Consider the following 57,671-nt stretch of genomic DNA (forward strand, 5'->3'; position numbering starts at 1 on the left):
CTGCCCCTCATGCACGCTCTCCTTTGCGCCATTTGCCCGGGTACCAGGCTGATCCTGGTGGGGGACGTGAACCAGCTCCCATCCGTCGGGCCGGGCAGCGTGCTGAAGGACATGATCGCCTCGCGGGCCTTTGCTGTGGTGGAGCTGACCCGCATCTTCCGGCAGGCGGGGGAGAGCGATATCGTGGTAAATGCCCACAGGATCAACCGGGGAGAGCCGGTAGTGCTGGACAACAAGAGCCGGGATTTCTTTTTCCTCAAGCGCCAGGACGCCAACACCATCATCAGCGTAACCCTCGCTCTGATCCAGAAAAAGCTTCCCAAATACGTGGGGGCCACCACCTACGACATCCAGGTGCTCACCCCCATGCGAAAGGGACTGCTGGGTGTGGAGCGGCTGAACCGGATCCTGCAGGAATACCTGAATCCTCCGGATCCGTCCAAGGCGGAGAAGGAGTACGGGGAAAAGAAATTCCGGGTGGGGGACAAGGTCATGCAGATCCGGAACAATTATCAGCTCGAATGGGAGATTTCCACAAAATACGGCATGACTGTCGACAAGGGAGTGGGCATCTTCAACGGAGACATGGGGATCGTGAAGGCCATAAACACCTACGAGGAGACTCTGTCTGTGGAGTACGATGAGCACAGAGTTGTCACCTATCCCTTCCAGCTGTTGGACGAGCTGGAGCTGGCCTACGCCATCACCATACATAAATCCCAGGGAAGCGAGTACCCTGCGGCGGTCATCCCTCTTCTCTCCGGCCCCAGGCAGCTGTACAACAGGAACCTGCTGTACACGGCAGTGACGAGGGCCAGAAAATGCGTGACCATTGTGGGAAGCGAGACTGTCTTTCAGAGTATGATAGAGAATGACAGCCAGCAGGACAGGAACACAAGTCTGGATGAGAGAATACGGGAGTTTTGCCAAGACAGCATATAAATGAAAAGAAAGCTGAAAATCAGCAGAAAGACGCAGATAGGACAGGACACTGGAAAATCGGCGAAAAGGGCGGCGGAGGCCCTGCTGCGCCTTCTGTACCCCAACACCTGTCCCCTGTGCGGCAGGGTGACGAAGGAGCGGGTGTGCCCGGACTGCAGGGAGGCCGTCCGCCCTATAAGGGAGCCCATCTGCAAGAAGTGCGGGAAGCCCATCAGCAGCGAGCAGGCGGAGTACTGCCACGACTGCAGCCACACCCGCCACTACTTTGATGAGGGACGGGCGCTGTGGCTCCACCGGGGAGGGGCGGCCTGGTCCGTCTATCAGTTTAAATTCCACAACCGCCGCATTTACGCCGGGTTCTATGCCTCCGAGATGGCCCGGGCCTATGGAGGCTATGTGAGAAAAAAACACATTTCCCTCATCATCCCCATTCCCCTGGGAAGAAGGAAGAGGCGGATGCGGGGCTTTAACCAGGCGGAAATCCTGGCAGAGAGGCTTTCCGGGAGGCTGCGGATCCCCCTGGACAGCGTCCACCTGGTGAGGAGGCGGGACACAATTCCGCAGAAGAGCCTGGACCCCGCCGCCAGGCGGGAAAATGTGCGGGGAATCTTTTCTTGGACAGGGGGGACTCTGGCGGGCCGGAGAGTGCTCCTTGTAGATGACATATATACCACCGGGAGTACCCTGGACAGCGCCGCCCGGACGCTGAAAAAGGCGGGGGCTGAAAAAGTTTACTTTTTAACTATAAGTATTGGACAAGGGTACTGATATTTGTTATACTGAAAATAATGATTAAAACCAGAAACTATACACTTCGAGGTGCTTTATGTTAGATAAACGAAAAGTCAGGCTGATGACCAGACTGGCCCTCTATGAGCAGAATGAGGGCAGGGAGGATATGAAGATCAGCGCTTATTATAAAAAAGATTACGTGAGTATGAAGATGATCGCCACATTTATCTGGACCACGGTCGGGTATGTGTGCGCCATGCTCCTGATCCTTGCCTGGGGCATGAACGGCTGGATGGAGAAGCTGACGCTGGCTCTGATCTTCATGCTGGTGGCGGTGATCATCCTTGGTTATCTGGCCCTCCTGATCATTACATTTATCATCACCAGCAGGATCGCCAACAGAAAACACAGAGACGCGAGAATGAGGATGAAGAGATATAACCACGGCTTACTACAGTTGATGAAAATGTACGAAAAGGAGAATAAATAACGATGGATAATTTATATGTCATAAAAGGCCAGCTCCAGCAGGTGTACGCAAAGTATTCAAAATTCATAGACAAGGGAGTCCAGTTTATCCTGGCCCTGGCCGCGTTCTATATGATCAATCACGATCTCGGCTTCATGAGCCTTCTGTCTAATCCCCTGATCACGCTGGGACTGGCGGTCATCTGTGCCTTTCTCCCGATGATCGTCACCGTGCTGGCGGCGGCCGTCCTGATCCTTGTGCAGATGGCGGCAGTGTCCCTGGGCATTATGGCTGTGACGGCGGCGGTGTTTGTGATCATGTTTGTGTTCTACGTGCGGTTCAGCCCTAAGACAGCGCTGGTCATCCTTCTGACGCCGCTGGCCTTCCTGTTCCACATCCCCTACGTGATTCCCGTGGCCTTCGGGCTGGTGGGCGCTCCCTCCAGTGTGGTGGCTATCATCTGCGGAACCATTGTGTACTATATGATCGATTATGTGAAGACATCCGCGTCCGCTCTGGAGAGCGGCGGGGCAACGGCCATGATCAGCCAGCTCATGACCTACCTGCAGCAGGTGTTCCAGAATAAAGAGATGATCATCACGATCATCGCCTTTGTCATCGTCCTGTTCCTGGTGTACCAGGTGCGCAGGATGGCTATCAGCCACGCCTGGAAGAGTGCGTCCGCGGCGGGGGCTGTTGTCAGCATCGTCATCATGGCAGCGGGCAGCGCGGCGCTGGATGTGAAGATTTCCTATCCGGAGCTGATCCTGGGGAATGTGGCTGCTGTGATCGTAGGGCTGATCCTGGAGCTCCTGTTCTTTGCTGTGGACTATTCACGGACAGAGAGTGTCCAGTATGAGGATGATGAATATTATTACTACGTGAAGGCAGTGCCGAAGATCGTTGTGGCTGCTCCGGAGAAGACAGTGAAGCGCATCAACAGGCGGACAGAGAACCAGGAGACGGAGATCATCAATACCGACGAGATCCGCAGAAAGAGCGCGGAGGACGGAGAGGCCAGAAAAGAGGGGGAGAAGAAGCCCGGGAAGAGAAAAGCTGCCGGCAAGCCCCGCTCTCCCCGTAAAAAGGAGAGCCAGATCACCGGCAATATGGATCAGCTCCTTCTCACAAGAAGCCTCCAGAAGGAGCTCCATTTGGACGAAGAGGAGCGGAATGATTAAAGACGGGAAGTGAACGCATGGAAGCGAGAATTACGCAATTCTTTGAGAGATATATACGAAATGCCTATTTTCCGGAAATGCATCTGACAGATATCGTCGAGATACTGATCATCGCATTTCTGGTATACCAGATCATGATATGGATCAAGAACACGAAGGCCTGGATGCTGCTCAAGGGCATCCTTGTCCTTGGTGTGTTCATTTTTGTGGCGTTTCTTTTCCAGATGCACACCATACTGTGGATCGCCAGAAACTCTCTGACGGTTCTTGCCACGGCTCTGATCGTGGTCTTCCAGCCGGAGCTGCGGCGCGCTCTGGAGAAGTTGGGAGAGAGAAAATATATCAGCGCCGTGATGCCCTTTGACAGCTCAAGGGATAAGGGTCGCTTCAGCGAGGAGACCATCGATGGCATTATCGATGCTTCCTATATTATGGGGAAGGCAAAGACCGGTGCCCTCATCGTTGTGGAGCAGGCCATCAAGCTGACTGAGTACGAAAGCACAGGCATCCAGCTGGACTGTATCGTGTCCAGCCAGGTGCTTATCAATATATTTGAACACAACACACCCCTCCATGACGGTGCTATCATCATCCGGAACGACCGGATTGTCTCCGCCACCTGCTATCTCCCTCTGTCTGACAATATGGGACTGAGCAAGGAGTTGGGCACGAGGCACAGAGCTGCGGTGGGCCTCAGCGAGGTCAGCGACGCCCTTGTCATTGTGGTGTCCGAGGAGACAGGATATGTATCCGTAGCGCAGGGAGGAGTGCTGGACCGGAATATATCCAGGGAAAAGCTCAGGGAATATCTGGAGGACATCCAGAACAAGCGGAGCGAATCACACGGCATATTAGCAAAATGGAAAGGAAGGCTGATCCATGAAAAAAAGTCTGACAAATAATATTGGCCTGAAGCTCCTTGCGTTTATCTTTGCTTTTATGCTGTGGCTGCTTGTGGTGAACATAGATGATCCTGTGGGCTCCAAAACCTTTGAGAATATCCCTGTCACCATTGAACACTCGGAGGTGGTGACCCAGGATCAGAGATCCTATCAGGTGCTGGACGGTACAGACACCGTCAGCGTGAGCGTCTCCGCCACGAGGTCTGTTTTGGAGAAGATCAGTGCGGAGAACATTGTGGCCACCGCAGACATGCGGGAGCTGTATCTGGAATCTCAGATTCCCATAGAGATTACGATTCCGGGCTATGAGTTCGAGTCTGCTACCGCAAGCCCGAGAAATGTGCAGGTGAAGATCGAGCAGAATAAGAGCGATACATTTCCTATTACAGTGACCACGACGGGCACTGTGCGGGATGGCTATGTGCTGGGCACTGTGCAGGCAGACCCGGAGCGAGTCACAGTCAACGGACCGGAGTCCGTTATTGATCAGATCAGCAAGGTGGTGGCGGAGGTGAATGTGTCCGGCCTTTCGTCCGATTCCTCCATTGACGCCACGCTGACCTATTACGATGCGGACAACAATGAGATCAGCGCGGAGCAGCTGGCCAACAACCTGGGAACCACGGGCGTAAAGGTCAACGTGACTCTCTACCACACAGCCCGCATTCCGGTGACGGTAGACACTTCGGGTGTCACGGCGGCGGACGGCTACATCATCTCCGAGGTCAGCTGGACGCCGGAGGAGATCCAGCTGGCTGGAGAGGAGGATGTGCTTGAGGCCCTGAAGGAGATCCGCATACCTGCGGACGCCATCGACATCACCTCCATCTCCCAGAGAACAGAGAAGACCGTGGATATTACTCCCTATCTTCCGGAGGGAACAAGGCTGGTGGATGAGAATGGCAACAATATCCTTGTGACCGCCCGGGTGGCAAAGGAGGGCACGAAGAGCTTTGACATCCCGGTGGGCTCCATCACTGTCAATAATCTGGATGATGACCTGACCATCTCGGGCTATGGAAGCGGAGATGATCTGGAGGTTCACATTGGCGGCCCGCAGGCCCAGCTGGACAGCCTGGAGCTTGGCGACCTGTCGGTGAGCATTGACCTGAAGAGCTGCACAAAGGCGGGCGAGTACGAGGTGCCTGTGACCATCACACTGCCATCGGACGCCTCCGACTGCTCGGTGGAGACATCCGTGACAGTTAAGGTCACACTGGAACAGAGGACGACAGCGGCAGATAACAACAGTAATAGTGCCGAAGAAGATACAGATAATGAATCATCAGGAGGTTAAAGTATTATGGTAAGTAAAAAGGTGGTCATCAACAATCCGACGGGGCTGCATCTTCGCCCGGCGGGCATCTTCTGCAACACGGCAGTACAGTTTGACTGCAAGGTCACCTTTCAGCATGACACCACCACAGCCAACGCCAAGAGCGTGCTCAGTGTCCTGGGCGCCTGCATCAAGAAAGGCGATGAGATCGAGCTCATCTGCGAGGGCTCTGACGAGGAGGAGGCCCTGGCGGCCATGGTGAAGGCGATTGAGGACGGGCTGGGAGAGTAAGAAAAATATTGGTAGATGACAGACATGACAGAATAGAATGAGGTTCTGCTCATGTCTGTTTTCATACACAATATGTCTCATGTATAGTTGCTGTTCTCTTGAAAAGCAACGTGTTATGCGTTATAATACTACAAGTTTAGATTATAAGGAGAAGTATGCCATGGGAAAAGCTACTCTGGTCATTATGGCCGCCGGAATAGGAAGCCGCTTTGGCGGTGGGATTAAACAGCTGGAGCCAGTAGGGCCGAATGGGGAAATTATTATGGATTACTCCATATATGATGCGCTGGAAGCGGGATTTGACAAAGTTGTGTTTGTGATTCGGAAGGATCTGGAGAAGGATTTCAGGGAAATCATTGGGGAACGCATTGAAAAGCAGATGGAGACGGCCTACGCCTTTCAGGAGCTGGATGATATACCGGAGAAATATAAGGAAAAATTCCAGGGAAGAACAAAGCCCTGGGGGACTGGACAGGCTATCCTGTGCTGCAAAGATCTGGTACATGAGCCCTTCCTTGTCATCAATGCTGATGATTATTATGGGAAAGAAGCGTATAAAGAAGCGTATGACTATCTGCAGAAGATGAAAGAAGGCCCAGAGTCTGATAAGCTTCCGTTGTGCATGGTGGGCTTTGTCCTGAAAAATACGCTCAGCGACAACGGCGGTGTGACCAGAGGAATATGTAAAGTGGATGAAGATCATATGCTCACAGACATCGTGGAAACGCACAATATAGTCAAAACAGAAGACGGCGCTGCCGTTGAGACGGCAGACGGAAGAGAAGATATAGATGTTGAATCTGAGGTCTCCATGAATATGTGGGGCCTGACTCCTGGATTTTTTGGGATTTTGGAAACTGGCTTTGCTGATTTCCTAGAGAAAACAGCAGCGGAGGATTTCAAGGCAGAGTATCTTTTGCCTACAATTATCGGGGATCTCCTGAAAGCTAAAAAGGTGGATGTAAAGGTGCTGCAGTCCAAGGACAAATGGTTCGGAGTTACATACAAGGAAGATAAAGAGACGGTTGTGAGTTCTATCAAGGAACTGATCAGCCAGGGACATTATCAGAAGAGAGTGGTGTAATGAAGAAGTTGCTGGCGCAGATCATAAAATTTGGCCTTGTAGGTTTCCTGTGCTTTTTTATTGATTACGGCATCATGGTTTTCCTGACGGAAGTTGCCAGCGTGCATTATCTCCTGTCATCAGGGATATCCTTTACTGTGTCTGTGATCGCCAATTATGTCTTGAGCCTGACATATGTGTTTGAGACTGAGAAGGGAAACCGGATCAAGGAGTTCATCATCTTTGTAGTGCTCAGTGTGATCGGACTGGGAATCAATCAGGCACTGATGTGGTTCTGTGTGGACATACTGGGAATCTTCTATATGATATCCAAGATAGGGGCTACAGCGGTGGTGATGGTGTACAATTTTATTACGAGAAAAATGATTTTGGAGAAGAAAGATAAATAAGTAATTAAAAATAGAGAGGGATTTATGAAATATACAGAAAAAGATCACACATTTGTTATATGTGCATATAAAGAAAATCCTTATTTAGAGAATACAGTTTCTACTTTACTGAAACAGTCTGTAAAAAGCAAAATTATGCTATCTACGTCTACGCCGAACGATCATATAAAGAATATATGTGATAAATATAATATTCCTTTTGTGATAAATCCGGCACCTCATCTAGCAGGTGATGACTGGAATTATGGCTACGATCATGCAGATACTAAATTGGTGACGCTGGTGCATCAAGATGATCTGTATTCTAAAGATTTTTTGAAAGAGACTTTACATGCATTAAATAGAGCTAAAAACCCACTTCTGAGCTTTACTGATTACTATGAGTTAAAAAAAGGAAAAAAAGAAAGTAAGAATCTTCTGCTTAATATCAAGCGTGTTATGAATTATCCTTTGTCCAAAAAGAGACTGCAGAGTTCAAAATGGCTTCGCAAGAGACTTCTGGGCTTTGGGGATGCGATATGTTGTCCGTCTGTCACATTTGTGAAAGAACAGCTGGGGGATACTATATTTGATACGAAATACAAAAATAGCTGTGATTATAAAACGTGGGTTGATTTAGCGAATAGAGATGGAGCCTTTGTTTATATCCCAACGAAACTGCTTGCACATAGGATATATGCAGAGTCAGCAACTACCTTAAATTTAAGCGAGAATATTAGACAGAAAGAAGATCTGGAAATCTTGTCTACGCTTTGGCCGAGGCCTATTGCATATGTGATCAATAAAGTATATGCATTGAGTGAAAAAAGTAATAAAGTATAAATAAAAGTATTAGTTAAAAGGAGATTGTAAAGAAATGTCGAGAATATTAGTTACAGGTGCATCCGGATACATAGGACGGCATGTTGTGGAAGAGTTACTGAAGTTAAAGCATCAGGTGCTGGTATGTGATCTGAATATGGATTGTTACGGAGATGAAGTGGAGAAAATCAGTGCTCCGATATTTGAGGATGATGCAGAGATATATAAGAAAACAGGCAGCCCAGATGTATGTATCCATATGGCGTGGAAAGATGGTTTTTCCCACAAGTCTCATGCGCATATGGAAAATCTCTCAGGCCATTATCGTTTTATAAAGAATATGTTGAGAGGAGGACTCTCTCAGATTGTGGTCATGGGGTCGATGCATGAAATTGGCTATTGGGAAGGAGCAGTAACCGAAGACACACCGGCCAACCCGCTGTCATACTATGGTATTTCTAAAAATGCTTTACGTGAGGCAACAAGAGAGCTTTGCAAGGAGTATGGGAAGATATACCAATGGGTACGCGCGTATTATGTGATGGGAGATGATTTAAAGAACCATTCGATTTTTACAAAGATTATAGAAGCTGAAAAAGAAGGGCAAGAACTCTTCCCGTTTACATCTGGAAAAAATAAATACGACTTTATTGATATCAGGGAGCTTGCCAGACAGATTTCCCTAGTTGCCTCGCAGACAGAAGTAACAGGTGTGATCAACTGTTGCTCTGGTAAACCTGTCAGTCTTGCAGATAAAGTGGAAGAATTTATAAAAGAAAATCATTTTAAGATTAAGTTGAATTATGGAGCGTTTCCGGACAGACCGTATGATTCACCCGGAATATGGGGGGATACAGCAAAAATTCAGAAGATTATCAAGGATTTTGGAAAAACTGGAGAGGAATAATTTATATGTCGCATAGGAAACTGGAACAAGCAGCAAAAGGGATGAGTTATAATCTGCATTTTATAAGATTTATAGCTGCAATGCTGGTAATTATGAGCCATTCATTTGCCTTGTCTGTTGGTGATTTTGATAATGAGTGGTTTTATGTTGCGACTGATACACAAATTACAATGGGGGCATTTGCGGTTGGTATTTTCTTTTTCTATTCGGGTTTTCTTATTATGAGGAGTCTCGAAAAAAAGTCAAAAGTCTCAGAATTTATTGTGGGCAGGTGTGTTAGGATTTTCCCGGTTCTTATAGTTGTTGTATTCTTGACTGTTTTAGTAGTAGGACCGATTGCGACTTCCTATAGTTTGCAAGAATATTTTGGCAGCAGAGGAACATATGAATATTTCTTAAACTGTATTTTTGTTTTGAAGCATACACTGCCGGGGGTTTTTGAAAATAACATATATACAGCTACTATCAATGGTGCATTATGGACTTTGCCAGTAGAATTTGTTTGCTATATCTTGTGTTTAATAGCTTGTAAAATGAAAATCCCGACTCCTCGAATAATGTGGATTACAGTTCCCATTGTTGCTGTTGGGAGTGGAGGGATTTGTTTTATTGCGGAGCGCTGGGGTATAGAAATGTTGACGACAGTGTTGTTCCCGGTTGTGTGTTTCTATGTTGGGGCGCTGATGTGCGTTTACAAGAAGCACATCATTTTAGATATGAAAATTTTTATTGCATGCTTAATTCTTTTTGCTATGTCTATTTTTATGGGAATGATGAAAATAGGTTTTGTCTTATTTTTCTTGTATGTTCTGATTTATCTGGCTTTTGGAAGCAGAAGTATGAAAGGAAAAGCATATAAACTTGGAAATTATTCATATGCCATGTATTTGTGTGGTTTTCCGATACAGCAATTGATCGTATGGGCAAATGGTGGAAGGATGGATCCGGTATATAATATGCTTATAGCTATACCGTTTATAATGGCCATTTCTGTACTTTTGTATTATTTTGTGGAAGAGAAAACAATTAATTTATATAAGGCGAGGTTAAAAAATGGAAGAAGTAATAAAAAAAGTCATTGACGAAAAAATAGATGTTTTGAATAGATTCAGAGAAGAGAGCTATATAGCACAGTTAAAAGGGATATGCCAGAGGGAAATAAAAGCATTAAAAAGCGGAAATAAAATATTGATTGCAGGAAACGGTGGATCAGCTGCAGATGCGCAGCATTTTGCGGCTGAGTTGGTAGGAAGATTTGAAACAGAAAGAAAAGGGCTTCCCGCAATAGCTCTTACAACAGATACTTCTATTTTGACAAGTGTTGGAAATGATTATTCTTACGATCACATTTTTGCTAGACAGGTAGAAGCATTAGCACTTCCGGGGGATATATTTATAGGAATATCTACCAGTGGAAATTCAGAAAATATTGTATGTGCAGTTGAAAAAGCTAAAAAAGAAGGGCTCTTTGTCATCGGACTATTGGGAAAAGATGGGGGAAGACTGAAGGATATCTGTGATGAGGCACTGATAGTACCGTCAGATAAGACTGCTCGTATCCAGGAACTTCATGAAATGTGTATACATATTATGTGTACATTCATTGATGATGCCTATAGAAATTCATAGATTGGTGAGGAAAAATGAAAGAAAATTCGTATAGTATATCAAGCTTTTTTTTGAAAATAAATCAGATGATCTGGAAAAATGCATTTTTGCAGAAAGCAAGAGTGGTTTTTTATTTTTCGGATCGCATTTTGCTGGCTGGATTAAAAAAAGCTGAACAGGGTAAAGAGGATAAAAGAAAGAAAGTTCTTCTTGTCTATAATATGGCATTGGGCGATGGAGTTATGTTTCTGGGAGTGGCAGAACATTTTCGCAGGCTTTATCCACGGGACGAATATGAGTTGACTATTGCGTGTCAGCGCGCATTCGGTGATCTGTATGCTCAGTCAGGTGTCTTTGATAAGGTTCTTCCATGTGATTTTGCTGGCTCTGTAATTAATATGAAGAACAGACGAGCGCTCTTTGCAGCTATACGGAGACAAAAATATGACATTGTTGTAGATCCTGTAGGATGTGACAATTGCACTATGAACATTTTCGTTACACGCGCTGCGATTGGGAAAAAGAAAATAGGGGTTGTAGATAAGACTCTTCCCCACATCCAATGTCCAAAATGGGTAAGAAAAAGAATATATACTGATATAATAGAAATACACAAACCTAAATTGCACTTGATCGAGTTTTATGCTGAGTTTATACGAAAATTAGGGGATGAGACCTGTGTTGCCAGACCGGCTGAGTTTGAAAGTGTTGAGCTTGGGTTTGAAATCCCAGAGAATTTTTTTATTATTTTTCCAGCAGCTAGTATGCAGGTAAAACGCTGGCCGTTAGACAGGTTTGCTTATGTGGCAAAAAAAATCCAACAAAAAACAGGGATGCCTCTTGTTGTCTGTGGAACGTCACATGACTGGCCAGTACTGGAAGAATTTTTGAAAATCATACCTGAAGTACAGACAGTTAATCTGGTGGGTAAAACGGATATCAGGAAATTTATTGAACTGATAGGACGTGCTGACCTTGTGGTTACAAATGATACAAGTGCTTATCATATAGCAGTTGCGCAAAAAAGGAAAACTGCTCTGATATGTGGTGGATACACCTATACACGATATGCAAATTATCATTATTCTCAGCAAGGCTATCCAGATCCTGTGCTGATAACTAATCCAATGAAATGTTTTGACTGTAATAATTATTGTAAATACAGCAACAGGGAAATCTTTCCATGCATTGAAGGAATATCTAAAGAGAAGGCTTGGTCAGAAATTGAGAAAATGATCGATAGGTAATATAGAGGAGAAAATATATATGAATGTTGAACTTCTAAATAATGTAAAACAGTTGAATATTCTGGTGGTCGGCGACTTTATGATCGATAAATATATTGAGGGTGATGTTACAAGGATTTCGCCGGAGGCTCCGGTACCTGTGCTTCGTGTCACTAGTAAAAAAAGTAAATTAGGTGGTGCTGGAAATGTAGTAAACAATCTTGCTATGTTGGGAGCAAAAATCAGAGTCGCTGGATGTATTGGTACAGATGAAAATGGAGATCAACTCATGAAGGAATTGGGTGAATTGGGAGTTGATACGAGATATCTGGAACAGAACGAAGATATCCAGACTATCACCAAAACCAGACTTGTATCCAAAAAACAGCAATTTTTACGATATGATGAAGAAGAAGTAAAAGATGTTCCAGAGAGCTTTTGTGGTTTGATCAGAAACAATCTGGAGGAGGTTTTCAGAGGAATACAAATTCTGGTTATTTCTGATTATGGGAAAGGGACCATTAGAAAAGAATTAAGCCAGATGCTTATTTCCTATGCAGCTCAAAATGGTATAAGCTCTCTTGTGGATCCCAAGGGAACAGATTATGAAAAATATGCAGGAGCAACTGTCTGCACACCCAATATGAATGAATTGTGTACAGTCCTTGGACGAAAAATATATACGGAAGAAGATATTGAATCATACGGGAAAGAATTGCGAAAAGAATTGAAGATAGATAATCTTATGATCACCAGATCGGAAAAAGGAATTTCGCTGATCAATAAGGAAGGAGTAAAAAAGGATTTCCCGGCTGTAGAGAAAGAAGTCATAGATGTTACGGGAGCAGGTGATACGGTTGTTTCGGCGGTGGCAGTATGCCTGGGAGTAGGGTATAGCGTTGAGGACTCTTGTGTCATTGCCAATATTGCAGCCTCTAATGTTTGTTCAAAATTCGGAGCAGCTACGCTTACCCTGAATGAACTTATCGGAGATATTATAAACAGTGGAGAGTTTAAAGAGGTAGAACTGTCAGTTGCCAGATATATTGTTAAAGGATTGAAAGAAAAAGGTAAGAAGATTGTTTTTACAAATGGCTGCTTCGATCTGCTCCACGCAGGTCACGTTGCTTCTTTTTTACAGGCAAAATCCTTTGGAGATATTTTGGTAGTTGCAGTTAACAGTGATTCCTCTGTAAAAAAGATAAAAGGTGATAAAAGACCGATTATTTCACAAAAAAATCGTGTCAAGATGCTTTGTAGTCTGGAATGTATCGACTATGTGGTAGTGATGGAAGAAACAACTCCGGAAAAAATTTTGTCAATTCTCCAACCGGATATAGTGGTTAAAGGACGTGACTGGGAAGGAAAAGAAATGCCTGAGAAAAAAGTGATTGATTCTTATGGCGGAGTGATGAAATTTATTGACCTTGAAGAGGGGCTGTCTACTACCAATATTATTCATAAAATATCTGAGGTGTATTAAATTGGAAAAGGGGAGACCGGCTGTTTTTTTAGACAGGGATGGAACGATAAATGTCGATTATGGATATGTGTATCAGCCGGAAAAACTGGAGTTTATTCCGGGCAGTATTGAAGGAATGAAATTGCTCCAATCACAGGGATTTTTGCTGATCATTGTTACAAATCAATCGGGGATAGCCAGAGGTTATTTTACTGAAGAGCAAATGAATGGATTTCATAAAGTGATGGCTGAAAAACTGGATTCCTATGGAGTGAAAATAGATGGGATATATTTTTGCCCTCATTTGGAAGGGTGTAACTGTCGGAAACCAGGAGTAGATTTGTATTACAGGGCGAAAAGAGATTTTAATATTGATTTTTCAAGATCGTATGTAATTGGTGATAATGTCAGAGATCTATCTTTGTGCAATATAGAGCCGGTAGAAGGATACTTATTGCAGCCCAAAGGTGAGAAGCAGTATTGCATCGATGAAAAATGGGCGGAACATGTAAAAGTATGTGATAATTTGTTGCAAGCAGCCCAGGATATTGTTGGTTCAAGAAATGAGGAATTATGATACATAAACTAATATATTCGTACGTCAACCGAGGCCAGGTATCTGAAAAAAAGAATTTTTTGTGGAATATGATAGGAAGCGGTGTTTATGCTGCATCGTCCATGTTGCTGTCTTTGGTTGTGATCAAGATGGTTGGAGCCAGCCAGGGTGGTATATTTTCCATAGCAATCACACTTAGTCAAATGTTGGTATACATAGCGTATTTTGAGACCAGAACATTTCAGGTGACGGATTCTACTAATAAATTTACCTTTTCGGAATATCATACAACTAAAATTTTCCTGTGTCTGATAATGATTCTGACCAGTGCTGTCTATGTGTTTGTTATTCAGCAATATTATCTGGAAAAAGCAATAATCGTTTTTCTAGTATGTCTTTTAAGATTTCAGGATGGATATGCGGATGTGTATGAAGCTCAACTTCAGAAACAAGGCCGCCTGGATCTGGCAGGAAAATCATTGGCTTATCGCACGATATTGTTTTCGGTTTCGCTGTGTGTTAGTCTGCTTTTGACAGATGATTTGATTTTATCTCTGATTGTTTCTAATATTTTTGGCCTGGCAGGTGTTTGGATATTTGATATTGAAGTCATGGGAGTTGTCGGAAAAATATCCATCACACGGGATATGGAAAAAGTAAAACAGATCATAGTATCGTGTGTTCCGCTTTTTGTAGGCGTTTTTTGTTGGACATATATTCTCAGTGCTTCCAGGATTGCTATTGATGGCAATATGGCAAGTGAATTTCAGTCATATTACCAAGTGATTTTCATGCCGGTGTCCGTGATCAATTTGTTCGCTCAATTCCTGTTCCGCCCGCTGCTTCCCAGATTTGCGGAAGATTACAATTCGAAAAAATATGCGGATTTTTACGGACTATTAAGAAAAGGAATTGCAGGAATTTTTGTTTTGACAGTTATATGTATGGCTGGGGCATATGTTTTGGGAATTCCGGTTTTGTCTGTTTTATCTGGATGTAAACTGGATGATTATAGAGGGGAATTAGTCTTTCTGGTTTTTGCTGGAGGATTCAATGCAGTTAGTTTTACTTTCTATTATATTCTGACAGTGATGAGAGAAACCAAAGGTATCCTTGTAAACTATCTTATTGCAGCATTTGCTGCGTTCGTTATTTCCTCGCCCATGGTAAGGACGTTTGGAATACCGGGAGCTGCATGGAGTTACTTTGTTGTTGTGCTCTTGCTTTGTTTCCTTTTCATGGGTACTATATATAGAAGATATAGAAAGGATATAAGAACGCTTAATTGACTTCTTTGGTTTGCCTTTATATAATAATAGAGATTGAAAATAACAGAAGAGGATGTTGATATGAAAAAATTAGTGATAATTCCTGCGTATAATGAAAGCGCCAGCATTCAGAAAACAGTAGAGGATATACGGAGAAAAGCACAAGATTTTGATTATGTTGTGATCAATGACTGTTCTGTAGATAATACACGCGAAATATGTGAAAATTTAAATTATAACATTGTAAATCTTCCGGTTAATCTTGGAATCGGCGGAGCGGTTCAGACAGGTTATAAATACGGAGTGAGAAATGGCTATGACCTTGCGGTTCAGGTGGATGGAGACGGACAGCATGATCCAAGATTCCTGAGCAAAATGTCAGAATATCTTTTGGAAACAGGTGCGGATATGGTGATTGGTTCCAGGTTTATTGAGAAAGAAGGCTTTCAGTCTTCTGGTGCCAGGCGGGCAGGTATCAAATACTTTACTTTTCTGATCAGACTTTTGACCGGGAAAACGGTTACAGATCCCACATCTGGCCTTCGCATGGTGAACAGAGACATTATGGAAATGTTTGCCCAGGATTATCCAAAAGATTATCCGGAACCAGAAAGCGTGGTGGCTGTACTGCGGAGAGGGAAAAAAGTAAAAGAGATTCCTGTGGTCATGAGAGAGAGAAATGGGGGAGTTTCTTCGATTTCTCTAAAGAAGTCAGTCTACTATATGATAAAGGTTTCTCTGGCTATTTTAATTGAAAAAATGCGGCCGCGAGGAGGAAAGTCATAATGAATATTCGTTTGCAGATCATCATAGCAGTTATTATTTTGGTGGCATTAGGGTTTATAATTAATATGATACGGAAAAAATCTCTTGAATTACGTTATGCACTGGCATGGCTCATAGTAGGTGTGGGGGTTCTGATACTGGATATTTTTCCGGAACTTATGACTAAGCTGGCAGCAATGCTGGGAATTTATTCGCCGGTAAACATGTTGTTTTTCCTGGGATTCTGTTTTGCGCTTGTTATTATATTTATCCTTACTGTTGCGGTCTCAAGAATGTCCATCCGGATTAAGAATTTAACCCAGGAATTGGCGTTGCATGAGAGGGAAAATAAGGCTGATGATTGATGAGGATGTGTTTATGTTTCGTAAGAAGACTTTTTCAAAAAAGTGGGTGCAGATTATAATTCTTTTACTTCTGTCTATAAGCTGGGCACTGATTATATCAACAGTTGTCACAGGTCGTCTTTGGCAAATAGATACTCTTCAGAGTAACTTAGCTAATTTGCCTATATGGCTTACTTTAAATAGGGCATATATTTTGTTTTTTGTTCTTTTTTATCTGGGGTTGCATTTTATTTTCTCAATTAGAGACATGTATAAATGGATATTTGAGAAAAGATGGATTCTAGGCGTTTTGTTACTTGTATTTTTAACTGTTAATCGTTACCATGGCGATTCTATTGGAGTTTATAATGAATGGATACAACCTGGAGAGGGGACAGCAGCTTCTATTCCAATAGTAGGGGAAACAAGAGATATAAGATCGGACGAATTCCTAGTAACTACTCCCGCTGTGCTTGCGTCGACATATGGGGATGATGCATATGGAAAATATAATAATATTTTGCGGGGAACGGATACACTTAATATTATTAATGGAGTTTATGGTGGATATGCTACGCTCGGTTACGCACCATGGGAACTGGTTTATTTAATTTTACCTGTAGAAAATGCGTTTAGTTTCTGTTGGTTTGCTCCGCTGATTTTTGGTTTCTTAATGGTAATGGAGCTATTTTGTATTATAAGTAAGAAGAATAAGCTGATATCTGTAATGGGAGCATTTTTGGTTATATGCTCATCGTTTTATTTGTGGTGGGGGTTTTCGCCATATTATGTTGCAGGGCCGGGGACTATCGTTTGTTTGTATTATTTTTTAAACAGTGATAAGAGTTGGAAAAAACTATTATATGCCTTAGGGACAGCTGTGTGTTTCAGCATTTTTGTTACAAATTTGTATCCTGCGTGGCAAGTTCCATTAGGATATTTATTTCTGGCAGTAGGAGTATGGATGTTATATGAAAACTGGCAGAAGGTTAAGAAACTGAGAGGAAAAGATTGGGCAATTGTGGGCGGATGTGTTTTATTTATGCTTTCGCTCATTGCCTCATACTTTTTGGTATCCCAGGATTATATTCAAGCTATATCGGCTACGGTCTATCCTGGGGAGAGAGTAGACAATGGCTCATTTAGTTTGTACAAATTGATGTTCTATTCTCAGGTTCCGTTTTATGCATATCAAGAAATAGGAAATGCAAGTGAAACGGGAGTGTTTTTTAGTCTTTTTCCGATTCCAACCATAATGGCAGCATATATGTGGATAAAGCAGAAGAAAAAAGATTGGCTTATTGGTGGTCTGCTTTTGGTGGAAATTCCGATGCTAATATATGTGACAGTAGGGTTGCCGGAAATAGTTGCTAAAGTACTCCTGTTTTCGAATTCGACGGCGATAAGAACTGCGGATATTTTAGGACTGATTCAAATAGTGCTGATAGTTGCGATTTTGTCCAGGCGTAGTGAATGTGTGAAAATGCCTGTGTTTTTAGCAGTGATTTTGAGTATGATTACTGGAGGATTGGCGATATTTGTTTCCCAAAAGTATTATCCAGAATATTTGAACAGTATGCAATGTGTTTTGATGTTTGTAATCATAGTGTTGTTTTGTGTGGGATTGATTTTGGAATTAAAGCCACGGACAAAAGCGCTACTTGCTTTTGGATTTATTGCTGTTTCAATATTTACCGGAATATATATTCGTCCAGTGATGAAAGGGTTGGACGCTATATATACTAAACCTGTTGCAAAAGAAATCCAGGAAATACAGAAAGAGGATGAAAATGCAAAATGGATTACGATAGGATTGGAACCAGTTTTATCCGCTTTTTCTGTCTCGTGCGGAGCACCAACAGTCAACTCTACTAATATTTATCCAAATCTAAAACTGTGGGAAAGTCTAGATGCTGAAGGCGAGTATGAGAGTATTTATAATCGATATGCACATATAACGGTAGAATTAACAGAGAATGAAACTGCTTTTGAAACTATTCAGGCAGACTGGATAAGGGTTAAGATTTCTTATGCAGATTTGTCGAAAACCGGTGTGAATTATTTGATGACTGGAGGGGAGATTGAACTTAAACTGGATAATGGATATGCAGAATTTGAAAAAACATATGAGCAAAGCGGAATAGCAATATATAAAATTTCGTATCTATAAACTCAAAATATGTATATGGAAAGGAGAGGATATCTATGAGTAGTAAAAGGAAAATTGCAGGTTTGCTTTCTATAGTAATGATGATTAGTTTACTATTCGGAACAAATATATATGCGGCTGATGACACAACTGTTGATAATATGAATATTACCGACAGTATTGACAGTAGTGTTTCGAATGAAACGGATACTAATGAAACAAAGAAAGATGGTACTGATCAAGAAACAGTGGATCAAGATATATCCGTTATAAATAGCGATAACATACAAGATGATGATAATAATGTAACTGGCAATGAAGAAAATATTAATACAGAGAGTGAGGAAAATGCAGGTGGTATCTCTTCTGTTGCACAGGGATTGATAAATTATGTTAGCGTTGATTACCCGTATCTCGAGGCACCCAATGAACAGAATGTTGTTGTTTCATATGGTGATGGAAGTGAAAATGTGACAGATGCCAGACTTCTTTACCAGTCAGAAGAAGGGGATATACTAGAAATGTCTCTTTCTAAACACGAGAGGGAACTATTTCTTTTCTCAGATAGTTTTGGTGAAACAGATACCGGTGTATATACTCTGACAGATTTTATCTATGTTCAGGATGCTGTGGAACAGACAATCCATCTTTCGGATATTGGAATTGAGTCGATGTTTGGAGTTAATGAGGAATATCCCGGCTATGGTAAGGCAAATGATGAGAGTGTAGACGATGCTGATGCTCAAGAACTAGCAATATCTGTTGTAGATGTGAAAACGGGGGAAGTCACAGAGGCGGAAGATGATATAGAAAATGCGATTACGGCAACGGAAAAACAGGTAAATAGTATACAAAAAAGCAGAGCAGCAGTACAGAAGTCGGATGATCTTGTTGTTGTGCTTGATCCGGGACATGGTGGAAGTGATGGAGGAGCATCTGCCAATGGATTAGTGGAGAGTATTCTAACCTTGAAAATTGCTCAGTATTGCAAGGAGGAACTGGAACAGTATAGTGGCGTAACAGTGCGCATGACTAGAACTGATAATAATACTTACTTGACCGTTAAGGAACGGGTGGACATGTATTGCAATGAGGCAGATGTTCTGGTAAGTATACATATTAATTCCTCGACTTCTTCAGAGGCCAATGGAGCAGAAGTAATCTATCCCAATGCAAATTATAATCCCACTGTTCATGAACCAGGGAGAAATCTTGCTCAGCAGATTCAGAATCAGTTGGTTTCTCTGGGATTGACGAATAGAGGAATTTATTTTAGAGATACAGTAAATGATACGTATCCAAATGGAACTAAACAGGATTACTACGGAATTGTACGCTACAGCAAAGAGTATGGCTTCCCGGGAATTATTGTAGAGCATGCTTTTATTTCTAATCCGAGTGATGCGGCAAAGCTTTCTCAGGAGAGCTTTTTAAAGCAGTTGGGTATTGCGGATGCAACCGGTATTGCTAATGCTTATGGGCTTTCGAAAAATCCTGAGGCTAATGTCTATAATAAAAATGATTATGAGGGCACCCTGCAACTGCGGGTTACAGGTGTGGGAAGTGGCGCAAATGTGGCTGTCTGGAGCGAAGAAGGTGGCCAGGATGATATACATTGGTATTCCTTTGCTGGTAGTTCCCAAACGATAGATATTGATATAGCTGATTATAAGAATACAAAGGGAAAATATTTTGTACATGTATATACTTTAGATAATACTCAGATGCTATGTACTTCATCCTTTTATTTTTCTACAGATACTAGTAGCAAAGTGACGGGTGAATCTTTAAGCGGGGAGGAAAAAGAGTATTCGATTACAGTGGAATTCGCTGATATGCCAGATTCCATTACAGACATTTCTATCCCAGTTTGGCATGCAACTGATCAGAGTGATATTATATGGCATACAGCCAAGAAAATATCAGAGAACACATGGCAGACAACGGTGAATATTGATGATTACAAAGCCAGCGGCAGTTATACGGCGTATGTATACGCAACAGTTGAAGATGGCTCCAGATATTTGATTGGGAATACTGGATTTACTGTTTCTGAAGTTTCTTTTTCCGTTCGGACAGACAATTATAGCCAGACAGCCGGAACCTTTGACGTGTTCGTGGAGAATATATCTTCGGTATCAGGAGTGGACAGAGTACAGATACCTGTATGGAGCGCATCGGACCAGAGCAATATCGTGTGGTACGACGGGCAGAGGCAGGAGAATGGAAGCTATAAAGTGACAGTCAATATAGCGGATCATAATTATGGAACGGGATCATATAAAGTGCACGTATATCTGACCGCAGGGAATGGAGTGACAGGGTTTGCATCGACCAGCCAGGAAGTACAGCTGCCGGAGATGAAGATCAGTGCGGAGAACCTGGACGGGAAAGAGATGGAGTATAGCCTGAAGATTACGAATGCGGGACAGATCAGGGGACTGAGGAGTGTCCAGTTTGCGACATGGAGTAAGGAAGGCGGCCAGGATGATATAATCTGGTATAGTGGCCGGAAGAGCGGCGTGAGCGACTGGGAAGCGACAGCGTCCATACAGAACCATAAGACAGCGGGAGAGTATGCGGTGCATGTTTATGGAACGCTGCTGGATGGCAGCCTAAAGCTGCTCGGGACAACGGAATATACGGTGAGCAGCCCGCAGCTGTCCGTTCGGACAGACAATTATAATCAGACAGCCGGAACCTTTGATGTGTTCGTGGAGAATATATCTTCCGCATCAGGTGTGGATAGAGTGCAGATACCTGTATGGAGCGCATCAGACCAGAGCAATATCGTGTGGTATGATGGACAGAGACAGGCAGATGGGAGCTATAAAACGACAGTCAATATAGCAGATCATGCTTATGGGACAGGAACATATAAGGTACACGTTTATCTGACCGCAGGGAATGGAGTGACAGGGTTTACATCGACCAGCCAGGAAGTACAGCTGCCGGAGATGAAGATCAGTGCGGAGAACCTGGACGGGAAAGAGATGGAGTATAGCCTGAAGATTACGAATGCGGGACAGATCAGGGGACTGAGGAGTGTCCAGTTTGCGACATGGAGTAAGGAAGGCGGCCAGGATGATATAATCTGGTATAGTGGCCGGAAGAGTGGCGTGAGCGACTGGGAGGCGACAGCATCCATACAGAATCATAAGACAGCAGGAGAATATGAAGTGCATGTCTATGGTACGTTGTTGGATGGTAGCCTGAAGCTGCTTGGGACAACAAAATTTTATGTTTCAAATGCAACAGCGAGCGAGGTTGTGGACACAGATTACGATAGTACGACAGGAAGTTTTAATGTGAGAATATCCGGAATCGAACCCTCTGATTTGATAAGCAGAGTACAGGTCCCTGTTTGGTCTGCTTCTAATCAAAGTGATATTGTATGGTATGATGCAAAAAAACAGGGGGATGGCACATGGGTGGCTAATGTAGATCCAATTTTTCATAACTTTAATTCAAGGAACTATACAGCACATGTATATGTTACACTGTTAAATGGAGTGCAAGCCCTTGTGGGAACTACATCACAGAATGTAGTGTCGACAAAATATTATACTATTATGGGAGATACAACGGTTACTATATCGCAAATGGTTAGATATTTTAATTCCAGTGGGGCCAGTTATCCTGCACAGGAATTACAAGGAGGGGGAGCAGGAAACCTGGAAACCTTTTGTCAGATTTATTTAGAAGAAGCACAGGCGGAAGGTGTTAGAGCAGAGGTGGCGTTTGCTCAGGCAATGAAAGAGACGGGGTGGTTAAGGTTTGGCGGAATAGTCAGGATTGACCAGTTCAACTTTGCGGGTATTGGGGCTGTAGATGGCAATGCACAGGGGAATTGTGCTTCTTTTCGGGATGTTCGGACTGGAGTAAGAGCCCAGATACAGCATTTAAAAGCGTACGCTTCTACAGAACCACTAAATAACGGATGCGAAGATCCAAGGTTTAATCTGGTGTTAAGAGGAGTTGCACCATATGTTGAGTGGCTTGGAATAAAAGAAAATCCTCAGGGAGCCGGTTGGGCTTCAGCCGCCAATTATGGAATAGATATAGTCAACATGATAAAGATAATGAAGACTATGTGAAGTTGAAAATTGCTCTTCCCGATGCTATAATGCTTTTATAGAAAATATATAGAAAGGTTTTAACTATGTATATTTTTTATAAACATTTAAAAGTAAGGAAAAGAAGGACGAAAACAGCAGTATCGAAAGGTACTGCTAGTTTTCGTTATGAAATAGGAGGATAGATTTTGTCAAAATATATTCAAAATTTTAGAAAGTTTATCCCGTTGCTGGAAGAACTGGTGGCGAGAGATATAAAGATTAAATATAGGAGATCTGTTCTGGGGGTTCTTTGGACCTTGTTAAATCCATTATGCATGATGATAGTACTTTCTGTTGTGTTTTCTAACCTGTTCAGATATGATATTGAAAACTTCCCATTATATATTATGAGCGGGCAGGTGATTTTCAATTTCTTTTCGGATGCTACAACAAGTGCGATGTCATCAATTGTATCAAGTGCTGCTTTGATTAAAAAGGTATATGTGCCTAAATATTTGTTTGTTTTGTCAAATGTATTTTCAAGCTTTATTAATTTAATGGCTTCATTTACTGCCTTAATATTAGTCATGATTGTGACAAGAGCGGAATTACATTGGACGATATTATTGGTACCTGTACCGCTGATTTTTATTGTCTTTTTCTCTTTGGGAGTAGGGTTGATATTGGCCGCAATCACTGTGAAATTTAGAGATATTATGCACTTGTACTCCGTTTTTACCATGGCGTTGATGTACTTGACTCCAGTTATCTATCCTATGTCTATGCTCCCAGAGTGGTTAAATAAAATTGTAATGCTGAATCCAATTACCAACATTTTGATTATGTTTAGAAATGTCATGCTGAATAATATTATTTTTGACTGGACTTCTATTCTTATTGCGTTTTTGGAGACTGCACTAATGCTTAGTCTGGGATTGTGGATTTTCTATAAGAATCAGGATCAGTTTATATTGAATTTATAGAGGTGATGACACATGGATAATAAAGTGATGGTAAAGGTAGACAATGTTTCTATGAAATTCAACCTATCTTCAGAGAAATTTGATAGCTTTAAGGAGTATGTGATAAAAAGCATTAAGAACCAGGTTTCCTTCGAAGAGTTTTGGGCTTTAAAAAATGTGTCTTTTGAGGTATTAAAAGGTGATGCTTTGGGGTTGATTGGATTGAATGGCAGCGGGAAGAGTACAATGCTGAAGACGATTGCCGGAGTGTTAAAGCCTACGGAAGGGACAGTAACAGTTTATGGAACGGTGGCGCCATTGATTGAACTTGGCGCTGGTTTCGATATGGACCTAACTGCACGAGAAAATGTTTTTCTGAATGGAGCACTGTTAGGACATTCACGTAAGGAGATGGAAGAATACTATGAGGATATAGTGAGCTTTTCAGAACTCCGAGATTTTATGGATGTTCCTGTGAAAAACTTTTCATCAGGAATGGTTTCAAGACTCGGATTTGCTATAGCGACAATCGGGACTCCTGATATACTTATCGTAGATGAAGTGCTGGCGGTAGGTGATTTCCGGTTTCAGGAAAAGTGTGAGGAGAGAATACAGGATATGGTTCGTAAGGGGACGACAATTCTTTTTGTATCACACAGTATACAGCAGGTGAAGAAGATATGTAACAAGATTGCATGGCTGGAAAAAGGAAAGCTAAAACGTTTCGGCGATGCGCAGACTATATGCAGCGAATATGAAAATTCGTAGACAGAGGTAAAAAATGAAAAAAATCAAAAAAATTATAGTTCTAATTATTGTAGTTGTATGCGCTTTTGTTTATGCCCATATAACCAAAATGAATTTGATATATGATAAAACAATTGACAGCAGCGAATATTTATCTATGGGAGATATTGGTGGCGCTGAGGTTGAGCAGAATTTTCAGTGCCGTGAAAATACGTTGGATGGTATAGAGGTTAAATGTCAGATTTTGGGAGAGGTCTCGGATGTGATTGTACATTATAATCTGGTGGATAATGAGTCTGGCGTAGTTGTTGCTGAGGGGGAAAAAGCTGCATCGGAAATTGAAAGTACAAAGTTTAATCCATTTGTTTTTGATACTGTCATGGGATGCAAGGACAAAAGCTATAAGTTTGTTATTTGGTCTGAAAATACAACTGATACAGATGGTGTTTCTTTCTATTATCAAGAAGGCGTGGAAGATAAGACAGGGCTTGTTATAGATGGAAACGATACGCAAGGTACAATGATCATGAGAACAATGACAGACAGATTTGACGTAGAAACTTTTTCTATTGTTATGATTTTTGCTGCATTTATTTACGGTTTTATGAAGTTTTTATATAAATTATTTAAGTAGGTGACAAAATATGAGTGAAAACAAAAACGAGTTTAAGATTATTAGGTATCGATTAAGGGTTGGAAAACCAAACACATTGCTAGTACAAGGCTGGTTTACAGACAATGACATTGGTGAAAATGAATTGTTGTTCCTTTTGGATGATAAACGTTTGCCAGTGAAAATAACGACAAAAGAAGGAATGGAAATAAGGAAGAAACATTTAGCTGATTCTTATGGAATAGATAAAGAGTACTATTTTTGGGTTGCTATTCCTGAAAAGCTGAGGGATAGTCAGTTTGTCCGCGTGTTTGAGAATAAGGGCGGAAAAAACAGACTGAGCTATGCAATTCCGTGTGCAAAGATTAATAAACTACGAAAAAAAGTAGATAAGTATGTAGAGAATCCTAAAATTGATGACGGAAAGGTGACTATTACAGGATGGTACATTTCTGTTGGGGAGAAAGCCGATATATCAATTAAAGGAGATAAAGGACAAAAGCTTTCCTTTGATCTGAAGGAGGTGTTTCGGCAGGATGTAAAAATGGAATTCCCAGATGCACTGGATGAGCAAATTCATGGCTTTAAGATTGAACTGGGAACAGTAAAGGATAAAACAATCAATATCTGTATTCATGATGGTGCTAAAGCGTCTTCGTACAAATGTGAAATTCATCCTTCTGCATTGAAAAAAGGTGTAATGAAAGTAAATGCGCTTTGTGTTAAGAGCAGGGCTTATTTCAACAATAATGGTTTGAAAAAAACGATCAAAAGAAGTATTGTAAAGATATTTAAGCTGGATGAAAATAATTATAAAGAATGGATGAAGAAATATCGACCAACACAGGAAGAGCTTGAAAAACAGGCACATACTGAGTTTGAAATAAAACCTAAATTCAGTATTTTAGTACCGGTTTACAAAACTCCCTTAAATTATTTAAATGAAATGATTCAGTCGGTTCAGGCGCAGACTTATAGTAATTGGGAATTGTGCCTTTCAGATGGGAGTGGTGCCCTGAATTCTGCTTTGAGTAAGGCTTTGGAGAACTATTGCAAAGCTGATGAAAGAATTAAAGTCTGCTTTAGTAAAGAACCCCTTCAAATATCAGCGAATACTAATATGGCGATGGGATTAGCGGAAGGGGATTATATTGTTTTCGCAGATCACGATGATCTGCTGACTCCAGATGCCTTGTTTGAATGTGCTAAAGCGATTAATCAGTACCCGGATATTGATGTGTTGTATTCCGATGAAGACAAAATATCCATGGATGGAAAAGAATATTTTGACCCGCATTTTAAGACTGATTTTAATATTGATTTATTATGTTCAATGAATTATATTTGCCATTTGTTTGTAGTAAAGAAGAATATTGTTGGGCAAATAGGGCTTTTGAGAAGCGAGTATGACGGCGCACAGGACTATGATTTTGTATTAAGAAGTGTAGAGCAGGCAAAACATATATATCATATTCCCAAGGTTTTATATCACTGGCGTGCACATAAGGATTCTACGTCTGAAAATCCAGAAAGCAAGCTGTATGCTTTTGAGGCCGGAGCAAAAGCGGTTCAGGCTCATTATGACCGTGTTGGGATTAAGGCGAAAGTACGGCAGGGTGAATATCTTGGCCTTTATAAGACAGATCATATTCTTACAGATCATCCGATGATTTCAATTATTATACCGAATAAGGATCATATAGATGATCTTGATAAATGTATTAGCTCTATTGAAAGCAAGACTGCGTATGATAATTATGAATATATTATTGTAGAGAATAATAGCGAGAAGGAAGAGACTTTTAAATATTATAAGGATTTAGAACAGGCAAATAGTAAAGTAAAAGTTGTATATTGGAAGGATGAGTTTAACTATTCAGCGATTAACAATTTTGGAGCAGGTTTTGCAAATGGCGATTATTTGCTGCTACTTAACAACGACACAGAAATTATTAATGACAATTGCCTGGAAGAGTTATTAGGATATTGTATGCATGATAATGTGGGAGCTGTGGGTGCTAGGCTATATTATGATGATGATACTATTCAGCACGCCGGCGTTATTGTAGGATTTGGTGGAATAGCTGGACATGCATTTATTGGGCTGCCAAGGAGCGCAAACGGATATTTTTCCAGAATTATATGTGCCCAAGATTTAAGCGCTGTAACAGCGGCCTGCATGATGGTAAAGAAAAGTGTCTTTGAAGAAGTGGGAGGATTTGACGAGAACCTGAAAGTGGCATTTAATGACATTGATTTATGTATGAAGATACGAAACGCAGGTTATCTCATAGTTTATAATCCATATGCCGAATTATATCATTATGAATCAAAATCCAGAGGCTTGGAGGATACAAAAGAGAAAGTAGAGAGATTTAACAGTGAAATTGCAACATTTGCTGGAAAATGGCCGGATATATTAAAAAATGGCGATCCATATTATAATCCAAATTTGTCCATGGAAAGGTGCGACTTTAGTTTGAAATAAAAAGTTATACTAAATGAGGAGGGATGCGGGAATGAAAAAAGTTACTTTGTTGTTATTAATTGCGGTGATGGCAAGTTTTTTATTTGCAAATAACACCAGAGCATCAGAGGCGGAGCAACAAATCGAAACCATTAAGGATAGCAATTTGGCGACTGAAGAGATAAACGCTATAGAACAGCCGGGGAATCAAGAGGAAGAAGAATCAGATGAAACGGAACCAGAAGATACGGCAGAAGATTTTTCATTATCAGCAGATTCGAGTGCATCTGACGGAAATCAAAGAAATATGATGCAATATTCGACAGAGAATATTCAGATAAATGTTGAGTCACGGGATTCTGTTGGAGAATATCAGATTTCTTGTTCGGGCGTTGATATTCCCTCCTTAAAAGTGATACAGTTTGCTGTATGGAGTGATCAACAAGGTCAGGACGATCTTGTGTGGTATGACGGATATAAAATGGATAAGAACAGCTATGGATGTTCCGTTGATATCCGTAATCATAGTGGACTCGGAAAGTATAATGTACATGTGTATGCGTTGTTGACCGATGGGGTACAGCTGCCGCTTGGGCAAACAGCTTTTGATATTTCATTACCAACAGCAGGACAGATTTATACAGATGAAGTAGATATTGAGAATGGTAAATTTAATATCAATGTGCAGGATATAACAAATAGCCAGTATATTAAAAAGATGGAATTTGCTGTTTGGTCTGAAGATGGTGGACAGGATGATATCCGGTGGTACGATGTAAAAGAACAGAACGGTAAGTACGTTCAGACAGTTAATATTGCGTCACATAATTATTCTGTTGGTGAGTATATAATACACATTTATATAACGGACATTACAAACCAAAAGCAATTATTAGGAACGACTAGTCAGAATTTAGCTGTTGAAGCAGGAAATTTAGAAATAATAGAAGATAAGGAGGCTTTGTCATATACTGTTAAGCTTCAAAATTTAACCGTGCCAGGAGGAGCATTAAAAGTACAGTTTCCTGTATGGAGTGCGATAGATGGTCAGGATGATATATGCTGGTACGATGCCAAAAAAAATGCGGATGGAGAATATATCCTTCAACTAAATTTGAAGAATCATAAAGGGCTTGGGAAATATAATGTTCATGCATATATTACCACGAAAAGCGGTAAACTAATATTTCTTTCGGCGACTGATTTTGAGACAGATAGCCCGCAGATAGGGGAGATTCAGGTAAATAATAATCAAGAAGATGGAACTTTTCAAATTAAGGTTTCCGCTTTGGCTAACGGAGAATTGATCGAAAAGCTTCGGATTCCTGTCTGGAGTGAAGAGGGCGGACAGGATGATATCATATGGTATGAAGCCAGGAGAAATGGAGATGAGTTTAGCGCTGGCATAAATATTAAAAATCACAAATATACGATGGGAAGATATATCGCCCATATTTATGTTACAGATATAACTGGATACGAATATTATGTTGGCAATACTGAAAATTCTGTGTCTATTGAAATTGGGGATATGAAGGTTTCGCAAAAAGGAAATGAAGAAGACGAGTTTGAAGTACGGCTTACAGACGTGGTTGTGCCTGGAGGGGATTTCAGTATTGTATTACCAACTTGGAGTAAAGTGAATGGACAGGATGATATAAGATGGTATACAGCTAAAAAAGAGGAGGTTAATACATATACGTATACTCTTTCAGTTAAAAATCACAAAGGTCTGGGCGAATATTATGTCCATGCTTATGCTAAAATGCCTGATGGAACCTTGATATGGCTGGCAGGGGGAGATTTTGAAACCTTGAAGCCATCAGTGGGTGAAGTACAGGTAAATAATGAAGAAAAAGTAGCAGGTAAATTCCAGGTTAAAGTTACAGGAGTACAGAACAGTAACCTTATTGAAAAAATTCAAATTCCAATCTGGGCAAGTTCAGATCAGAATGATATTGTTTGGTATACAGCATATAAAGATGATGAGGATAATTATATTGTTGACGCTAATATAGGATATCATAAATATAATATCGGGACATATAAGATTCATGTCTATATGACTGATATTACTGGTGTAATGCAGCTTGTTGGTAATAGCAGCTGTAATATGAATGCCGAATATAGTTCTTTTACAGCGTCTGATGAGGATGGGAAAGAAAAGACATATGACATCCAGATTTCAGGACTAAAGATTCCTGCAGGTGAAGAAAAACTTTCATTTGCAATATGGGGGGCAGAAGGTGGACAAAATGATATTATTTGGTATACTGCCAATAGAGTTGATAATGGGAAATATAATTTAAAAGTCGATATAAGAGATCATAAAGAGCTAGGGCAGTATAATGTTCATGCGTATTGTACAACAAAGGGGGGAGCACAGTCCTGGGTTGGGGTAACTTCCTTCGAGGTGAAAGAAGTTCCTAGGCTGGCATCTGTTCAAGTATCCAATGTGGATGGGACCAAGGGAAGATTTACAGTTACTATCACAGGTTTATATGCGCTTTCTGGTATAGAACGTGTACAGGTTCCTGTCTGGTGCGAGGCTGATCAGAATGATATTGTCTGGTATGATGCTATGAAATTGACAGAAGGAACCTATACAGTTAATGTCGAGGTCGCAAACCATAAACACCATTTTGGTAATTATACAATACATATTTATCCGACGATGGGAAACGGAATAAGAGTGAAGAGCGGGGCGGGAAATGCTGAAATATATGCCCAAAATTATGTATATCACATGCAAATAAGCTCCACGCAGATGGAAGTCGGAATTATGGGAGCAACAGCAAATCGTGTACAATTTCCTACATGGAGTACTGCAAATGGCCAAGATGATATTATCTGGTATGAAGGAAATAACTGTGGTGGTGGAAAATGGAATGTTGCTGTTGACAGTGCTAATCATGTGAGCGGCGGGGAATATATGACGCATGTTTATGTTACGTCAGGAGGCGTTACAAATCTTGTGGGGACAACTAGCTATTCTTTGACTAAAATTCCCACTGCGCTTAGCCAGATGCAGGCACGGGCAAATTTATACAGCAGCTCCACTCCGTTTTTGATATTAGTAAATCGAAGTAACCATAAAGTGGGAATTTTCCAGGGGTGGCAGGGTAACTGGAATTGTATTCAGTTTTGGGATTGCTCTGATGGAAAAACAAGTACTCCTACTGTAGAAGGTGTGTTTCGTGTAGGGAGTAAAGGTCACCACTTTTTTTCAGGGGATGCAATATGTTACTGGTGGACACAGTTTTATGGAGATTATTTATTCCATTCAGTTCTGTATAACAGATATAATGGTTCTTTGATGGATGGTAGACTGGGAATGGGGCTTTCGCATGGATGCGTGAGGCTCGACATTAATAATGCCAAATGGATTTATGATACAATTCCGTCCGGGACAACAGTGGTAGTTTATCATTAAATTGTCGGAGAGTGTATAGTGCCTCGTGAATAATACACGAGGCACTATGTGTATAGCGTTGTAGTATGGAAAAATAATTATGCAGTATAGTGTGGGTTATGCATACTTTTTTATCAAAAAAAGTTTGAGTTTAGGGTTAATATACATTTTAATTAAAATGGAGGGCAGATTATTATGAAGTATAGGATTGCTCATATTGGTTCTTTTGATGTCGAGAATTACGGTGATCTTCTGTTTTCGGATGTCTTAAAAGCTCAATTAGAAAAAAGGATAGAAATAGAAGAAATCATTTATTTTGCACCAAAACATTGTGTAATGCCTAATCGGGATATTACAGTGTATTCAGTAACCGAACTCGAAGAAATGGCAGAGAAAACGCGGATAGACGCTATTATAGTTGGGGGCGGAGATTTTATTTATATGGACATGATAAGAACGTATATGCCTCATGTTTCTAAAGATTGGATGGTTTATGAAATGCCGTATATGTGGATGATTCCTTCTTTAGTGGCGTATCGATATAGTATCCCTTTGTTTTGGAATGCAGTCGGTGTGCCAAAAGAATTTACTGATGAACAGAAAGGAATAGTGGCGTATTTATGTGAGGCGATAGATTATATTACTGTTCGTGATGAAGAAGCTTATAGAACACTTGCCGAAGCTCTTCGGCACAAAGAGATTTCGGTTGTTCCGGATACGGTTTTAAGTATTAGAAATATTGTCTCTAAACAAGAATTAGGAGAACAATTTGAAGAGTTAGGACTGAATTTTGAAAAAAATAGATACATCTTTTTTCAATGTAATTTGTCTAATTACGAAATGTATTGTCAAGAGTATGTCAATGCTTTAAAAACAATAGCAACAGAAAAGGGATGGAAAGTTCTACTGCAACCTATAGGTTATGCTTTGGGGGATGAAGGGGTTTTGGAAGATTTGGCAAAGTGTTGTCCGGATGAATTTATTTATTCACCAAGGCATTTTACACAATATGAAATTCTTGCATTAATAGCAAATGCAGGAATGTATATAGGAACAAGTTTACATGGAGGAATAACGGCAAATTCTTATGGTGTAAAGAATATTATTCTTAATACAAACCATTACAACAAAATATATGGATTTGCTGATATCGTGGGAATAAGGGATACAGTTATTGATAATCCGGCTCAGATATTAAGTGTATACTATAAATTAACAGAACCTCAGGAAGAAAGAATAGCAGAAGCTATTAAGAAAATTGATTGTCATTTTGATATAATAGCATCTTTGGTTAGAACACAAAAGAAACTTAGCGTATACGCATCTAAAAAATTGGTGGATTATATTTATCAAAACACTCATATGATTGAAACACTCAAATTGGAAAAAGAAGCTGTTGAATCCAAAGCAGAACGGAGTGAAAGAGAACTGCTTAAGGTAGAGAAAACAATGGAGTTGTATAAAAAAGAATATGAAGCGATATTAAATTCTAAGGCGTGGAAAATTACGAAACCGATGCGGAAAGCTTTGGATAGGATTAAAAAGAAAAATCATAAGTTGTAATTCAGAATCACCCGTAATACTCACTCATGGTTTACTGTATACGTTTATAAAGAAAGACCATGGACAATATAGAGTATAACATGCAATGTTTTGAAAAACAGAGAGATAAGTACAAAAATGAATATGAAAGATACTTTGAAGCATGTTTGAAAGAAAAACAAAAAAACAGTGCAACTACAGTGATATTGACTACAGAAGAATTCGACATGGTTGATGCTCTGAGGCAGGCGATTCAAGCGGCCGTCGTACTGTTGGATAATGCTAAAATCGGGGATGATAAAGAAATAAAGTTTTTTGTCAGGTATCCGGTATATTAATAATGCTTTTAAACATTCCAAAAAAGTTTTTGAGGTTTCCCATATTTCACAGGCGGGTTTTCATCTGCAATGTAAGGTGGGTGATGAGAACGGGATTAATATTACTGATGTAAAATCGGAGCCTATGTTGCTTTTTGGAGACATAGATCAGGTCCCGATGAATTATAATATTAGTACAAAAGAAAGGAACATGATCTTAAGACAAAAGGCTAATTACATATCCCAGATTAAAGAGAAAAATCCTTTATTAGTTCTTGATACATAGGAAATATTGCTTCAAAAATATGGTGTTTAATAGCTAGGAAAGGGTAAAAATGTTTTTCTGTAAAGAAGAGAAAAGGTAGGTTCTGCGAGAAATATAAATGTGTTAAAAAGGCTGTCTGATTTGAGAAATATTGAAGTATTCCAGCATTTGTGATTGTTATACTACGAAAATTCACACTAACTACACTGGACATAACTTCCAAATCTGCTTATAATCTAATCAGAACACTCTTTACAAACGGAGGACAAGCATCATGAAATCCAAACTGATAACAGCAATTTTACTTTTAACCCTTGTCTTTTCTCTGGCCGCCTGCGGCAGGAATTCCGGAGACAGTCAGGAGCCTTCCGACAGTTCGGATACCCAGACAGAGGAGCAGAAGGAAGAGGAACCGGAGGAGACGGAAGAGCCGAAGGCGGAAGAGGAGCAGCCTTCTCAGGATACAACGAATACAGATACGCAGACTCCTGCCCAGGAGCCGGTGGCTGAGACTGCGACGATTACTGTCTTCTACAGCAATGCGGACTCCACGGCTTTTGAGTCTTCAGAAGTGCAGATAGCTTCCCTCTCTCCCGAGGCTGTTCTTGAGGCTTTGGTTTCGCAGGGGGCGCTGACAGCCGACGTGGCGGAAAATTCCTTTACTATGAACACAGTGGATGGGAAGGAGAGCATAGAGCTGGATCTGAATGGCGCCTTTGCTACATATGTATCTAACATGGGGACGACAGGCGAGTACTATACAGTGGGTGCCCTTGTCAATACATTCCTGGATGCCTACGAGTGTGAGCAGATTCGTATCACGGTAGATGGGGATACGCTGTCCACAGGACATGCCGAGTATCCGGGCTATCTGTCCAGATTTGAATAAGATTTGCGGAGCGGGACATGAAGAAACCAGGCTACTATTCATCCGGCGAGTTTGCCCGCATGGCTCAGGTGACCCTGCGGACGATCCGCTACTATGACAAACAGAACATTTTAAAGCCCTCGTATGTGACTGATGCGGGGGCACGTTTTTATACAGACGAGGATTTTGCCAGACTGCAGCAGATCCTCCTTTTGAAGTATCTGGGGTTTTCTCTGGACGATATCCGTGAGATGACCATTGCGGATACGGATTACCACTTTATGCTCAATTCCTTGGACATTCAGAAGAAGCTGGTGCAGGACCGGATCGAGCAGATGCAGCTTGTGGAGCAGGCCATCGAGGACACGACAGCTGCCATCCGGGAGGAGCATGTGGTGGACTGGAGCCGGATGCTGGGGCTGATCCATCTGACGGGCATGGAAAAGAGCTTTAAGAACCAGTATAAGAGCGCCACCAATATCTCAGCCAGGATCAATCTGCACAGCCTTTATTCTCAGAACAGGCAGGGGTGGTTTCCCTGGATCTATGAGAAGCTGCGTGTTGAGAGCGGGATGAAGATACTGGAGCTGGGATGTGGGGACGGTACCCTCTGGACGGAGAACAAGGAGAAACTTCCGGCTGATGTGGCAGTCACGCTCTCTGATGTCTCGGAGGGCATGCTCCGGGATGCCAGGCGCGCTATAGGGACGGAGGATACGAGGTTTGCTTTCAACAGCTTTGACTGTCATCATATTCCCTATGACAATGAGACCTTTGACCTGGTGATCGCGAACCATGTGCTTTTCTACTGCCAGGATATCCCGGCTGTCTGCCGGGAGGTGAAAAGAGTGCTAAGGCCTGGCGGCAGATTCATCTGCAGCACCTACGGGCGGGAGCATATGAAGGAGGTCGGTCAGCTTGTCCAGGAGTTTGACGAAAGGATTGCCCTGTCTGCGGATAAGCTGTATGAGAAGTTTGGCAAGGAGAACGGCAAAGAGCTTCTCGGGGAGAGCTTCGCTGAAGTGGTGTGGCAGCAGTACGGGGACGCCCTTGTGGTCACGGAGCCGGAGCCCCTCATTTCTTATGTGCTCTCCTGCCATGGGAACCAGGGGCAGTACATCGGGGAAAAATACAATGACTTCCGGGCGTTTGTGAAGAAGAAAACCGCCGGGGGATTCAGGATCACAAAGGATGCCGGGATATTTATTTGTGCAAAATAACCAAATTATTACAAAATGTTAAAAAACACTTGAAGGTGACCTAAGGTCACCTTTTATAATGCAATTAAACTAATAAGATACGGCTTATCAGAAATACTATTTACCAGGAATACCAGATGAAGGTACCAAGGAGGTTTTACAATGAAGGGTATTATTTTAGCGGGAGGATCCGGCACAAGGCTCTATCCTCTGACAATGGTCACATCCAAACAGCTTCTGCCGATCTACGACAAGCCGATGATCTACTATCCCATGTCGGTTCTTATGAACGCGGGCATCCGGGACATTCTGATCATCTCCACACCGCAGGATACGCCAAGGTTTAAAGAGCTGTTGGGAGATGGACATCAGTTTGGCGTGCAGCTTTCTTACGAAGTGCAGCCAAGCCCGGACGGACTGGCACAGGCGTTTATCATTGGTGAGAAATTTATTGGCGATGATTGCGTGGCTATGGTGCTGGGGGATAACATTTTTGCGGGCCACGGCCTTAAGAAAAGATTAAAGGCAGCTGTGGAAAATGCGGAGTCCGGCAAGGGCGCCACAGTGTTCGGCTACTATGTGGATGACCCGGAGCGGTTTGGCATTGTGGAGTTCAACCAGGAGGGTAAGGCTGTCTCCATAGAGGAGAAGCCGGAGCATCCCAAGAGCAACTACTGCGTGACCGGCCTTTATTTCTATGACAACAAAGTGGTGGATTACGCGAAAAACCTGAAGCCAAGCGCCAGAGGAGAGCTGGAGATCACAGACCTGAACCGCATTTACCTGGAGGCGGGACAGCTCAATGTGGAGCTTCTTGGACAGGGCTTCACCTGGCTGGACACGGGAACTCATGAGAGCCTGGTGGACGCCACCAATTTTGTCAAGACTATGGAGACTCACCAGCACAGGAAGATTGCCTGCCTGGAGGAGATCGCCTACTTAAACGGATGGATTTCCAAAGAGGACGTGATGGAAGTGTACGAGGTTCTGAAAAAGAACCAGTACGGTCAGTATCTGAAGGACGTGCTGGACGGGAAATACCAGGAAAATCTTTATTAATAAAGAGATATAAGAAAATCATCTAACTATTGCCAAGAAAAAGGAGAAGAAACACTATGAATATTATTGTAACTGGCGGAGCTGGATTTATCGGAAGCAACTTTGTATTTCACATGCTGGACAAGTACCCGGACTATCGCATCATCTGTCTGGACTGTCTGACATATGCGGGAAACCTGTCCACTCTGGCGCCTGTCATGGACAATCCCAACTTCCGCTTTGTGAAGGCCAGCATCACGGACCGTGAGGCTGTGTACAAACTGTTTGAGGAGGAGCATCCGGACATGGTAGTCAACTTCGCGGCTGAGAGCCACGTGGACCGCTCTATCGAGAACCCGGAGGTCTTCCTTGACACCAATATTAAGGGAACAGCTGTGCTCATGGATGCCTGCCGCAAGTACGGCATCAAGAGATACCATCAGGTATCCACAGACGAGGTGTACGGCGACCTGCCTCTGGACAGGCCGGATCTGTTCTTCACAGAGGAGACTCCCATCCACACAAGTAGCCCCTACAGCGCCTCCAAGGCTTCCGCGGACCTGCTCGTGCTGGCTTACCACAGGACATACGGCCTGCCGGTGACCATCAGCCGCTGCTCCAACAACTATGGCCCCTACCATTTCCCGGAGAAGCTGATCCCGCTGATGATCGCCAACGCGCTCAATGACAAGCCGCTGCCGGTATACGGGGCAGGGGAGAATGTCAGGGACTGGCTCTACGTGGAGGACCACTGCAAGGCCATCGACCTGATCATCCACAAGGGCCGCGTGGGCGAGGTGTACAACATCGGCGGCCACAATGAGATGAAGAACATTGACATTGTAAAGCTGATCTGCAAGGAGCTGGGCAAGCCGGAGAGCCTCATCGTTCACGTGGAGGACAGAAAGGGCCACGATATGCGCTACGCCATCGACCCCACAAAGATCCACAACGAGCTGGGCTGGCTGCCGGAGACAAAGTTCGCAGACGGCATCAAGAAGACCATCCAGTGGTACCTGGACAACAAGGAGTGGTGGGAGACCATCATTTCCGGAGAGTATCAGAACTATTATGAGAAGATGTATGGAAACAGGGAGGAGATCAAATAATGAAGGTATTTGTGACCGGTGTTGCAGGACAGCTTGGACATGATGTGATGAATGAACTGGCAGGACGGGGATACGAAGGCGTGGGCTCTGACCTGAAGGAGGAGTACAGCGGCATTAAGGACGGCACTCCGGTGGAGACCATGCCCTATGTGCCCATGGATATCACGGATCAGGCCTCTGTGGAGAAGGTGCTCTCCGAGGTGCGGCCGGACGTGGTGGTGCACTGCGCCGCGTGGACGGCAGTAGACCTGGCAGAGGATGAGGATAAAAAAGAGAAGGTCCGCGCCATCAATGTGGACGGCACAAAATATATTGCCCAGATGTGCAAAAAGCTGGACTGCAAGATGATCTATCTGAGCACGGACTACGTCTTTGACGGACAGGGGGAGACGCCCTGGGAGCCGGACTGCAAGGATTACAAGCCCTTGAATGTATATGGGGAGACAAAGCTGGCAGGAGAGCTGGCTGTGTCTGAGACGCTGGAGAAATATTTCATCGTCCGCATCGCCTGGGTGTTCGGAAAGAACGGAAAGAACTTTATCAAGACCATGCTGAATGTGGGCAAGACTCACGACACGCTGACGGTAGTGAACGATCAGATCGGGACTCCGACCTACACCTTTGACCTGGCAAGGCTCCTGGTGGATATGCTGGAGACAGAGAAGTACGGCTACTATCACGCCACAAATGAGGGCGGCTACATTAGCTGGTATGATTTCACAAAGGAGATCTTCCGCCAGGCAGTGGAACTGGGACACACAGAGTACAGCGAGGACCGTCTCACGGTGAAGCCGGTGACCACGGCGGAGTACGGCGTGTCCAAGGCGGCCCGTCCCTTCAACAGCAGGCTGGACAAGAGCAAGCTTGTGGAGAACGGATTTACTCCTCTCCCCACATGGCAGGACGCTCTTAATAGATATCTGAGAGAGATCGAGTTTTAAGGAGGCTTACAGCAATGGGACAGATCAAAGTTGAGAAAAATGCAGGCGGCATCCAGGGACTCTGCGTCATCGAGCCGGCAGTGCACGGGGACGCCAGAGGGTATTTCATGGAGACATACAACCAGAGAGACATGGAGGAGAACGGCCTTGACATGGTCTTTGTGCAGGACAACCAGTCCTGCTCCACAAAGGGTGTCCTGCGGGGACTTCACTTCCAGAAGGAATTCCCTCAGGGCAAGCTGGTCAGGGTCATCAAGGGCTCTGTCTTCGATGTGGCGGTGGATCTTAGGAGTGGCAGCGAGACATACGGCAAGTGGTTCGGCATTGAGCTGACAGAGGAGAATAAGAAGCAGTTCTACATTCCCGAGGGCTTTGCCCACGGCTTCCTGGTTCTCAGCGATGTGGCTGAGTTCTGCTACAAGTGCACGGACTTCTATCATCCGGGAGATGAGGGCGGACTGGCCTGGAACGACCCGGAGATCGGCATTACATGGCCCCAGCTGGAGGGCGAGTACCAGGGAAGCGCTTCCGCGGAGGGGTACCATCTGGCGGACGGCACGGCTCTGAACTTAAGCGACAAGGATCAGAAGTGGGCCGGGCTGAAGGATACGTTCCACTTTTAAAGCCTTTTGTTCGTAAAATATACACAATAGTACACCGGTAAATTGAAAGTGAGACGTAATACTTTTTAAAAGTGTTACGTCTCATTTTAATAATTGTTCTAATTGTGTCCCAGCTTTCTGCTGAACCAGTCCTTTGCGTAGGCGAAGGTATGTGCGATCAGCTCCAGCTCGATGGCCACGTAGTTTCCAAGGTGGCGGAGCCGGAAGGGGACTTTTTTCTGCTCTGAGAGAGTCTGGAACCCTTCCTTCAGGCCCTCTCGGTAGTCTCTGCCAAAGCCGATCTTCGCGAAGAAGAGAGATTTGATGAGCCATCCAAGAGCCAGGGGCACAAAGTTGAGGATCAGCTGTGCCAGAGGCATGTTCTTGTAGTTGAGGTACACGCTGTTTCTGGCGGACAGCTTTACCTTGAAGGAGTTGTACTTGGATCCGCTTGTGCCGCTGCCCACATGGTAGACGAGGGCAGTGGGACAGTACATGTTCTTATAGCCGTAAATCTTTGCCCGGTAGCCCACATCAATGTCCTCCAGGTAGGCGAAGTGGGATTCATCAAAGTATCCGATCTTCTCAAAGGCGGAGCGGCGGTAGATGGCGGCTCCGGCACAGGCTGTGAAGATCTCGTCTGCTTCTGTGTAGTTGGACACAGGTCTTCCGGTACCCCGGCAGACACCCCAGCCCATGAGGGTGTAGAGATCTCCGGCGCTGTCAATGAGCTCCGGGTGGTACATCTGGATCATCTTGCTGCTGACAGAGAAGATCCGTTTGGACTTCCGGATCGCCTGAACCATCTCCTCTACATAGCGGGGATCCACAGTGGTGTCGTTGTTCAGGAGAATGACATAGGGAGTGCGGGAGGCACGTATCCCTTCATTCACCGCCCGGCTGAATCCATAGTTTTTGTCTAGGGCAATACAGCGGATCTCCGGGTAAGTCTCCTTCATATATTCCATGCTCCCGTCGGAGGAAGCGTTGTCTACCACGATGATCTCAAACCCCTTGTATGTCTGCTTGTCCAGTGACTCCAGACAGGGCTTCATGAAATGCTTTCCATTGTAATTTGGAATGACGATCGTAACCTGCATAGTCTATTTCCCCTGCTTCTGATTTTCGAATTATTCATGTTAAATACTTATTGATTATACCAGAGACGGGCGTGAATTGCCAGATGAACTTCATGAATATTTCAAAAGTGTTAAATAAATGTTAAGAAAAAATGTGGAGGGAAGGCTTGTTCAATCACTATATTTAGTGTATGATAAAACAGGATTTGATATCGGTATGTCAAATAATGATAGGTTTTATATAAAATAGAGGAAATGATCATGATAAAAGATAATCAACGGTTCTGGAACGGACTTCACGTGGTGCTGGACGCCTGTGTCATAGGGCTGTCCTATGTGCTTGCCTGGTATATCCGGTTTAAATTTGGTGTATTTTCACCTTCGCCCTGGTACCTGTCACTGCAGGAGTACTGCCGGGTACTGCTCTTTGTGATCCCGGGCTACCTGATCCTGTACTACATTTTTCAGCTCTATACGCCAAAGAGAGTTCAGGGGCGGCGGCTGGAGATCTGGCATATCACTCAGGCCAACGTGATCGGCCTGATGGGACTGATCCTGATCCTTTATCTTGTGAAGGAGCAGAACTTCTCCCGAAGCATGCTCTTTGTGTTCTTCTGTGTAAATGTGTTTGCGGAGGCGCTGATGCGCAACCTGATCCGGATTCTGCTGCGCAGCATCCGGAAAAAGGGATTGAATCAGAAGCAGATCCTTCTGATCGGGTACAGCCGGGCTGCGGAGGAGTACATTGACAGGGTAGTGGCCAACCCATCCTGGGGCTACACTGTCCGCGGGATCCTGGCGGACAATGTGCCGAGGGGAACCGAGTACAAGGGAATCAGGGTGCTGGGCCGGATCGACAACCTGTCTATTATTCTGCCGGAAAACCGGCTGGACGAGATTGCCATTACCCTTGGCCTGGCGGAGTATCACAAGCTGGCAAAGATTGTAAGCATGTGTGAAAAGTCCGGCGTCCACACGAAGTTTATCCCGGATTACAACAATATTATCCCCACAAAGCCCTACACGGAGGACCTTCTCGGCCTTCCGGTCATTAATATACGTCACGTGCCTCTGAACAACCGGCTCAACGCCTTTATGAAGCGGTGCGTGGATCTTTTCGGAGCCGTGGTGGCGCTGATCCTGTTTTCCCCTGTCATGGCAGTGGTGGCGGTGATCATCAAGGCCACGTCACCGGGACCGCTGATCTTTAAGCAGGAGAGGATTGGCATGAGGAATAAGCCTTTTTATATGTACAAATTCCGCTCCATGGTGGTGCAGGACGCTTCCTCTGAGAAGAAGGCCTGGACAACCCAGAACGATCCTAGGGTGACTCCTATCGGCCGCTTTATCCGGAAGACCAGCATTGACGAGCTGCCCCAGCTTATTAACGTGCTGAAAGGGGATATGAGCCTGGTGGGCCCCCGTCCCGAACGGCCCCAGTTTGTGGAACAGTTTAAGGAGGAAATCCCCAGATACATGGTAAAGCATCAGGTACGCCCGGGCCTGACCGGATGGGCCCAGGTCAACGGCTACAGGGGAGATACATCTATTCGGAAGCGGATCGAGCACGATCTCTACTATATTGAGAACTGGACCCTTGGGTTTGATTTCAAGATTATCATCATGACCTTCTTTAAGGGGTTTGTGAACAAGAACGCCTACTAGACAATGGAAGATACAGGAGATAGAATGAGCAGAAAAAAGAGATTACAGAAGAAGATGACCCGCGAGGAGAGGCGGCAGCTTCGAAGGAAAAAGAGAAGAAAACGGATCATTGTTCTGATCCTTGAGCTGATCATCCTGGCTGTGCTGGGCGTAGTGGCCTATGGAATGTTCAAGCTGGACAAGCTGGACTTTAATATCCTGGACAAGAGCAGGTTGGATGTATATAAGGACACCGGACCTTACACTAATATTGCCCTGTTCGGGCTTGACTCCAGAAACGGAGAGCTGGAGGGAGGCGTCCAGAGTGACACCATCATGATCGCCAGCATCAACAATGAGACCAGCGATGTGAAGCTTGTATCTGTCTACAGAGATACTCTTCTCCAGCAGGCGGACGGTACATATGAGAAAGCCAATTCAGCCTATAACACCGGGGGTGTGGAGGATGCTATCAGCCTTCTGAACCGGAATTTTGACCTGGACATCCAGAATTATGTGAGTGTGAATTTCAATGCCCTTGTGGATGTGATTGATCTTTTAGGAGGACTTGAGATCGATATGACAGCTGAGGAGGCGTTCTGGTGCAATGGCTACGCCTTTGAGACGGCCCAGGTGACCGGGAAAGAGATGACGCAGATCAAAGAGGAGGCCGGGACCCAGCTTTTGGATGGGGTCCATGCGGTGGGCTATGCCCGGATCCGATATACAGACGGAAACGATTTCAAGAGGACAGAGAGACAGCGTATTGTCCTTGAAAAGGTCATGGAGAAGGCGAAGAAAGCCAGCTTTTCTACGTTGAACAAGATTGTAGATGAAGTTTTCCCGCAGATATCGACCAGCTTTTCGTCCGCGGATTTACTTGGCTTTGCAGCCAATGCGCTGAATTACAATATCGTAGATACGTCAGGCTTCCCGTTCGATGTGACAACATCGGAAAATGTGCGGAACCACAGCGGCTCCTATGTTGTGCCTATCGATTTCTCATCCAATGTCAGCCGCCTGCATGAATTTCTCTTTGGGGAGGAAGACTATACGCCATCAGAGACTGTACAGCAGATTAACAATGATATTATATACCTCACAGGAGTAGATGAGAGCACGACCGCAATGCAGTCAGACTTTACGGAGTCAGAAGATACAGGAGACGAGTAGGAAGCATGAGAGAGAATGGAACGATGTTTCGCAATTTTATAGCGGAGGCAGTGCTGTGTGCAGTGATCTATTTTGGCAGCTTTCTTGCCTCCAGGGGGGGGGTGCATATACTGAGCTCCCTTCTTCTTGTTTTCTATGCCCTGGGCGTTTATATCTGCCGTTTCAGGGAGAGCGGGAATCTGGTGGACATGAAGGGACTGTTTGCCCTGGCCTGGGTAGGAGGGCAGGGAATCGCCTGCCTGCAGCTCAGCCATCTCCAGACAGACTGGAGCGTCTGGACCTGGCTTACCTTTTTCCTGGCTTACATTGGCTTCTGCGCCGGATATATGCGGAGGCAGTCCATGCCGGAGCATGTAGCGCTGGCAAAAGACGGGGTGAGGGCAGGAAGGCTGTTACTCTGTGCCTGCGGGCTGGCTGTTGCCTCCTGGGTCTGCTTTCTGATCGAGTTCCTGGCTGTGGGCTTCATCCCTCTCTTTTCGGATAAGCCCCATGCCTATTCCTATTTCCATGTTTCCGGGGTGCACTATTTTACCATCAGCTGTATTCTGATCCCGGCGATCACTGTCCTCTACTGGAAGGTGAAGGAGAAGAGGAGCAGGAGAGACTATGTACTGCTGGGGATAGCGAACATAACGGCAGTGGCGGTGCCGGTGCTGTGTGTATCCAGGTTTCAGCTGCTGTTTGCGGTGGGGTTTGCCGTGGTGGTCTATATACTCACGAACCGGCATCTGAACTGGAAGGTGCTGGTGCTCCTGCTGGTCATCATGGTTCCCGTCTATGTGGGGCTCACTGTGGCAAGGAACCACGACGTGGAATACCTGAACGGCATCTTTGATATGAAGAACAGCAGCACACCCATCTTCATCACGCAGCCCTATATCTATGTAGCCAACAATTTTGAGAACTTTAACTGTCTTGTGGAGCAGATCGCAGAGCACACCTACGGGGTGCGGATGCTGTTCCCGGTGTTCGCTCTGACAGGTCTGAAATTTATTTTTCCGGAGCTGACAGCAAGTCCCATCTATATTACCAAGCCGGAGCTGACGACTCTGACCATGTTCTACGATGCCTACTATGATTTTGGGATAGCGGGAGTGCTTCTCCTGGCGCTGATCATCGGATTTGCTGCCAGGAAGCTGACAGTCTGGATCCATAAGGGCGGCAACCCGGTGGCTTATCTTTTTTACGGGCAGATCGCGATCTATCTGGGGCTGGCCTTTTTTACCACCTGGTTCAGCAATCCCACCACCTGGTTCTGGCTTGCTCTTACTACGGTGATGTATCTCTTTGTAGGATATCAGAAAAAGGAGGAAGATGGCAGATGGCGGAAAGGATTGAAGTGATCATACCGGTTTACAGGCCGGGAAGGGAGTTTGAAAAGCTGATTCTCAGGCTGAAGAAGCAGACCCGGCTGCCGGACGGGATCCATGTGATCAACACGATATCAGATCATTTCCCGGCAAGGTTCTGCATGGAACAGGGAATTCGGGTGACGCACATTGAAAAAGAGCAGTTTGACCATGGCGGTACCAGGGACATGGGGATCCGGCAGTCAGATGCGGATATTATCGTCTTCATGACTCAGGATGCGGTACCCTATGACAAGTATTTGATCGAGAATCTGATAAAGCCCTTTGAGAGGGACGATGTGGGAGTGACGTATGCCCGGCAGCTTCCCGGGAAGGACTGCCATGTCATTGAGAGATACACCAGATCCTTTAACTATCCGGAGAAGTCCAGACTGAAAGGAAAGGAGGATCTGCCGGTTCTTGGGATCAAGACCTTCTTCTGTTCAGATGTGTGTGCGGCCTACAGCAAAAAGGCCTACGAGGAGACAGGCGGATTTGAAAAGAAGACTATTTTCAACGAAGATATGATCCTGGCAGGCCATATGATTGAAAAGGGATACAAGATTGCCTACGCGGCGGAGGCCAGAGTGATCCATTCCCACAACTATACAGGAGCCCAGCAGTTCCACAGAAATTTCGATCTGGCTGTCTCTCAGGCGGATCACCCGGAGGTGTTCGCGGGGATCGCCTCGGAGAGCGAGGGGATTCGCCTTGTGAAGAATACGGCAAAATATTTGCTGAGAGAGAAGAAGGGATGGCTGATCCCGGAGCTGATCTGGCAGAGCGGCTGCAAGTATCTGGGATACCGGCTGGGGCGCAGCTACAGGAAGCTTCCTTTCTGGCTTATAAAAAAATGTACGATGAGCCAGAGTTATTGGGAAAAATAATTGCAGTTTTTGAAAAAATCATGTATAGTATAGGATGATATGTTCGGAAATCATGTAGTTTTTTAGCGAAAGGATTTTAGTAATGGCAAAAGAAAGAAAGCATTACCGGCGCGGACGCAGAAAGAAGAACCGAGGATTTGCTTCCTGGTCTCTCGGGAAAAAGATTGCCTCCATTGCGGGGGGCACCTTCCTGATCGTGGCGGCGGCGGGAGCAGTGCTGCTGGCCAGCAAACTGGCAAAGATCGATACAGTGGAGCTGGACGCGGATAAGTTGAATATCTCTAAGGAGGCCAGAGAGAGGGGGACGGGATATCTCAACGTTGCCCTTTTTGGCGTTGACTCCAGAGACAATGAATTAGGGGAGGGGACCAGGAGCGATACGATCATGATCGCCAGCCTCAACCGCGAGACATTGGAAGTAAAGATATCATCGGTGTATCGTGATACTCTCCTGCAGCAGAGTGATGGAACGCTGAACAAGGCCAATGCGGCCTATGCTTATGGAGGTCCTGAGGGGGCCGTTGCTATGCTCAATGAGAATCTGGATATGGATATTGAACACTATGTGACGGTGAATTTTAATGCGCTGATTGATGTGATCGATGCCGTTGGCGGTGTGGAGATCGATGTCCAGCAAGAGGAGATTAGTTATATTAACGGCTATGCGACTGAGATTATTAAGGTGACGGGAAAGGACTCTATGGGAGTAATGGAACCGGGGCTTCAGACTTTAAATGGTGTGCAGGCAACAGCCTATTCCCGTATTCGTTATACGGCCGGTGATGACTTTAAGCGTGCTGAGAGGCAGAGAGAGGTGCTGACAAAAGTTATTGAAAAGCTGCAGGGAGCAAGCCTCTCCCAGATCAATAAGATCATAGATAAGGTATTCCCGGAGGTGTCTACAAACTTTACCCTCACAGAAATTCTTGATTATGCGCTGGATGCTTTCGACTATAAGCTGGGGGAGACGACGGGATTTCCCTTTGATAAATCGACGGATACGCTGAATAATATAGGCAGTGTAGTTATTCCTGTGACGTTGGAGAGCAATGTACAGCAGCTTCATGAGTTTTTCTTTGGAACAGAAGATGGATATACACCTTCTTCAACGGTGTCCACCATCAGTGGAAACATTGTGGCCAAGGCCGGCGATAGGCAGGCAGACACGGATGAGGACAGTCAGGCCATCATGGAACAGCCGGATGATTCCTATTACGACTATGACTATGAAAGCAGTTCCGGAAGCTCCAGCGGCAGTGGAAGCTCCGGCAGCGGTGGATCAGGATGGACTGGCGGCAGCGGCGGATCGGGATGGACCGGGGACAGCGGTGATGTCAGCGGCGGCTCCGGCGGCAGCGGAAGCGGCGGCGAAGTCAGCGGCGGTTCTGGCGGCAGCGGAGATGGAGGAGCAGAGACTGGGGGCTCATCCGGTGGAGAGAGCTCCTCGGGCGGCGAAGTCAGCGGCGGCTCTGACGGCAGTGGCGGTGACGCAGTATCCGGATATTAGAAATGCTGATGGGCTGAATGATTGAAATATTACGAATAAAGAGGAAAAGAACAATGAAAAGATTGAGAAAAGCATTAATGGCATTGATGGCGGTGTGTATGCTGGTTTCAGGTTTTTCCTTTTCTGCATACGCATCCTCGGGGCAGCTCCGCTTTTCTGACCCCTCCACGACTGTGGGGGCGGAGGTGGAAGTGACAGCTACCTTTACCGGTACAGTGGCGGTGCAGTCAGCAGAGGCGACCCTCACCTATGACACATCCATGCTCCGGTTTGTGGAGGGAAGTCAGGTGACGGACAACAACGGCACCCTGTCCCTGAGCGGTGCGGGAGACGGAACCTCCACACAGCTGAACTTTACGATGACCTTCCAGGCCCTCAAGGAGGGTACAACGGTGATCGAGATTTCCTCTGCTTCTGGTACAGATGTCGATGGAGATGATATTGATGTTACAAGAGGTCAGTCTACGATCACCATCGGACCTGGGGATCCCTCCCTGATCCAGGACACTGCAGCGGCGTCGGCCAACGGGCCTTCGGTGGAGGTGAACGGGACATCCTATGTGGTTTCCGGAGATTTCTCCGACGCCATCATACCCGGAGGCTTTGAACGCTCTGAGATGCAGTTTGAGGGACAGACCTGTACAGTAGTCACACAAGCTGCCAGCGGCGCGACGGCTATGTACCTTGTGCCGGCTGCCGGAGGGGATGGAGACTTTTTCCTCTACAACACGAATGATGGAACCTTTTCTCCCTTTGAGGAGATCGAACTCTCCACGGACCGGTATCTGATCCTTCTGCAGAACGACGGTTCAGTGGATATCCCGGGAGGATACCAGGAGACTACGCTCACCCTGAACGGCAAGGAGTTCCCGGCATGGCAGAACACCAACAACACAGAGTACTATCTGGTGTACGGCCTGAACAGTGACGGAAACAGCGTGCTCTATCAGTATGACACAGCGGATGGCACCTATCAGAGATATGTGCGCCCTCTGTCCATCTCCACAGATGATTCCGGAGAGGCGGACGGGATACTGGGATCAATCCTTCAGTTTATCCAGGACAATCTGCGCTGGGTAATGGTTGCCGCCTGCGTGCTGTTTGTGCTTGTGGTGATCATCCTGATTGTGGCTCTTGTAAAGCTGCATCACCGCAACCTGGAGCTGGACGACCTCTATGACGAGTACGGCATTGACCAGGAGGAGGAGCCGGAGGAAGTGCCGGACAAGAAAAAGAAAGATAAGAAGGCCAATAAGAAGTCGAAGAAGCAGGACAAGCTGGCCCTGGACGAGGACTCTGAGCTTGATGTTGACTTTGAGGACTACGAGGACGAGGACTTTGAGGACGGCTTTGACAGCGACTATGAAGATGAATACGATCTGGATGGCGATGATGATAATGATGACAGCTATGATGAGGAAGACGACTACGATGAGGACTATGAGGAGGATTACGACGCCTTTGTAAGAGGTGCAAAGCGATCTTACGACGATGCGCCCCGCCGCAGCCGCCGCTCAGGTGACGAGGAGGACATTGACGATCTGGATGAGCTTCTGAACGCGCGGGTGAGAGAGCCGGCGAAGAGACCGAAGAAGGAGTCCCAGAGACGCAGCCATGCGGAGGCGGACGATACCTTCAAGATGGATATCATTGATCTGGATTAACAGCTTTCAGTAAAAAAGGAGAATGTGGGAAACTGCATTCTCCTTTTTCTTTACATCTGGGCGTATTTTTGATACAATACAGCTTGATAATGCAAAAAAAACGGATATATGTACAAATTTAAGTGAGGAGAAAAGATTATGTGTGGAATAGTTGGGTATATTGGAGATCAGCAGGCAGCGCCTATTTTGCTGGATGGGCTGGAGAAGCTGGAGTACAGAGGATACGATTCGGCCGGTATTGCGGTCTATGACGGTGAGAAGATTAACGTGATGAAGGCGCAGGGAAGGCTGAAGGTGTTGAGAGAGCTGAGCCACGATGGAGAGCTGCTCCCCGGGACTCTGGGGATCGGGCACACCAGATGGGCTACCCACGGAGCCCCCTCTGACAGGAACGCGCATCCCCATTTCAACCAGGACAGGACTATTGCAGTGGTGCACAACGGCATCATCGAGAACTACCTCAAGCTGAAGAAAAAGCTGGAGAAGAAGGGCTATAATTTTGTCTCTGAGACGGACACAGAGATCATCGCCCAGCTGCTGGACTACTACTATGACGGAAATCCGCTGCGGGCTATCACGAAGGTGATGCACCGGATGGAGGGCTCCTACGCCCTGGGGATTATTTTCAGCGACCATCCGGATGAGCTCTACGCGGTCCGCAAGGACAGCCCGCTCATTGTGGGCCACACAAAAGGTGGCAGCATCATTGCCTCCGATGTGCCGGCAGTGCTGAAGTACACAAGAGATGTGGTTTTCATAGAGAACGAGGAGATTGTCCGCATGACAGAGGACCAGATGGAATTCTTCAATGTGGATGAGGAGGCCATTGAGAAGGAGACAGTCCACATCGACTGGGATGTCAACGCGGCGGAAAAGGGCGGATATGAGCACTTCATGCTGAAGGAGATGTATGAGCAGCCAAAGGCTATCACGGACACCTTCTCCCCCAGGCTGAAGGACGGGAAGATTGTCATCGAGGAGCTGGGGCTGAGCGATGAGGATATCAGGGCCATCCGTAAGATCATGATCGTGGCCTGCGGCTCCGCCTACCATACGGGCATGACCAGCAAGTACGTGTTTGAGGGGCTGGCCAGAATTCCCGTGGAGGTGGATCTGGCTTCCGAGTTCCGCTACAGGGATCCCATTCTGGAGGAGGGAACCCTCCTGATCGTGGTCAGCCAGTCCGGGGAGACGGCGGACACACTGGCGGCCCTGCGGGAGGCAAAATCCAAGGGCGTGCGGGTGCTTGGCATTGTAAATGTAGTGGGAAGCTCCATTGCCAGAGAGGCGGACAATGTGATGTACACCTGGGCCGGCCCGGAGATCGCCGTGGCCACCACAAAGGCCTACTCGGCCCAGCTCATTGCCCTCTATCTGCTGGCCATGAAGTTCGCCCATGTGAGGGGTAAACTGTCTGACGAGGGACTGGCCGGGATGATTGAGGAGATGAAGGAGCTGCCTGCCCAGGTGGAGATGATGCTGAACAACCAGAACAAGATACAGAAATTCGCCAACCGCTATCTGGCGGCCAGGAGCATTTTCTTCATCGGGAGAGGGATCGACTACGCCATTTCCCTGGAGGGCTCTCTGAAGCTGAAGGAGGTATCCTACATCCACTCCGAGGCCTATGCGGCTGGTGAGCTGAAGCACGGGACCATCTCGCTTATCGAGGAGGGAACCCTGGTGTGCGCGGTGCTGACCCAGGAGGAGCTCTACAAGAAGACCATCAGCAACATGGTGGAGGTCAGGACGAGGGGAGCCTTTGTCATGGCGATCACCAATGTGGACAATACAGAGGTGGAGAAGGCGGCGGACTACGTTGTCTACATCCCGAAGACGAATAAGTATTTCACTAATTCACTGGCCATCATCCCGCTGCAGCTCTTTGGCTACTACGTGGCTGTGGGCAGGGGATGCGATGTGGATAAGCCGAGAAACCTTGCCAAATCCGTCACAGTAGAGTAAGATATCAGCAGTACGAAAGAAAGTGGAAGAGGAATTTGCTGATGAAATACGATTATCTTATAGTGGGAGCCGGCCTTTTTGGCGCGGTGTTTGCCAGGGAGGCCATGGACAGGGGAAAGACCTGCCTTGTGCTGGACAGAAGGGACCACATTGGGGGAAATATTTACACAGAAGAGATAGAGGGCATCCAGGTACACCGGTACGGGGCCCACATTTTCCATACCTCGGACAGGAGAGTCTGGGATTACATCAACCGGTACGCGGAGTTTAACAACTATATCAACTCTCCGGTGGCTGTGTACAGGGATGAGCTGTATAATCTCCCCTTTAACATGAACACCTTCAGCCGGATGTGGAACATCCGCACGCCCCGGGAGGCTAAGGAGATCATCGAGGGGCAGATCGCGGATCTGCATATCGAGGAGCCGAGGAACCTGGAGGAGCAGGCACTCTCCCTTGTGGGGCGGGATGTGTACGAGAAGCTGGTGAAGGGCTACACGGAGAAGCAGTGGGGAAGAGACTGTAAGGATCTGCCCGCCTTTATCATCCGCAGGCTGCCCCTGCGCTTCGCCTATGACAACAATTATTTCAATGACAGGTATCAGGGCATCCCCATCGGCGGCTATACCAGTATCGTCCGGAAGCTCCTTAAGGGGGCGGATGTTCGGACGGGCGTGGACTACCTGAAGGAGAGAGAGGCCTATGAGGGCGCCGCTGGGAGGATCGTTTTCACCGGCATGATCGATGAGTACTACGGCTACAGGCTGGGACCTCTGGAGTACAGGAGCGTCCGGTTCGAGACAGAGGTGCTGGACTGTGACAACTACCAGGGGAACGCGGTGGTCAACTACACGGACAGGGAGGTGCCCTGGACCAGGATCATCGAGCATAAGCATTTTGAGTTCGGAACCCAGGAAAAGACCGTGATCTCCCGGGAGTATTCCTCTGAGTGGAAGGTGGGGGATGAGCCCTACTACCCGGTTAATGACGAAAAGAACTCCCACCTCTATGAGGAGTACGCCGCCCTGGCAGCGGAGGAGAAAAACGTGATCTTCGGCGGCAGGCTGGGAGCCTACCGGTATTACGACATGGACAAGGTGATCGCCAGTGCCCTGGAGCTTGCGAAAAAAGAACTGGCATAAAAGGCTGCAGACGAGTTTTAACATTATTTAATCAATTCATCACAGTTTAAACACAATTATACGTTAGACTACAGTCATAGAAAGCATGAGATTATGAAAGGAGTCTGCACTATGGATAATCAGTACAACTACTACAATCCGGGGCCGGATGATCAGAATATATTTAACGGGCAGCAGACAGAGAAGCCGCCGAAGAAAAAGAGGGGCGGCAGCTCGAAGAGATGGCTGTCCATCGTCAGCGGAGGACTCGTGTTTGGCCTTGTGGCCTGCGCGGCCTTCCAGGCGGGGAACATCATTGTGGACCGGGCTGTCGGAGAGGACACAAAGGAGGTGCGCCAGACATCCACGGCGACTCAGCTGAACCAGACCTCCAGCACAGTGACCTCCGACGTGTCCGACATTGTGGAGCAGGCTATGCCCTCCATTGTGTCCATCACTAATATGAGTATTCAGGAGGTTCAGAGCTTCTTTGGACAGACCCAGGAGCAGGAGAGCGAGAGCCTCGGCTCCGGCATCATCGTTCAGCAGTCTGACACAGAGCTTCTGATCGCCACTAACAATCATGTGGTGGAGGGAGCGGACACCCTGACTGTCACATTTGTGGATGATGAAAATGTGGAGGCCAATATAAAGGGAACAGACCCCTCCAAGGATCTGGCTATCGTGGCCGTTCCCCTGGAGTCCATCAAGGACTCCACCATGGACGCCATCGCCATTGCCACTCTCGGTGACTCCAATGAGGTGCAGGTGGGCGAGCCGGCTATTGCCATCGGCAATGCCCTGGGCTACGGACAGTCCGTGACAACGGGCATTGTCTCAGCCACAAACCGGCAGATCGACATGGATGGATTTGACAGTGAGCTCATCCAGACAGACGCGGCCATCAACCCGGGCAACAGCGGCGGGGCCCTGCTCAACGCCAACGGGGCGGTCATCGGCATCAACACGGCCAAGATCAGCTCCAGCGTGGCGGAGGGGATGGGCTATGCCATTCCCATCTCAGACGCCAGCGAAGTGCTGACTAATCTGATGAACCGGGAGACCAGAACCAGAGTCTCTGACGAGGAGAGAGGCTATCTGGGTATCACAGGCCAGGATGTCTCCTCTGACATCGGCGAGGCTTACAATATGCCAACAGGCGTGTACATCTCTGAGGTGACAAAGGGAGGCGGCGCCGAACAGGCAGGACTTGCCAGGGGAACCATCATCACTGGCATGGAGGGCGTTACCATAGACAGCATGGAGACGCTGCAGGATCAGCTCTCCTACTATGCGGTGGGCGAGACTGTGGAGCTGACTGTCCAGGTTCCCGCAAGCGGTGGGGAATATCAGGAGCAGACCGTCTCCGTGACTTTGGGACCCAATCCCAACTAAGCAGACAGGGCTTACAAAAAGGGCACGCAAAGGAGTGTGGCAGAAAGTGGCGCCATACTCCTTTTTTTGCCCGGGGATGTATGATATAATATGAGCATCGTGGTTGCGATGCCTGCTAAAACATAACAGACAGCGATAGACTAGCTACAAGGAGGAGAGAAAATGTACAGTTTTGAGGAGATCCAGAAGACAGACAGCGAGGTGGCAGAGGCAATCCGGCATGAGATGGAGAGACAGAACTCCCATATCGAGCTGATTGCCTCCGAGAACTGGGTGAGCAAGGCGGTTATGGCTGCCATGGGAAGCCCGCTGACCAATAAATACGCGGAAGGTTATCCGGGAAGGCGCTACTACGGTGGCTGCGAGTACGTGGACGTGGTGGAGAACCTGGCCCGGGAGAGGGCAAAGGAGCTGTTTGGCTGTGAGTATGTCAATGTGCAGCCCCACTCCGGCGCACAGGCGAACATGGCCGTATTTTTCGCCATGTTAAAGCCCGGTGACAAGATCCTGGGCATGAACCTGGATCACGGCGGACACCTGACCCACGGCTCACCGGTGAACTTTTCCGGCAGCTATTTTGTGACATCCTTCTACGGCGTGAATGATGAGGGATTTATCGATTACGATGAGGTCCGCAGGATTGCTCTGGAGGAGAAGCCCAAAATGATCATCGCGGGAGCCAGCGCCTACGCCAGAAGGATTGACTTTAAGAAATTCCGGGAGATTGCGGATGAGGCGGGAGCTTACCTCATGGTGGATATGGCCCACATCGCCGGACTGGTGGCGGCGGGACTCCACGAGAGCCCCATCCCCTATGCGGATGTGGTGACTACCACCACCCACAAGACGCTGCGGGGACCCAGAGGCGGTATGATCCTCTCCAGCCAGGAGGCGGCAGATAAGTTCAAGTTCAACAAGGCAGTGTTCCCGGGCATCCAGGGAGGCCCCCTGGAGCATGTGATCGCCGGGAAGGCGGTCTGCTTCAAGGAAGCGCTGCAGCCGGAGTTCAAGGAATACCAGAAGCAGATTGTGAAGAACGCGAAGGCCCTGTCCGAGGCTCTCATGGCAAAGGGAATGAAGCTGGTGTCCGGAGGAACGGATAACCACCTGATGCTCATGGATCTGAGCGGAGAGGACGTGACCGGAAAAGAGCTGGAGAAGCGTCTGGACCAGGCGGGCATCACATGCAACAAGAACACCATTCCAAATGATCCCCGTTCCCCCATGGTCACAAGCGGCATCCGACTCGGCACGCCGGCTGTCACCACCAGGGGTATGAAGGAGGACGATATGGAGCAGATCGCTGAGGCGATCAGGCTTGTACTTGCAGGCGAGGAGAATATTGAGAAGGCCAGGGAGATCGTGGCCGGCCTTACGAAGAAGTATCCTCTGATCTGACCCGGTCCGGCATCAGGAGATGCCGGTACATGGCCGGGCAGCGGTGACGAAAGGAAAGACAGACATGAAGACAAAGCACAGAGATGACGAAGAGCTGAGGAAACTGATGAACCGGCTGAACAGAGTGGAGGGACAGGTGCGGGGCGTCAAGAAGATGCTGGAGGAGGAGCAGTACTGTGTGGATATCCTCACCCAGGTGTCTGCCATACAGGCGGCTCTGAATGCGTTCAACAAGGAGCTTTTATCCAGCCATATCCACTCCTGCGTGGTGGAGGAGATCCAGAAGGGAAACACGGAGGTGGTGGATGAGCTCTGCGAGTCCATCAAAAAGCTGATGAAATAATTCTGATATAATTTTTGCGAAAACAGAATGAAGAGCCATAAAAAGAGGAGCTTTGTCCGGGGGCGCGCCTGCCGGGGGGGGCTCCTCTTTTGTCACATTTTCCCGGCCCTTCCATAAAATAATAGTGCAGATTGTAATGGAAGGAGTAAATGACATGCCGAATTACCGTTATCAGACACAGGACTGTCAGAGCCGGCAGGGACGGAGCTGTCCGAACCAGGGCATGTACCGGGGAGCGCAGCAAAGCGGCAGGCAGCTCTCTGACCTGCCTGTCGCTATGGCCTATGTGCCGTGGCAGGAGTGGTATGGAATATTTGACCTGGAAAAAGGCTTTTGCTGCGGGACGATCTTTGAGGAGCTGAACAAACCATTTACCGGAGCAGGAGGGAGACGCTGATGGCAGACAACAGACCGTGCAGGAGAGACCTGCTTCACTGGATCAATGTGATCAGTTTTGCGGTGAATGACACCACCCTTTTTCTGGACACTCATCCTGATGACAGGGAGGCGCTGGCCTTTTTTGACGAGTGCCAGGAAAAGAGAAACCGGGCTCTGAAGGAATATGCCAAATATTACGGGCCCCTCACCATCGATACGGCGGACGCCTCCGAGACGGACAGGTGGAACTGGACAGGTGAACCGTGGCCATGGCAGGAAGGAGGATGCTGATCTATGTGGAATTATGAGAAGAGACTGCAGTACCCGGTGAAGATCACCCAGACCAACCCGAAGCTGGCCCAGGTGATCATCAGCCAGTTCGGAGGCCCGGACGGCGAGCTGGCCGCCTCCATGCGCTATCTGTCACAGAGATACACCATGCCCTACAGGGAAGTGACAGGGACGCTGACGGATATCGGGACGGAGGAACTGGCCCACATGGAGATGATCTGTGCCATCGTCTACCAGCTCACGAAAAATCTGTCCCCGGAGGAGATCGAACGGTCCGGATTTGACAAATACTATGTGGATCATACGCTGGCCCTGTGGCCTCAGTCCGCCGGCGGCGTGCCCTGGAGCGCCACGGTGTTCCAGTCCAAGGGGGATCCCATCACGGATCTGCACGAGGACATGGCGGCAGAGCAGAAGGCAAGGACCACCTACGACAACATTCTCCGGCTTGTGAAGGACCCGGAGGTGGCTGATCCCATCCGGTTCCTGCGGGAGCGGGAGATTGTCCACTACCAGCGCTTTGGCGAGAGCCTGCGCATTGTCCAGGACCATCTGGACAGCCGCAACTTCTACGCCTTCAACCCGGCCTTTGACCTGGGAAAATAGAAGAGAAGGAGCATAGAAGCCTTCAGCCCGGACGGGAGGAGCCTCTGCGGGGCGCCCTCCTGTTCCGGGCTTGTTTTTATCCCCGGTTGCCGTTATAATATATGCGTCGGTGTAGACTGGCACAATGATTGGAGTGTAAATGTAATGGACAACAGAAACAGCAAGGTCAGGCAGATGCCTGACAGCAGCAGGGGAAACAGCCGCCCGGGGGAAGCCTCCGCCAGATCGGAGAAGGTGCGGGCGAGAGTGAAAAGCAGTATACGGTACTTTGATTACAGTCTGGTGGTCTCCATGGTCTTTCTGATCTGCTTTGGGCTGGTCATGCTCTACAGCGCCAGCGCCTATGCGGCCCAGGTGGACTACGGGGACAGCATGTACTATTTTAAGAGGCAGATCCTCTTCTGCCTGGCAGGCGCGTTGGGCGCCTATCTGGTTTCGCTGATCGACTATCATATCTGGTCCAGGCTGGCGAAGAAGATTTTCTTCCTATCCCTGATCGTTATGGCCCTCGTGCAGACGCCTTTGGGGAAAGAGGTGAACGGCGCCAGACGGTGGATTAAGCTGCCCCTGGGCCAGCAGCTGCAGCCCTCGGAGCTTGCCAAGATCGCGGTCATCCTCTTTATCCCCGTGGTGATCTGCCAGGTAGGAAAGCAGATAGGTACGCTGGCGGGGATTGTGAGAGTGCTCTGCTGGGGAGCTCTGTCGGCAGCCTGCGTCTTTTTCCTGACGGAGAACTTAAGTACAGCCATCATCGTGTTCGGCATTTCTTTTCTGATGGTCTTTATCGTCCATCCGAAGAAAGCCATGTTCATTGTGCCCGTTGTGGCGGGGGTGGCGGCGGTGCTCCTTATACCCGTGATCCTGGGGCCTCTCGTGGAGGCTGGGGATTTTTCCGGGAACTTCCGCCTGGGAAGACTGCTCGTGTGGCTGGATCCGGAGCGGTACTCCTCCGGTATCGGCTACCAGGTGGTGCAGGGGCTCTACGCGGTGGGCTCCGGCGGCTTCTTTGGAAAGGGGCTGGGAAACAGTGCCCAGAAGCAGTTTATCCCTGAGGTGCAGAATGATATGATCCTGTCGGTTATCTGCGAGGAGCTGGGAGTGTTCGGGGCCATCATGGTGCTCCTCCTCTTTGGACTCCTTCTGTATCGCCTGATGGTGATTGCCCAGAACGCGCCGGATATGTACGGCGCCCTTGTGGCCAGCGGCATCTTCTGTCATATTGCTCTCCAGGTGATCCTGAACGTGGCAGTGGTGATCAATCTGATCCCCAACACGGGCATTACGCTGCCCTTCATCAGCTACGGAGGCACGTCGATCCTCTTTCTCATGGCGGAGATGGGACTGGCCCTTGGAATATCCAGGCAGATCAGGATGGGATGATTGCCGAAAGTCATTGCCGGGAGGATTTGATAAAACCCTTTTCAAGCGCGCGTTATTGTGCTATGATGTATAAAGTGGTTTTTGATACTATGTATAATAGCAATGGATAACGCGGAGGATTGATCGGAAATGAGTTATAAGATTATTGTGGACAGCTGCGGAGAGCTTACGGAGGAGATGAAGCGCTGCGGGCATTTCGAGACGGCTTCATTGAGCATTGATATTGATGAGCATCACATCGTGGACGATGAGACATTTGACCAGAAGAGGTTCCTGGCCCTCATCGCCCAGAGCCCTAATTCGCCCAAGTCCTCCTGTCCCTCGCCGGAGACCTACATGGAGGGATATCACTGCGAGGCTGAGCACGTCTACGCGGTGACTCTGTCAGCTGAGCTCAGCGGCTCCTACAACAGCGCTGTGCTGGGGAAAAATCTGTACCACGAGGAGTACGGAGAGAAGGATATCTATGTCTTTAACTCCCGGTCCGCCTCCATCGGAGAGACGCTGATCGCCCTGAAGATCCAGGAGTGCGAGGAGGCCGGCATGGAGTTTGAGGAGGTGGTCCGCACAGTGGAGGCCTACATTGAGGGACAGCACACCTACTTTGTGCTGGAGACGCTGGAGACGCTCCGCAAGAACGGCCGGCTGAAGGGCATCAAATCTCTGATGGCCTCCGCCCTGAATATCAAGCCAGTCATGGGCTCCACCCCCCAGGGGACCATCTGTCAGCTGGGGCAGGCCAGAGGCATCAGGAAGGCTCTGGAGAAAATGATCGACGAGATCGTCCGGGGTGTGAAAAAGCCGGAGGAGAAGGTGCTGGCCATCAGCCACTGCAACTGCCCTGAGCGGGCCAAGAAGGTGAAGGAGCTGCTCCTTGAAAGGATACGGCCCAAGGATGTAATCGTGCTGGATACGGCTGGGATCAGCAGTATGTACGCGGCCGACGGAGGCATAATCGTGGTTGTATAATCCGGGCTTTTATGGTAAAATAGGCACTAG

The 57,671-nt window shown here is 46.2% G+C and carries 52 protein-coding genes (1 of these 52 only partly in view); 51 read left to right on the forward strand and 1 reads right to left on the reverse strand.

The window, feature by feature from the left end:
* The 35 genes from recD2 to rfbC all read left to right on the forward strand — a co-directional run.
* Positions 1–942, forward strand: partial view of an SF1B family DNA helicase RecD2 gene (gene recD2 / locus H7U36_RS07575; RefSeq protein ID WP_205155952.1) — the final stretch only. Its footprint begins 1,284 nt before the window's first position; only the last 942 of its 2,226 coding nucleotides appear in the window; its start codon lies off the left edge, out of view; its stop codon occupies positions 940–942.
* Positions 943–1,710 carry a ComF family protein gene (locus H7U36_RS07580; protein WP_205155953.1) on the forward strand — a complete coding sequence of 256 codons (768 nt, stop codon included), beginning with the start codon at positions 943–945 and terminating at the stop codon, positions 1,708–1,710.
* 58 nt (positions 1,711–1,768) lie between these two features.
* A complete protein-coding gene (locus tag H7U36_RS07585; protein WP_033126818.1) occupies positions 1,769–2,164 on the forward strand; it encodes a hypothetical protein in 396 nt (131 codons plus the stop codon).
* A 2-nt stretch (positions 2,165–2,166) separates the two neighbouring features.
* Positions 2,167–3,324, forward strand: coding sequence for a hypothetical protein (locus H7U36_RS07590; RefSeq protein WP_033126819.1), 1,158 nt, complete (start codon positions 2,167–2,169; stop codon positions 3,322–3,324).
* A 17-nt stretch (positions 3,325–3,341) separates the two neighbouring features.
* Positions 3,342–4,226, forward strand: a complete 885-nt coding sequence (gene cdaA / locus H7U36_RS07595) for a diadenylate cyclase CdaA (RefSeq protein WP_033126820.1) — start codon at positions 3,342–3,344, stop codon at positions 4,224–4,226.
* Entirely contained in the window at positions 4,204–5,523 is a 1,320-nt protein-coding gene (locus tag H7U36_RS07600) for a CdaR family protein (RefSeq protein WP_033126821.1), read from the forward strand. Before cdaA ends, H7U36_RS07600 begins: the two co-directional genes overlap by 23 nt.
* A gap of 6 nt (positions 5,524–5,529) precedes the next feature.
* Entirely contained in the window at positions 5,530–5,793 is a 264-nt protein-coding gene (locus tag H7U36_RS07605; RefSeq protein ID WP_033126822.1) for an HPr family phosphocarrier protein, read from the forward strand.
* Between the two features lie 160 nt (positions 5,794–5,953).
* A complete protein-coding gene (locus H7U36_RS07610) occupies positions 5,954–6,877 on the forward strand; it encodes a sugar phosphate nucleotidyltransferase (protein WP_205156004.1) in 924 nt (307 codons plus the stop codon).
* On the forward strand, positions 6,877–7,266 hold the full coding sequence (locus H7U36_RS07615; protein WP_205155954.1) for a GtrA family protein: 390 nt from the start codon (positions 6,877–6,879) through the stop codon (positions 7,264–7,266). The genes H7U36_RS07610 and H7U36_RS07615 overlap by 1 nt, the downstream gene beginning before the upstream one ends.
* Before the next feature lie 24 nt (positions 7,267–7,290).
* A complete protein-coding gene (locus tag H7U36_RS07620) occupies positions 7,291–8,088 on the forward strand; it encodes a glycosyltransferase family 2 protein (RefSeq protein ID WP_205155955.1) in 798 nt (265 codons plus the stop codon).
* A 34-nt stretch (positions 8,089–8,122) separates the two neighbouring features.
* Positions 8,123–8,974 carry an NAD-dependent epimerase/dehydratase family protein gene (locus H7U36_RS07625; protein WP_205155956.1) on the forward strand — a complete coding sequence of 284 codons (852 nt, stop codon included), beginning with the start codon at positions 8,123–8,125 and terminating at the stop codon, positions 8,972–8,974.
* Positions 8,911–10,056, forward strand: coding sequence for an acyltransferase family protein (locus H7U36_RS07630; protein WP_205155957.1), 1,146 nt, complete (start codon positions 8,911–8,913; stop codon positions 10,054–10,056). The genes H7U36_RS07625 and H7U36_RS07630 overlap by 64 nt, the downstream gene beginning before the upstream one ends.
* A complete protein-coding gene (gene gmhA / locus H7U36_RS07635) occupies positions 10,028–10,603 on the forward strand; it encodes a D-sedoheptulose 7-phosphate isomerase (protein ID WP_205155958.1) in 576 nt (191 codons plus the stop codon). Before H7U36_RS07630 ends, gmhA begins: the two co-directional genes overlap by 29 nt.
* Before the next feature lie 50 nt (positions 10,604–10,653).
* Positions 10,654–11,829, forward strand: a complete 1,176-nt coding sequence (locus H7U36_RS07640; RefSeq protein WP_205155959.1) for a glycosyltransferase family 9 protein — start codon at positions 10,654–10,656, stop codon at positions 11,827–11,829.
* A 19-nt stretch (positions 11,830–11,848) separates the two neighbouring features.
* Entirely contained in the window at positions 11,849–13,291 is a 1,443-nt protein-coding gene (gene rfaE1, locus H7U36_RS07645) for a D-glycero-beta-D-manno-heptose-7-phosphate kinase (RefSeq protein ID WP_205155960.1), read from the forward strand.
* A 1-nt stretch (position 13,292) separates the two neighbouring features.
* Positions 13,293–13,847 (forward strand): D-glycero-alpha-D-manno-heptose-1,7-bisphosphate 7-phosphatase, encoded by a 555-nt coding sequence (locus H7U36_RS07650; RefSeq protein WP_205155961.1) that lies wholly within the window; start codon positions 13,293–13,295, stop codon positions 13,845–13,847.
* Between the two features lie 68 nt (positions 13,848–13,915).
* Positions 13,916–15,115: a lipopolysaccharide biosynthesis protein gene (locus tag H7U36_RS07655; RefSeq protein ID WP_205155962.1), complete on the forward strand. Its 1,200-nt coding sequence runs from the start codon at positions 13,916–13,918 to the stop codon at positions 15,113–15,115.
* 60 nt (positions 15,116–15,175) lie between these two features.
* Positions 15,176–15,880: a glycosyltransferase family 2 protein gene (locus tag H7U36_RS07660; RefSeq protein WP_205155963.1), complete on the forward strand. Its 705-nt coding sequence runs from the start codon at positions 15,176–15,178 to the stop codon at positions 15,878–15,880.
* Positions 15,880–16,224 carry a DUF2304 domain-containing protein gene (locus H7U36_RS07665; RefSeq protein ID WP_205155964.1) on the forward strand — a complete coding sequence of 115 codons (345 nt, stop codon included), beginning with the start codon at positions 15,880–15,882 and terminating at the stop codon, positions 16,222–16,224. The genes H7U36_RS07660 and H7U36_RS07665 overlap by 1 nt, the downstream gene beginning before the upstream one ends.
* A complete protein-coding gene (locus tag H7U36_RS07670) occupies positions 16,217–18,373 on the forward strand; it encodes a DUF7657 domain-containing protein (protein ID WP_205155965.1) in 2,157 nt (718 codons plus the stop codon). The genes H7U36_RS07665 and H7U36_RS07670 overlap by 8 nt, the downstream gene beginning before the upstream one ends.
* A gap of 35 nt (positions 18,374–18,408) precedes the next feature.
* Positions 18,409–22,449 (forward strand): GBS Bsp-like repeat-containing protein, encoded by a 4,041-nt coding sequence (locus H7U36_RS07675; protein ID WP_205155966.1) that lies wholly within the window; start codon positions 18,409–18,411, stop codon positions 22,447–22,449.
* A gap of 167 nt (positions 22,450–22,616) precedes the next feature.
* Positions 22,617–23,393 carry an ABC transporter permease gene (locus H7U36_RS07680; protein ID WP_205155967.1) on the forward strand — a complete coding sequence of 259 codons (777 nt, stop codon included), beginning with the start codon at positions 22,617–22,619 and terminating at the stop codon, positions 23,391–23,393.
* Positions 23,394–23,405: 12 nt separating this feature from the next.
* Positions 23,406–24,140 carry an ABC transporter ATP-binding protein gene (locus H7U36_RS07685; RefSeq protein ID WP_205155968.1) on the forward strand — a complete coding sequence of 245 codons (735 nt, stop codon included), beginning with the start codon at positions 23,406–23,408 and terminating at the stop codon, positions 24,138–24,140.
* Between the two features lie 13 nt (positions 24,141–24,153).
* Positions 24,154–24,753, forward strand: a complete 600-nt coding sequence (locus H7U36_RS07690; RefSeq protein WP_205155969.1) for a hypothetical protein — start codon at positions 24,154–24,156, stop codon at positions 24,751–24,753.
* 10 nt (positions 24,754–24,763) lie between these two features.
* Entirely contained in the window at positions 24,764–27,220 is a 2,457-nt protein-coding gene (locus H7U36_RS07695) for a glycosyltransferase family 2 protein (protein WP_205155970.1), read from the forward strand.
* Positions 27,221–27,251: 31 nt separating this feature from the next.
* Positions 27,252–30,632: a GBS Bsp-like repeat-containing protein gene (locus H7U36_RS07700; protein ID WP_205155971.1), complete on the forward strand. Its 3,381-nt coding sequence runs from the start codon at positions 27,252–27,254 to the stop codon at positions 30,630–30,632.
* Between the two features lie 174 nt (positions 30,633–30,806).
* Entirely contained in the window at positions 30,807–32,174 is a 1,368-nt protein-coding gene (locus tag H7U36_RS07705) for a polysaccharide pyruvyl transferase family protein (protein ID WP_205155972.1), read from the forward strand.
* Between the two features lie 59 nt (positions 32,175–32,233).
* On the forward strand, positions 32,234–32,491 hold the full coding sequence (locus tag H7U36_RS07710) for a hypothetical protein (protein WP_205155973.1): 258 nt from the start codon (positions 32,234–32,236) through the stop codon (positions 32,489–32,491).
* Between the two features lie 76 nt (positions 32,492–32,567).
* Complete coding sequence (locus H7U36_RS07715; RefSeq protein WP_205155974.1) at positions 32,568–32,756, forward strand: hypothetical protein; 189 nt, start codon at positions 32,568–32,570, stop codon at positions 32,754–32,756.
* Positions 32,757–33,009: 253 nt separating this feature from the next.
* Positions 33,010–33,624 (forward strand): GerMN domain-containing protein, encoded by a 615-nt coding sequence (locus H7U36_RS07720; RefSeq protein ID WP_205155975.1) that lies wholly within the window; start codon positions 33,010–33,012, stop codon positions 33,622–33,624.
* A gap of 17 nt (positions 33,625–33,641) precedes the next feature.
* A complete protein-coding gene (locus tag H7U36_RS07725) occupies positions 33,642–34,823 on the forward strand; it encodes a MerR family transcriptional regulator (RefSeq protein ID WP_033126475.1) in 1,182 nt (393 codons plus the stop codon).
* A 141-nt stretch (positions 34,824–34,964) separates the two neighbouring features.
* Positions 34,965–35,861 (forward strand): glucose-1-phosphate thymidylyltransferase RfbA, encoded by an 897-nt coding sequence (rfbA, locus tag H7U36_RS07730; protein WP_033126476.1) that lies wholly within the window; start codon positions 34,965–34,967, stop codon positions 35,859–35,861.
* A gap of 56 nt (positions 35,862–35,917) precedes the next feature.
* Positions 35,918–36,949, forward strand: a complete 1,032-nt coding sequence (gene rfbB / locus H7U36_RS07735) for a dTDP-glucose 4,6-dehydratase (RefSeq protein ID WP_033126477.1) — start codon at positions 35,918–35,920, stop codon at positions 36,947–36,949.
* The gene (rfbD, locus tag H7U36_RS07740; protein WP_191429075.1) at positions 36,949–37,890 is read left to right on the forward strand and encodes a dTDP-4-dehydrorhamnose reductase; all 942 of its coding nucleotides are present in this window, start codon (positions 36,949–36,951) and stop codon (positions 37,888–37,890) included. The genes rfbB and rfbD overlap by 1 nt, the downstream gene beginning before the upstream one ends.
* A 14-nt stretch (positions 37,891–37,904) precedes the next feature.
* Entirely contained in the window at positions 37,905–38,513 is a 609-nt protein-coding gene (rfbC, locus tag H7U36_RS07745; protein ID WP_033126479.1) for a dTDP-4-dehydrorhamnose 3,5-epimerase, read from the forward strand.
* 98 nt (positions 38,514–38,611) lie between these two features.
* Here the strand turns inward: rfbC and H7U36_RS07750 are convergent, their stop codons facing one another.
* Entirely contained in the window at positions 38,612–39,592 is a 981-nt protein-coding gene (locus tag H7U36_RS07750) for a glycosyltransferase family 2 protein (protein WP_205155976.1), read from the reverse strand.
* A gap of 240 nt (positions 39,593–39,832) precedes the next feature.
* Between H7U36_RS07750 and H7U36_RS07755 the strand changes: the two genes are divergently transcribed.
* From H7U36_RS07755 to H7U36_RS07830, 16 genes are all read left to right on the forward strand, one after another.
* The gene (locus tag H7U36_RS07755) at positions 39,833–41,236 is read left to right on the forward strand and encodes an undecaprenyl-phosphate glucose phosphotransferase (RefSeq protein WP_033126481.1); all 1,404 of its coding nucleotides are present in this window, start codon (positions 39,833–39,835) and stop codon (positions 41,234–41,236) included.
* Between the two features lie 24 nt (positions 41,237–41,260).
* Positions 41,261–42,388 (forward strand): LCP family protein, encoded by a 1,128-nt coding sequence (locus tag H7U36_RS07760; protein WP_205155977.1) that lies wholly within the window; start codon positions 41,261–41,263, stop codon positions 42,386–42,388.
* 5 nt (positions 42,389–42,393) lie between these two features.
* Positions 42,394–43,731: an O-antigen polymerase gene (locus H7U36_RS07765; RefSeq protein ID WP_243426726.1), complete on the forward strand. Its 1,338-nt coding sequence runs from the start codon at positions 42,394–42,396 to the stop codon at positions 43,729–43,731.
* Complete coding sequence (locus tag H7U36_RS07770; RefSeq protein ID WP_205155978.1) at positions 43,710–44,624, forward strand: glycosyltransferase family 2 protein; 915 nt, start codon at positions 43,710–43,712, stop codon at positions 44,622–44,624. Before H7U36_RS07765 ends, H7U36_RS07770 begins: the two co-directional genes overlap by 22 nt.
* An 82-nt stretch (positions 44,625–44,706) precedes the next feature.
* Positions 44,707–46,131, forward strand: coding sequence for an LCP family protein (locus H7U36_RS07775; protein ID WP_205155979.1), 1,425 nt, complete (start codon positions 44,707–44,709; stop codon positions 46,129–46,131).
* Between the two features lie 53 nt (positions 46,132–46,184).
* On the forward strand, positions 46,185–47,795 hold the full coding sequence (locus H7U36_RS07780) for a cohesin domain-containing protein (RefSeq protein WP_205148242.1): 1,611 nt from the start codon (positions 46,185–46,187) through the stop codon (positions 47,793–47,795).
* A gap of 138 nt (positions 47,796–47,933) precedes the next feature.
* Complete coding sequence (glmS, locus tag H7U36_RS07785) at positions 47,934–49,760, forward strand: glutamine--fructose-6-phosphate transaminase (isomerizing) (RefSeq protein ID WP_205155980.1); 1,827 nt, start codon at positions 47,934–47,936, stop codon at positions 49,758–49,760.
* A 41-nt stretch (positions 49,761–49,801) separates the two neighbouring features.
* Positions 49,802–50,902, forward strand: a complete 1,101-nt coding sequence (glf, locus tag H7U36_RS07790; RefSeq protein ID WP_205155981.1) for a UDP-galactopyranose mutase — start codon at positions 49,802–49,804, stop codon at positions 50,900–50,902.
* A 111-nt stretch (positions 50,903–51,013) separates the two neighbouring features.
* A complete protein-coding gene (locus tag H7U36_RS07795; protein WP_191429068.1) occupies positions 51,014–52,276 on the forward strand; it encodes a S1C family serine protease in 1,263 nt (420 codons plus the stop codon).
* 162 nt (positions 52,277–52,438) lie between these two features.
* The gene (gene glyA, locus H7U36_RS07800) at positions 52,439–53,674 is read left to right on the forward strand and encodes a serine hydroxymethyltransferase (protein ID WP_033126489.1); all 1,236 of its coding nucleotides are present in this window, start codon (positions 52,439–52,441) and stop codon (positions 53,672–53,674) included.
* A 64-nt stretch (positions 53,675–53,738) separates the two neighbouring features.
* A complete protein-coding gene (locus H7U36_RS07805) occupies positions 53,739–54,017 on the forward strand; it encodes a metal-sensing transcriptional repressor (protein ID WP_033126514.1) in 279 nt (92 codons plus the stop codon).
* A gap of 154 nt (positions 54,018–54,171) precedes the next feature.
* Positions 54,172–54,414 (forward strand): spore coat associated protein CotJA, encoded by a 243-nt coding sequence (locus H7U36_RS07810; RefSeq protein ID WP_243426727.1) that lies wholly within the window; start codon positions 54,172–54,174, stop codon positions 54,412–54,414.
* The gene (locus H7U36_RS07815; protein ID WP_033126491.1) at positions 54,414–54,686 is read left to right on the forward strand and encodes a spore coat protein CotJB; all 273 of its coding nucleotides are present in this window, start codon (positions 54,414–54,416) and stop codon (positions 54,684–54,686) included. Before H7U36_RS07810 ends, H7U36_RS07815 begins: the two co-directional genes overlap by 1 nt.
* 3 nt (positions 54,687–54,689) lie before the next feature.
* The gene (locus H7U36_RS07820; RefSeq protein WP_033126492.1) at positions 54,690–55,292 is read left to right on the forward strand and encodes a manganese catalase family protein; all 603 of its coding nucleotides are present in this window, start codon (positions 54,690–54,692) and stop codon (positions 55,290–55,292) included.
* 174 nt (positions 55,293–55,466) lie between these two features.
* Positions 55,467–56,672 (forward strand): FtsW/RodA/SpoVE family cell cycle protein, encoded by a 1,206-nt coding sequence (locus H7U36_RS07825; RefSeq protein ID WP_205156005.1) that lies wholly within the window; start codon positions 55,467–55,469, stop codon positions 56,670–56,672.
* 129 nt (positions 56,673–56,801) lie between these two features.
* A complete protein-coding gene (locus tag H7U36_RS07830; protein WP_033126493.1) occupies positions 56,802–57,641 on the forward strand; it encodes a DegV family protein in 840 nt (279 codons plus the stop codon).
* The last annotated feature ends 30 nt before the right edge of the window (positions 57,642–57,671 follow it).

It is taken from the genome of Faecalicatena fissicatena, assembly GCF_016900595.1.
Classification (GTDB): Bacteria; Bacillota; Clostridia; order Lachnospirales; family Lachnospiraceae; genus Claveliimonas; species Claveliimonas intestinigallinarum.

Coding starts and splice junctions, on each gene's coding strand:
- H7U36_RS07810 (WP_243426727.1), top strand. CDS start 54,172: ATGCCGAATTACCGTTATCAGACACAGGACTGTCAGAGCCGGCAGGGA.
- H7U36_RS07610 (WP_205156004.1), top strand. CDS start 5,954: ATGGGAAAAGCTACTCTGGTCATTATGGCCGCCGGAATAGGAAGCCGC.
- cdaA (WP_033126820.1), top strand. CDS start 3,342: ATGGAAGCGAGAATTACGCAATTCTTTGAGAGATATATACGAAATGCC.
- H7U36_RS07830 (WP_033126493.1), top strand. CDS start 56,802: ATGAGTTATAAGATTATTGTGGACAGCTGCGGAGAGCTTACGGAGGAG.
- H7U36_RS07655 (WP_205155962.1), top strand. CDS start 13,916: ATGATAGGAAGCGGTGTTTATGCTGCATCGTCCATGTTGCTGTCTTTG.
- H7U36_RS07795 (WP_191429068.1), top strand. CDS start 51,014: ATGGATAATCAGTACAACTACTACAATCCGGGGCCGGATGATCAGAAT.
- H7U36_RS07775 (WP_205155979.1), top strand. CDS start 44,707: ATGGCAAAAGAAAGAAAGCATTACCGGCGCGGACGCAGAAAGAAGAAC.
- H7U36_RS07705 (WP_205155972.1), top strand. CDS start 30,807: ATGAAGTATAGGATTGCTCATATTGGTTCTTTTGATGTCGAGAATTAC.
- H7U36_RS07605 (WP_033126822.1), top strand. CDS start 5,530: ATGGTAAGTAAAAAGGTGGTCATCAACAATCCGACGGGGCTGCATCTT.
- rfbD (WP_191429075.1), top strand. CDS start 36,949: ATGAAGGTATTTGTGACCGGTGTTGCAGGACAGCTTGGACATGATGTG.
- H7U36_RS07770 (WP_205155978.1), top strand. CDS start 43,710: ATGGCGGAAAGGATTGAAGTGATCATACCGGTTTACAGGCCGGGAAGG.
- rfbC (WP_033126479.1), top strand. CDS start 37,905: ATGGGACAGATCAAAGTTGAGAAAAATGCAGGCGGCATCCAGGGACTC.
- H7U36_RS07665 (WP_205155964.1), top strand. CDS start 15,880: ATGAATATTCGTTTGCAGATCATCATAGCAGTTATTATTTTGGTGGCA.
- H7U36_RS07630 (WP_205155957.1), top strand. CDS start 8,911: ATGGGGGGATACAGCAAAAATTCAGAAGATTATCAAGGATTTTGGAAA.
- H7U36_RS07685 (WP_205155968.1), top strand. CDS start 23,406: ATGGATAATAAAGTGATGGTAAAGGTAGACAATGTTTCTATGAAATTC.
- H7U36_RS07700 (WP_205155971.1), top strand. CDS start 27,252: ATGAAAAAAGTTACTTTGTTGTTATTAATTGCGGTGATGGCAAGTTTT.
- H7U36_RS07585 (WP_033126818.1), top strand. CDS start 1,769: ATGTTAGATAAACGAAAAGTCAGGCTGATGACCAGACTGGCCCTCTAT.
- H7U36_RS07670 (WP_205155965.1), top strand. CDS start 16,217: ATGATTGATGAGGATGTGTTTATGTTTCGTAAGAAGACTTTTTCAAAA.
- H7U36_RS07675 (WP_205155966.1), top strand. CDS start 18,409: ATGAGTAGTAAAAGGAAAATTGCAGGTTTGCTTTCTATAGTAATGATG.
- H7U36_RS07690 (WP_205155969.1), top strand. CDS start 24,154: ATGAAAAAAATCAAAAAAATTATAGTTCTAATTATTGTAGTTGTATGC.
- H7U36_RS07755 (WP_033126481.1), top strand. CDS start 39,833: ATGATAAAAGATAATCAACGGTTCTGGAACGGACTTCACGTGGTGCTG.
- H7U36_RS07720 (WP_205155975.1), top strand. CDS start 33,010: ATGAAATCCAAACTGATAACAGCAATTTTACTTTTAACCCTTGTCTTT.
- rfbA (WP_033126476.1), top strand. CDS start 34,965: ATGAAGGGTATTATTTTAGCGGGAGGATCCGGCACAAGGCTCTATCCT.
- glyA (WP_033126489.1), top strand. CDS start 52,439: ATGTACAGTTTTGAGGAGATCCAGAAGACAGACAGCGAGGTGGCAGAG.
- H7U36_RS07765 (WP_243426726.1), top strand. CDS start 42,394: ATGAGAGAGAATGGAACGATGTTTCGCAATTTTATAGCGGAGGCAGTG.
- rfbB (WP_033126477.1), top strand. CDS start 35,918: ATGAATATTATTGTAACTGGCGGAGCTGGATTTATCGGAAGCAACTTT.
- H7U36_RS07615 (WP_205155954.1), top strand. CDS start 6,877: ATGAAGAAGTTGCTGGCGCAGATCATAAAATTTGGCCTTGTAGGTTTC.
- H7U36_RS07695 (WP_205155970.1), top strand. CDS start 24,764: ATGAGTGAAAACAAAAACGAGTTTAAGATTATTAGGTATCGATTAAGG.
- H7U36_RS07825 (WP_205156005.1), top strand. CDS start 55,467: ATGCCTGACAGCAGCAGGGGAAACAGCCGCCCGGGGGAAGCCTCCGCC.
- glmS (WP_205155980.1), top strand. CDS start 47,934: ATGTGTGGAATAGTTGGGTATATTGGAGATCAGCAGGCAGCGCCTATT.
- H7U36_RS07750 (WP_205155976.1), bottom strand. CDS start 39,592: ATGCAGGTTACGATCGTCATTCCAAATTACAATGGAAAGCATTTCATG.
- H7U36_RS07660 (WP_205155963.1), top strand. CDS start 15,176: ATGAAAAAATTAGTGATAATTCCTGCGTATAATGAAAGCGCCAGCATT.
- gmhA (WP_205155958.1), top strand. CDS start 10,028: ATGGAAGAAGTAATAAAAAAAGTCATTGACGAAAAAATAGATGTTTTG.
- H7U36_RS07590 (WP_033126819.1), top strand. CDS start 2,167: ATGGATAATTTATATGTCATAAAAGGCCAGCTCCAGCAGGTGTACGCA.
- H7U36_RS07780 (WP_205148242.1), top strand. CDS start 46,185: ATGAAAAGATTGAGAAAAGCATTAATGGCATTGATGGCGGTGTGTATG.
- H7U36_RS07815 (WP_033126491.1), top strand. CDS start 54,414: ATGGCAGACAACAGACCGTGCAGGAGAGACCTGCTTCACTGGATCAAT.
- H7U36_RS07580 (WP_205155953.1), top strand. CDS start 943: ATGAAAAGAAAGCTGAAAATCAGCAGAAAGACGCAGATAGGACAGGAC.
- H7U36_RS07620 (WP_205155955.1), top strand. CDS start 7,291: ATGAAATATACAGAAAAAGATCACACATTTGTTATATGTGCATATAAA.
- H7U36_RS07625 (WP_205155956.1), top strand. CDS start 8,123: ATGTCGAGAATATTAGTTACAGGTGCATCCGGATACATAGGACGGCAT.
- H7U36_RS07600 (WP_033126821.1), top strand. CDS start 4,204: ATGAAAAAAAGTCTGACAAATAATATTGGCCTGAAGCTCCTTGCGTTT.
- H7U36_RS07760 (WP_205155977.1), top strand. CDS start 41,261: ATGAGCAGAAAAAAGAGATTACAGAAGAAGATGACCCGCGAGGAGAGG.
- H7U36_RS07805 (WP_033126514.1), top strand. CDS start 53,739: ATGAAGACAAAGCACAGAGATGACGAAGAGCTGAGGAAACTGATGAAC.
- rfaE1 (WP_205155960.1), top strand. CDS start 11,849: ATGAATGTTGAACTTCTAAATAATGTAAAACAGTTGAATATTCTGGTG.
- H7U36_RS07820 (WP_033126492.1), top strand. CDS start 54,690: ATGTGGAATTATGAGAAGAGACTGCAGTACCCGGTGAAGATCACCCAG.
- glf (WP_205155981.1), top strand. CDS start 49,802: ATGAAATACGATTATCTTATAGTGGGAGCCGGCCTTTTTGGCGCGGTG.
- H7U36_RS07710 (WP_205155973.1), top strand. CDS start 32,234: ATGGACAATATAGAGTATAACATGCAATGTTTTGAAAAACAGAGAGAT.
- H7U36_RS07725 (WP_033126475.1), top strand. CDS start 33,642: ATGAAGAAACCAGGCTACTATTCATCCGGCGAGTTTGCCCGCATGGCT.